The sequence below is a fragment of the Vibrio sp. YQ_11 genome (assembly GCF_043103065.1).
In the GTDB taxonomy this organism is placed as follows: Bacteria; Pseudomonadota; Gammaproteobacteria; order Enterobacterales; family Vibrionaceae; genus Vibrio; species Vibrio parahaemolyticus.
On the sequence record NZ_JBICJM010000011.1, the window covers coordinates 229581 to 287251 of the forward strand.

The window sequence follows — 57671 nt, forward strand, 5'->3', positions numbered from 1 at the left end:
TGCAAGAGTTTAAAGACAACAAGCTCCACCTGCTCGTAGCCACGACGGTGATAGAAGTTGGCGTAGACGTGCCAAACTCTAGCTTGATGATCATCGAAAACCCTGAACGCCTTGGTTTGGCGCAATTACACCAGTTAAGAGGCCGCGTCGGTCGAGGCTCGGTTGCCAGTCACTGTGTCCTGCTGTACCACTCCCCCCTGTCGAAAACCGCGCAAAAACGCCTCGGTGTGCTGCGTGAAAGTAACGATGGCTTTGTTATTGCGCAGAAAGACCTCGAGATCCGCGGGCCCGGCGAATTGTTGGGCACCAAACAAACAGGCTTGGCTGATTTCAAAATTGCCGATTTAGTTCGAGATCAACGCTTAATTCCCGAAGTTCAACGTATTGCACGTCATATTCACGACAATTACCCAACCAATGCAGCCGCCATTATCGATCGCTGGCTAGGCGAGCGTGATATCTACTCCAAGGCGTAAATCTTAAAGCGAGCCAAATGGCTCGTTTTTTAGTGCCGCCACCAATAGCAAACGATTGCTTTTTGGATAAATCTCTCTATAATCGCGCTCAAAATTTCTAGAGTGTGCCTCATCACACTTCACCAACCTGAGTTGACACTGATTAACAGCAATCACAGGTAACGACGTCAACTCCACCCAGCCCTCCCATTCAGCGAGATCTGGGAACACATTGCGACTAGCGAGACAAATCATGACAACTTCAAACCGATCTTCGGAACTGGTCTATCAATTAAATGATCGTCCACCACTGCCACAAACGATTTTTGCTGCACTTCAGCATTTATTGGCGATGTTCGTTGCGGTGATTACACCTTCATTAATCATTTGCCAATCTTTGGGCGTTCCGGCCGATCAAACCAACACCATTATCAGCATGTCGCTGTTTGCATCTGGTGTTTCTTCCTTTATCCAAATCCGTACCTTTGGCCCTGTCGGATCCGGCTTGCTATCGGTGCAAGGCACCAGCTTTAACTTTTTGGGTCCAATCATCGGTGCGGGTTTATCACTCAAAGCAGGTGGCGCGGACATCAGCACCATGATGGCGGCGATTTTCGGTACGATTTTAGTCGCCTCTTTTGCCGAGATTTTACTGTCTCGTGTGCTTGAGCATGCACGTCGCATCATCACACCTCTCGTCTCTGGCATTGTCGTAACTCTGATTGGCCTGACGCTGATCCAAGTCGGCTTGGTTTCTATGGGTGGTGGCTATGCTGCAATGGGCGACGGTACTTTTGGTAGCTTAGACAAACTGGCGCTCGCTGGTACCGTACTTGGGTTAATTGTGATTTTGAATCGTTCTAAAAACCCATACATTCGCGTGGCTTCGATCGTGATTGCCATGCTAGTTGGCTATGTAATGGCATACTTCATGGGTATGGTCGACACCTCAAAATTGGGGGAAACCAACCTCGTTGCACTACCGATTCCGATGCAGTACGGCTTGTCATTTGACTGGTCACTATTTATCCCTCTCGTGCTGATTTTCTTTATCACGGCGTTGGAAGCGATCGGCGACATTACCGCAACGTCTGAAGTATCTGGCGAGCCTGTTAAAGGCCCTATTTACATGAAGCGCATCAAAGGTGGGGTATTAGCGGACGGTCTGAACTCGGCTATCGCTGCGGTATTCAACAGCTTTCCAAACTCTACCTTCAGTCAAAACAACGGCATTATCATGCTAACGGGCGTCGCAAGCCGTTACGTGGGTTACTTTATCTCGGGCATGTTAGTGATTCTTGGTCTATTCCCGGGCGTGGCCAGTTTTGTTCAGCTGATCCCAGAACCTGTACTTGGTGGTGCAACTATCGTGATGTTCGGTACCATTGCCGCTGCAGGCGTGCGTATTATCTCGCGTGTTGACCTCGACCGCCGCGCAATTCTGATTATGGCGTTGTCATTCTCGATGGGGTTAGGTATCGCTCAGAAACCTGAGATTCTGCAGTTTATGCCTGAGTTTATTAAAAGCATCTTCTCAACTGGTGTGGCTGCTGGCGGTATCACCGCGATACTGCTGAACTTGTTGCTTCCAGAAAAACTGACAGAAGAAGATGAACTTGTCGCTCAAGAAGTGAAAGAATCTTAATACTTGTACTTAGAAACTAAAAAGCCCAACCACATTTTTGGTTGGGCTTTTTGGTTTTAGAGGGTTATTTGGTCGGGAAACTGATTTGGGCGATCAAGCCGCCTTCACTGCGATTACGCATCACCACCGAACCTGAATGTTGGATAACAATACGTTTTACAATCGCTAACCCCAGACCAGTACCTTCGCTGCCACGCGCCGTATCACCACGGGTAAACGGTTCGAACAACTTCGCGATTTGCGACTGCTCAATCCCCGGCCCGTTATCTTCTACGCATATCCAAACCAATTGTTTGTCTGCCGTCACGCCTGTGCTGATTTTCACCCAACCGTTGCCGTAACGCAGTGCGTTGACAACTAAGTTACTCACCGCTCGCTTAATAGCAATCGGGCTGCCTTTCGCTGGAGGAAGGTGCATGTTCAAGTCCGTTTCAATCTCAACTTCATACCCCCCTTCAGAGCTCGCCACGTCACTAGCGATGGTGCTGACATCAACCGACTCAAACGATTCTTTGTTTACAGGCTTTAGATAATCCATAAATTGACTGATGATCTCATTGCACTCTTCAGTGTCACTGATGATCCCTTCCGCCAAATAGCTGTCTTCTGGCGACATCATTTCAGTAGCGAGACGAATTCGCGTCAGCGGCGTACGTAAATCATGACTGATGCCTGCCATTAACAGAGCGCGGTCTTCTTCGAGCTCTTGAATCCCTTTCGACATCTGGTTAAACGCACGAGTTACCGAACGAATTTCCGATGCGCCTTTTTCTGGTAGCGGTGGGGGAATTTCCCCTCTCCCAACGCCTTCTGCCGCTCGTTGCAACGCCAATAATGGCCGGTTTTGCAAACGAATAAACAACCAACCACCTGCGATAATTAATAGCGCCATGATCAGGCTGTTGCGAAATAGCGGCGCAAAGTCCTCTTCTTGCAGCTCAGACAGCGGGATGCGAATAATGGAATTGGGCAGCTTCTCGATGTGCATCCACAAAATGTAGCTTTCACTACCCAGCAGCAGGCGAACTTCGGTTGGTGAGCCTAGCTCTTGAGTCATTTCCTCCGACATCAAATCAATCGACATCGCATGGTTAAACTCAACCGCCTTCTCGCTGTTGATGCTGTGAACTGTCACGCCCAACCTTTCTAATAACTGGCGACGCAATGGTGCATCCGATTTGAGCGGGCCATCTTCATCGAGAACCAGATTCAGTTCGTGAGCGAGAATTTTGTTGAACTGTTGCAGGCTTGGCATCAACGCGTAGTTAAAAACGGCGTAATAAGAAAAGACTTGGCTAGCGAGAAGCAAGGAGATGAACAGTAGAATAGATTGTGTCAGTGAACTTCGGATTCGCATGGAAATTTCCTGATGATCCTAATTGCGAAAACCTCGACCACCAAATAAGAAGAAAATTTGATGGCCGAAGTTTTAAAAACCGATTGCCGGTTAAGGGAGTAAGAATTACGACTCTTTGCCGTCTGGGACAAATACGTAACCTAAACCCCATACGGTCTGGATGTAGCGAGGTTTGCTCGGATCGTCTTCCAACATGCGGCGTAGACGAGAAATTTGTACGTCGATAGAACGCTCCATCGCCGAGTATTCACGACCACGCGCCATGTTCATCAGCTTATCACGCGACATTGGCTCACGCGCGTTGGTTACCAGTGATTTCAACACCGCAAATTCACCCGATGTTAATGGCATCGCCTCATCACCACGGAACATTTCACGCGTGCCGAGATTCAAACGAAACTCGCCAAACTCGACCACTTTTTCTTCCGTACTTGGCGCGCCCGGTAGCTCAACCGTTTGGCGACGTAAAACCGCTTTAATACGAGCGAGTAGTTCACGCGGGTTGAACGGTTTAGGTAGGTAATCGTCCGCACCAACTTCCAAACCAACAATACGGTCAACCTCGTCACCTTTTGCTGTCAGCATCAGAATTGGCAACATGTTATTGGCGTGGCGTAAACGGCGACAAATCGACAAGCCATCTTCGCCTGGCAACATCAAATCCAATACCATTAGGTGAAAGTTTTCGCGTGTTAGTAGGCGATCCATTTGTTCGCCGTTTGCTACACTACGGACTTGAAAACCTTGCTCAGAAAGGTAACGCTCCAACAGAGCACGCAAACGAGCATCGTCATCAACCACTAAAATTTTATGATTTTCCTGCATTGAAACATCCTTTCAGAAGCATCTATTGACGAAAATGTATCACTGTTTTTTCAAACGTGCTTGTGCAAATTGTTACTCTTTTTATCTTAGACGCGGTTTTGGGAAATTATTTGCGCGCCGCCCTAAGTATTTAGCGATATTGACTTTGTTTCGAGATGTGAACAACGCCACAAAAACGCGATGAGAGATGGCTTTAACCGCCGCGAAGGTCGGTGTGCCTACTGGCCGTAATTCCATTCCAACTCACGTTTAGCGTCTAACCATTCTTTTTGCGCTTCATCTAACTTTCGGCGCTTTTTCTCGATTTTGTCGCTCGAACCCGACGTTTGTGCCTCTGCCAATTCTAGCTCGCGAGCTTTTACTTTTTGCGCTTTTTGTTCGACTTCTGATTGCAGTTTTTCGCGTAAATCTTCTTCCGAGCATTCATCCTCAATCGCAGCAAGGGCTCGTTTTAATCCATCAATGCGCTTTTGATTACCTTGTACTGTGGCGTATTCAATTTGCTGCTCAAGAGCAAACGCTTTGGCATCACACCCTTTTAGCTCTTCTTGAGCGACAGTAGGAAGCGAAATAGCCATCATCAACACAGCACCACAAATCACGGCTTTCATTTTAAACCTCCAGTAAATACAGCTCGCGCCCTCAAATGAGGGCGCATAAAAATAGGTCAACATCATTGGCAAACGCACTTCGCTCGCAGTATGTTTCAAGGTCGAGGAAGTTAAGATTCTGCGCTTTGCTTGTTGTATTCAATCGAATTGATGAACCACTCTTTGTCACCTTCCGGCGTTCGAACGGTAAATTCTTCATCCACTTGCTTTTTCAACATGGCTCTGGCCATAGGGGAATCAATGGAGATGTAATCTTTGGCATCACCATATATTTCTTCTGGCCCCACAATGCGGAACTTCTTCACATCACCGGCTTCGTTTTCAATCTCGACCCAAGCACCAAAAAAGACTTTGCCTTCTTGTTGAGGTGAGTAATCAACGATGGTGACTTCAGGTAAAAACTTTCTGAGAAAACGAACGCGTCGATCGATTTGACGCAGCAGTCGTTTATTGAAGGTGTAGTCAGCATTTTCCGAACGATCGCCAAGGCTGGCCGCCCACGTCACGATCTTGGTGATTTCTGGACGCTTTTCATTCCAGAGGTAATCGTGCTCTTGCTTGAGTTTGTTATAACCTTCACGGGTAATCAGCTTAGTTTTCAATTTGGCTCCTATTCATTTCGGCATAAAAAATGCCGCACATTCAGCAGCATCGACGCTTACGCGATCTTCATCTTAAACCTAGAATTATACCCAAAGCCACAAGATTCTCAGAGCGGACTTTGGGTATTGGCAATTAGGTTAGGCGACGGTTCGACTATTTTTCGTAATCTGGTTTTTTCGTCACGATGTAATTGGTTTCACTCGCTACTAACGCACCGTGCTTTAAGAAGTTTTTACCCAAAATCATGCTGTAATGAAAGCGTCCGCGATCTTGCAAATTCACACGAATTTTCTTCTCTAAGTCACCCAGTTTGACGTGCATTTCCACCACCGGACGTACGTTTGCTTTCTCGCCTTTTTTCGCAGTAATTTTCATTACGTCTACCACTTCGCGAGTAAAGGCTTTTTGCATACCGAGGTCATTTTCGTAGGTAAAGCTCACCATGTCTTTGCCATCTTTTTGGAACAGTTTGATGTCCTTAGCATTGATAGAACTGACATCCGCACCGGTGTCCAGTTTGACCGGGAAAGACATGCCTTCCACTTCGGCCACTTCGATGTGGCCGGCTCGGAACAAAGGTTTTGCATCGAGCAAGTGATCAGCGCGCGTATTCAGTAGCACGCCACCTTTAGCCATATTGTGGCCGAAAACGAAAAACGGCTGCTCTTCATCTTTATCTAGCACGTCGATAGCAAACTCCATCGACTTTTCCTTGTTACCGAACAAGAAGTCACCTTCCACCACAGGACGGACCATGTCGCCGACTTTGAGTTTCTTCAGCACGGGTTTGGTGATTTTTTCTTCTTTGCCTTTTTCGTTGCTCAAATAGAACGTCGCGACTTCGTCTTTGCCCTTTTCACTCAGTTCAAATCCATTCACGCGTAATAATGGCGTTTTCACGGTAAAGGTTGGATAAGCGGGAACCACGTAGCCATCAATGTTCACTTCCTCTTCCGGTGAAATCACCAATGGCTTGGACTTCAGTGCACTCTTAAAGGTTTTTTCCACACCACCGAGCAAATTCTCTTTGTCGGTATCTATTACGAAATGTTGGCTCACTACGTCTCGGCCCAGGCGGATTTGCGAACTGAACTTGCTGCGGTCTCGTAAGTACACCAACCATTGCTGAGTTTCGTTTTCGTCAATCTTGACAGGCAGATACACCAAAGGTCTCTCGCTCTTGGTAGTTTTCAACATGCGCACCAATGGCAGTGTCATAGGATGGCGCTTGCCGTTCTCACCCTCTAAGGTAAACGACACTTGCTTGGCTTTTTTATCCACTTTGATGTCGAGAGCGTGAACGTTGGTGTAACGGCTGCTTGTCGAAACGCTGGTTTTGTAGGGAATGCCTTCGATTTCTACCGTCTCTTTCTTACCAATCATTTTCGCGTTGGGTTGTTCTTGCAGGTAGTCATACCCAGCAAACACCCACGCGTTATCATCTAGGTAAGTTTTGCCAATCAGGATTGGGGCAGAGAACTGTTTGCGCGAGGTAAGGTTCACCACGGTATCTACCGTATGCCCAGCAATCGTCATCGGCATTTTTACGGTTGGACGCAAAATCGGTTTTTTGCTGGTGCGACTGCGGATAGCACTGATGCGCTCAAGATCGTCGGTTACCGTGATCTCTTTGCCAGTATAAGGATGCTGAATCGTGAAACTGACGGTGACTTGATAAGGTTCAAAACTGTTGGCTTCCCATTTGGCTTGCGTGCCACCTAAATCGTCGACAATTGCCCACAGCAGTTTGTCATCTTTAAGATTTTTGTATTGGGGATTGCTGCTGCTTACGTGGATATTTTCTGCATGCATGGAGGTGGTGTCAGCGCCGGTATCAATTTTACCGATGAAAGGGACGTCACTTAGCTCAGGAATTTCGCTGTAATACACACTTTCGACCCGCCCTAAAACTAACTTATCATCAAGTTGATAGATGGGATCTTGCGTGGTTGCAGAGATGGATTGCGCCCAACCAAACGGGGCTATCAGGAGAGCACTAGAGAGTGCCAGAGCCAAAGACATTTTTTTCATCATGATTATCCGTGTGAGCCAAGGTATATAAAATTAGTCGCCAACAGAACTTATAAGTTCTCAATTTAATTACAGTTTTGACATAAATCTGACCGATGTCCACCAGCGCCCGGTAAATTTTTGCGAAGCTAATTTAAAACATTGCAAATTCTATGAATGACCCCAATGTTCTATACACAACCAATATCCAAACCGAATTAAAAGAGAATACACGGATGAGCCAAGCTATCTGTCGCATGATTGCTCAAGAACTGAATGTTCGCCCAGAGCAAGTCAACGCTGCTGTCACCCTGATTGATGATGGTAACACGGTCCCATTTATTGCACGTTACCGTAAAGAGGTGACAGGTGGCCTTGATGATACCCAACTGCGTACTCTGGACAGCCGTCTGTCATACCTTCGCGAGCTCGACGATCGCCGTCAAACCATTCTGAAGTCGATCCAAGAACAAGGCAAACTGACGCCAGAACTAGAACGAGAGATCACGCAAGCCGACAGCAAGACTCGCCTGGAAGACCTTTACCTGCCATACAAACCAAAGCGCCGCACCAAAGGCCAAATCGCGATTGAAGCTGGCTTAGAACCTCTCGCGGATACACTTTGGAACCAGCCACAAACAGAACCAGAAAGCGAAGCGACGAAATATCTTGATGCGGATAAAGGCATCGCGGATACCAAAGCGGCACTGGATGGCGCTCGCGCGATCATCATGGAGCGCATTGCTGAGGATGCGAACCTGCTTGAAAAAATTCGTGCTCATCTGAACCGCAACGCGGAACTGGTTTCTCGTGTCGTTGAAGGTAAAGAGCAAGAAGGCGAGAAGTTTAAAGATTACTTCAACCATAACGAGCCACTGAGCAAAGTGCCATCACACCGTGCACTGGCGATGTTACGAGGCCGTAATGAAGGCTTTTTGACGTTGGCGATGAACGCCGACCCAGAACAAGAAGAAGGTGCACGCCAATCGTACTGCGAAACCATCATTGCCGACCATTATGGCGTGACGCTAAGCAGCGCTCCAGCGGACGCATGGCGTAAACAAGTGATCAGTTGGGCATGGCGCATCAAAGTATCGATGCACATGGAAACCGAGCTGATGGGCGCAATGAAAGAACGTGCTGAAATCGAAGCGATTGAAGTGTTTGCCACCAACCTAAAAGATTTGTTGATGGCAGCACCGGCAGGCCCTCGTGCGACGCTGGGTCTCGATCCGGGTCTTCGTACAGGCTCTAAAATCGCTATTGTCGACCCTACTGGTAAAGTGCTTGCAACAGAAACCATCTACCCTCACCCACCACAAAAGCAATACGACAAATCAGCGCAAATCGTTGATCAGTTGGTGCGCAAATACAACGTGGATTTGATTGCGATAGGTAACGGCACGGCTTCGCGTGAAACCGACAGCTTTGTCGCAGACGTGATCAAACGCGGCAACCTGAAAGTTCAGAAGATCATCGTAAGTGAAGCGGGGGCATCGGTTTACTCAGCATCTGAGCTTGCAGCGAAAGAGTTCCCAAATATGGACGTATCTCTGCGTGGTGCGGTGTCGATTGCTCGTCGTCTGCAAGACCCGCTAGCGGAGCTCGTTAAAATCGATCCTAAATCGATCGGTGTGGGCCAATATCAGCACGATGTTAGCCAATCTATGCTGGCAAAACGTCTTGATGTGATTGTCGAAGACTGTGTAAACGCGGTGGGTGTTGATGTGAACACTGCCTCTGCAGCGCTACTGACGCGCGTTGCAGGCTTGTCGAGCACCATCGCACAGAACATTGTCGACTTCCGTGATGAAAACGGTCGTTTCGAAGCACGTACAACCTTGAAAAAAGTGCCTCGTTTAGGTCCTAAAGCGTTCGAGCAGTGTGCGGGTTTCCTTCGTATTATGGATGGTAAAAACCCACTGGATGCCTCTGCAGTGCACCCAGAAGCCTACCCTGTAGTCAAAGCGATTGCCGAGAAGAACAGTAAAGACATCAAAGCACTGATTGGCGATTCGACGTTCCTTAAAGGTCTGCACGCGGTGGATTACACCGATGAGCACTTCGGTGTCCCAACGGTAACCGATATCATCAAAGAGCTGGACAAACCAGGCCGAGACCCTCGCCCGGAGTTCAAAACAGCGACCTTCGCTGAAGGCGTTAACTCGGTTGCAGATCTAGAACTGGGCATGATTCTCGAAGGCGTCGTATCGAACGTGGCCAACTTTGGTGCTTTCGTCGATATTGGTGTTCACCAAGATGGTTTAGTGCACATCTCAGCCCTGACGGATCGTTTCGTTTCTGATCCGCGTGAAGTGGTGAAAGCAGGCGACATCGTTAAAGTGAAAGTGATGGAAGTGGACGTACAGCGCAAGCGTATCGGTCTATCGATGCGTTTAAACGACGAGCCGGGTCAAGACAACCGCAGTCAACGCTCATCAGCATCGCCGCGTAGTAATGACCAACCACAACGTCGTCAACCTCGCCGTGATGATTCCTCATCGAACAGCGCGATGGGTGGCGCATTTGCGGCTGCTTTCGCCAAAGCAAAGAAGTAGTCTAGATTTTAACGGCTGCACTGAGATCTTGGGGTGCAGCTGGGCGACGGCTTCAAGCATCCAGAAGAAAAAAGAAAACGCTCCAGTCAGTCATGCTGATTGGAGCGTTTTTATTGGATAGGATATTGATTCGTCATAATACTGCTATCACTTCTGACGGGGTATGGGGCACGACCGAATGACCATAATGAAATTTGATCACCTTCCTGCGCTTTTCCATCAATCCTTGGTTGATCGCAGCATCCAAAATGCGCTTCGGTAAACGAAAGCGTATCGCATAGCCCTTTCCCTGATCTTCACTGTACGATTTCAGTGCCAGTAAATCAAAAAGCCTTTCAAGCGTGTCTTCCGGCTCCTCGTGATAACGCGCATCAACTTCATGATCCACTTCGTAATCGGGATGCTCAGAGGGATCCCAAGAGGACTGACGTCGTCGCTTTTCATCACTTTTTACTTTGCGCTCGGCATTGGTTTTTGCCAATGCGACCGTCGGCATCACAGGTTCTCGGACTCTGTTGTCACGAGCAGCTTGTTCCGTCTGCACATTAACGGATGGGGCGATCAGTGGCACACTTACGTTGGTCGGTGACACAATCATTGCGAACCCTCCTCAGAGTCGCCCAACTCGTCAATATGGCTTGGCCTTATTTACGAATAAAACCTTACCGACAATTATATCGACCAAATTTTAATCAACTTTAGCCTTTTTCACTGCACGACTTTAATCCTGAGCGAACTCTCGAACTTGCGCACAAAATTCATCATGTTCTGTCATGAACGGTGCATGAGAAGATTGAGAAAAGACAAACTGTTGCGTGTGAGGCAGTTGCTGGCTGAGATCGGTCGCCACTTTAATCGGCACCAAACCATCCAAACGACCGTAAAGACGTAGCATCGGCATGGTCAGGGAAATCAAAGCATCACGCAGGTCAACATCCGCCAAAATATTTAAGCCAACCAATAGTGACTCTGGGTTCGGCTGAGGACGCGATAGCACCGCTTGTTTGAGTTGTTTAACATCTTTACGTGCAGACGGACTTCCCATGGCTTGCAGCGCCATAAAGCGCTCAATGGTCAGTGAGAAATCTTCTAGTAACTGAGAGGTAAACGCGCTCAGTACATTCGGTTGAATGCCGCGCCACGGTTTTTCTGCGGCAAATTTTGGTGAGCTGGCGACGGTGATCAACCTACTCACTCGCTGAGGAGCATTGAGCGCAATGTGCGTGGCAACCAAACCACCCAACGACCAACCTAGCCACACTGCTTTCTCTGGCGCATCTTTTAGTACCATGGCAGCGATTTGTGCGAGGTCTTCACCATGATGCCCAGCGCTAAAACCATATCCAGGAAGATCGACGACATGGACACAAAAATCGGCCTGCAGAGATTCGACCGTTTGCTGCCAAACTGCGCCATTCATCCCCCAGCCATGCAGCAACACCAAATCCGGTCCCTGACCGAACGACTGCCAGTGTAAATTCGTGCTCATGATCTCAATCTCTCCCACTTATTTTATTCCTTATCGCTTCACTCAAGCGTTAGGCTGTGCAAAATCTAACCTTGAATAAGCGGTATGTTATCTCATCACTGGCAAAACATCATGCATCGTGTGCTCAGCAGTCAATGCGGTTTATGTCGCTTCCCGATTCAGGCTACCGCTCAACCCAATGCTCTGCGTTGGTGTGATCACTGTTATCAATATCTTACGCCAGTAAAACGCTGCCAACGTTGTGGATTGAGCTTAAAAGCTGAGGAAGCGAATATAGAGAGTATTTGCGGCGAGTGCCTCTCCGAGCCTCCACCGTGGCAACAACTATTTACCTTGGGAGACTACGACTTTCCGCTGTCTCGAGAAGTACAACGCTTCAAAGATCACGGACAAACATGGCATGTTCACGCTTTAACGCAATTGCTTGCCCAGCGCATTTCAACTCCCGCTCCGCTTATCACCACAGTGCCATTGCACTGGCAACGCTACTTGTATCGAGGCTTTAATCAGAGCGACATACTGGCGCGACATTTGGCTGGTCACCTTAATGTGAGGTTTGATAATCACGTGTTTCGCCGCGTAAAACACGTCCAGTCGCAGCGTGGGTACAAGAAATCCAGCCGAGAACAGAATTTAAAAGGCGCTTTCACCTTAAATCAGCCACCAAAGTATAACCACGTCGCAATCGTAGATGATGTGGTAACGACGGGAAGCACGGTTCGACAATTATGTCATTTACTACTTGAAGTTGGCGTAGAAACCGTCGATATTTACTGCATCTGCAGAACCCCTGCTCCTGGTGCTGTCTAGATCGCTTCACCATGCCTTAGCATCAAAAAGACTAGACCCATACGTCAACAGGAGTAGAATAGTAGCAGTAACCTACAAAATTACTCAGGTATTCGTCGTGTCAAATATTACTATTACAGAAACTGCGCAAACGCATTTCGCTAACCTTCTAGGCCAACAGCCAGAAGGCACTAACATTCGTATTTTCGTTGTGAACCCAGGTACACAAAACGCTGAGTGTGGCGTATCTTACTGCCCACCAGAAGCGGTTGAAGCGACCGACACTGAGATCCCTTACGCAGGTTTTTCAGCTTACGTGGATGAGCTAAGCCTACCTTTCCTTGAAGACGCTGAAATCGACTTCGTTACCGACAAAATGGGTTCTCAACTGACATTGAAAGCACCAAACGCAAAAATGCGTAAAGTGTCTGACGATGCGCCACTTGTTGAGCGTGTTGAGTACGTTATCCAAACTCAAGTTAACCCACAGCTTGCTGGCCACGGCGGTCACGTGAACTTGGTTGAGATTACTGAAGCAGGCGTAGCTATCGTTGCATTCGGTGGCGGCTGTAACGGTTGTTCAATGGTTGACGTAACACTAAAAGAAGGCATCGAGAAAGAGCTACTAAACCAGTTCGTTGGTGAGCTAACAGCAGTTCGAGATGCAACAGAACACGACCGTGGTGACCACTCTTACTACTAAGAGCTTATCGTCGGTGAAAATGGGAGGCTTTGGTCTCCCATTTTTGTATCTGAACAATCCATTAAACACGTGAGATTCTTCGTCACACACGACCTCTTTCAAGGTTATCGAGCGAACACTGCCGAAGCGATGAAATCAAACTAGCAACTCTTGCAGAGTTCTCATATATTAAGAATCTTACGCACTTTACAAAAGCCAACGACACCAAGGAGTCAGCGCCATGTCGAAAAGGACCCCACCAGAGATTCTCTCTTGTCAGACGGTCGCACGATCAAAACTGTTTGCTGTGGAAGCCCTCGACCTTCGCTTCTCCAATGGCGAGCATCGCACTTATGAGCGCATGAAGCCTAGTGGTCGCGATGCCGTAATGGTTGTACCGGTAACCGAGCAGGGCGATTTACTGTTGGTACGTGAATACGCTGCTGGTACAGAGCGTTACGAACTGGGTTTTCCTAAAGGTCTTATCGACCCCGGTGAAACGCCACATCAGGCCGCTGATCGCGAACTAAAAGAAGAAATTGGTTTTGGTTGTAAGGAACTCACCCCGTTAAAACAAGTGATCCTTGCTCCTTCTTATTTTTCGAGCAAGATGACGCTGTTTCTAGGTCAATCGCTGTACCCTGAAAAGCAAGAAGGCGACGAACCAGAGCCGTTAGAAATTGTGCGCTGGCCACTCGCACAAGCCGAAGAGCTATTAACGCATTTGGACTTCTGTGAAGCACGAAGCATCACGGCGTTAATGTTGGCACTGAAACACTTACCAAACACCACTCACAACAACAATCAATAACGGTGTAAACCGACAAATATTGTGAGTAAGGACTATCACCTATGCCAATGACAAAAGATCTATCTCACTTGCTTCCTCAAGTTATCGAAATTGCCCGCAGTGCGGGACAAATGATTCTCGATATCTACGAGAAAAAGCAATATGAAGCGTACACCAAAAGTGATGAAACACCGGTCACAAGCGCCGATATTGCCGCGCACAAACTCATCACTGAACGTTTAAGTGAACTGACGCCAGACATCCCCGTGTTGTCTGAAGAAGCTGCCGACATCAGCTTAGAGCAGCGCGCACAATGGCAGCGTTATTGGTTGGTCGACCCATTAGATGGCACACAAGAATTCATCGCACGCAGTGGCGACTTTGCGACCATCATTGCATTAATTGACAACAACAAGCCTGCGATGGGCGTGGTGTATGGGCCTGTTTCTGGCGTCACGTATTACGCATACAGCGGCAAAGGTGCGTGGAAAATCCCAGACATGTCTGAAAGCGTGAAAATCCACACGCACAAACATGAACAAGCAGGACAGAACATTGCGATTGCTATCAGCCGTCGCCAAGACATTAATCGTATCACCAGCCGCATGAGCAGCGCTTGGAACTACGACTTAATTCCTCTCGGTTCTGCAGCACTAAAAGCGTGTTTGGTGGCGGAAGGAGCGGTCGATTGCTATTTACGTTTGGGCCCTACTGGCGAATGGGATACAGCAGCAACGCAATGCATCGTGGAAGAAGCAGGCGGACGCATTCTCAGCACTCACCTCGAACCTTTGTCTTACAACGAACGGGAAACGCTAGAGAACCCGAACTTTATCGTGCTGGGCGATACGGATTTGCCTTGGGATGACATCCTGCAACGCAAAGATTAAATACTTATACTTGCGTAACTCAACTTATATCATTAGGCCGTGAATTCCGTTCACGGCCTTTTCTTTTTCCACATGAGCAGCTTTCACAGTATTTGACCTGCCATATACCTAAAGCTAATCAAACTGCACAAAATCACACAATACCATTAAAATACAAACACTTAAACAATCAACTTTGTCCCTCGTTTATTTACGTACAGCGAATAGAGGGTTTGGCCTACTATGATCCAAAAGCAAAAAGAGCTGCACATTGGCAGCTCTTTTCTGTATTACGTTGGCTCGAGATTAGAATCGGCCTTTGTAGTCAAACTCGTATTGGCCTTGCGCATTAGGCTTCCCTAACCATTTTAACTGCTCGCCCATGCTTGATGGAAATTCAGCACCAGGCTTAAACCATGCTTTGGTTGAGTAGCGTTGGTTCGGCATCAGCTCTGCTGAAAACGCCGAGGAAACTTGCTTACTGGTTTGCTCACCTGATGCAGTTAGCACGCTATCTTGGCATTTCAAATCAGCAATAACAGGGCCAAGCTCTAAGCTTCCCACTGGACTTTGAATGCCACTGGCACTCCAAACCAATGTGCCTTCACCAGTTTTACACCACGGAGCTGCGTAAGTCGCATGACGAATGTTCAACTCCAGCTGGCCATCAACACCAATAGGCACCGGCAGGCGCGCTTGTTCGACGGCTTTCGATGCCGGGATCGACGCAACCAAATTTTCCGCGTAAAGGCCATCGCTGAGGCTGTAACCAACTAAACCTCGACCACGAATGTTCATATCACTGCCGCGCCCAAAACGTACCGAAAATTCGGCTTTGCCGGTAAACAAGCTAGACCATTGGAAATCCCAATTCACTTGCCCTAGGTTTTGACGCTGCCAACGCACGCTGGAAGCCTGACCTTGCCAAACGGAACCGTGAGCACCTTGTATGTCTAGCCCTTTCACAGTGGGGGCTTGCTGGAGAACCCAAGAAACAGGTAACCCCATGATCAAGCTAACAGAAAAACAAACGATAAAGATTACAACGTAAAGTACTGCTCGCTTCACCTTAACCTCGCTTAAATTGCAGACGGTTCACATCAATCATGCCCGCTTGGTCTGTACGATCGATGTCTAAAAATTCAACTTCAATGCCTTGCTGCTCTTTCAAGTAGCGTAGCCAATCCACCAACTGGTTGAATGCGAGCGGTTTAATCCACACTTGCACACTGTCGTTGCGTGGTTGCACACGAATCAGTTCCACCTTAAAACGGCGCGCTGATGAAGAGACAAGTTGGTTAAGTGGCTGATTGGAAAAACTGACACCCCCGCTTTTTCTCAATGCGGTAATGTCATCAGCTTTGTCTTGTACCCATGTAAGCAATTGCTTTTCACTTTGGATACGAGATTGCGCCAACTCTGCACGTTGGCTCATCGGCTGCAGCAACCCCCAGTAAAGAATGCCAAGGATGGCGAATGCACCACAGCCCAGCACAAGTCGTTGTTCACGCTGAGAGATGCCACTCCACCAAGCTTGCGCTTGAGAAATTAAATTCTTCATCATCACCTCACTGACGCTTCAACACAAAGCTACCCATCACAACGTTATCGCTGCGATTAAGCTGACCTTGCTCAACATTAAACTTCTCAGCCAACTTCACACGAGCCTGCTCAAAAGGCTGGAAGTCTGAGCTACGTGCGTGAATGCGCACTTCACCACGTTGGCCGTCATACTTAAAGCTGGTGATTTCTAGATCTTTCACCTGACCAAGCGTTGCTGGCAAGGCAGCAAGCCAAGACAACATCGCAACATCTGTTGAGCCACCAGATAAACGGCGCTCTTCATCTGTCATTTGACGCTTTAAGTAACTTACGGTCGGAATTCGATTCTTGTTTGGGAAAACCTGACGGAAAATACGTTCGCTTTCTTCACGATAGGCTTGTGCTTGCGCCTCGTACTTGTGGACGACGAGAAGTTGCTGAGCCACGACCACCACTAACAAAACGCCCGCAGCGATAGCCGCCTTTTGCCAAACTTTCCAGTACTTACCCCAAGAAGACTTCGGCTTAAACTCGCCAGTTAACAGGTTCGTTTTACTACTCGCGACGCCTTTTGCGAGCAACGCCATCGTCATTTCTTCTGGCTTAGGAACCCATACACTCTCAACAGTCGATTCTGGCACGGAACTGTAGCATTCGAGTTGCCAACCTTCATGATTTTGCAGGTAAGAAGAGAGATAAAGGTCCAGCCACGCCGAATCCACCACCGCGCCTTCCGTCTCTGAGTGACGAATTAGCCATTGCTCACCAATCAGTGCCGCACTGCTGTTGTCATCACTGACAGGCAATGCCAATACATCTGGCAAGATGCGTTTGATGGTCAACCCTTGGCTAGCAAAACGCTGTAGCACGGTTTGTACCCATGCACGCTCGACCGCACACACTTGTGCTTTATCCGCTTGCTTACCCAATACGGTGAAGTGCAAGCTATCCACATCTTGCGCGACTTCATCTTCAATCAAATAAGGCAACATGCTGTCGAACTGACGTGTGGCACCAGGCGGAATGTCCACCTGAGTTAACACCACATCATTACTCGCTAGTAAAGCGATGACTTGGCGCTGGCCGGCATACGATACCAACTCATCCAAGTGTTCCCATCCGGCAAGTTCACCGCTGGCAATCACTTCCTGTTGTTCTGTCGACCACACCACCCAAGGAATGGTACTTTGTTGTTCGCTACTCAGCCGAACGGTCAGAAACTCGCTCACTGATCCCTCCAAAACGACGGCGAACGACCGTCACCGTTTCTCTATTTGTACTTTGCAAAAGGCTTCGGATACGTACTCGTGAATCATCCACCAACACTTGTGCATCCAATTCGAAGAAGGAGCTATCCACTCCTAAATAGCCTTTGGCGTTTTTCTTTACATCATCGCTCAAGCCAGTTAATTCTGACTCCGCTAGAAATTCGTCTACGCTGTCCCAACCATCGAAGGGACGCTTTTCTATCAGTTGAACCGCATCGCTGCTGCTCAAGTTCGGTGAAAACATAGCGACTAAAATCGGCGCTTGTTCCACCTCTATCGTGTTGACGTTTAAACGCCAATCATCACTTGGGATCGCACATACCAAGGGCTCAATCTTTTGATAAATTTCACCACTCACTTGATATACCGCGCGCAGTTCAGTTTTGTCTGCCATCCAACCATTAGCCGCTAAATACGCGGGTTTCATCGATTCGTAGGTGCTGTCTTCCACGCCGGTGGTTGAACGTACTGTGCTGTCTGAATCAATGTATTCCCAAGTGGAATCGGCAATCACTTCCGCTTGATACGGCTCTACATCCGATTCTTCCAACAAACGCTGCAGCACTTGAACCAAATATGGTCGAGTGGTTTGTTGTCCGGTCGGCTGCACTCGACTTAACACATTGAGGTTAAAGCACGCTTGCTTATCCCAAATACGTCCTGCAGCTTGACCATAGTCCAATGGGTACACTTGTTCTTTAATCGCCCAAGGTTGGCTGAGGTTGATGGTATCGCTGTCTTTGTAGCTCTGCTCGATACCCACTTCAGCTAAGGCTTCAACACCAACACTGTACCAATATGCTTGCTGGTAATGGATTTGGTTTGAACCGCGCTGAAACTGCAAAAACAAACGTTCAGACATGGTGGCAGCAATGGTCGCCATAATCGCCAACAACATCAGTACAATAATCAAAGCAACACCACGCTGACGATTAGCCATTGTTGTTGCCCTCCGATGCTTTGTTTCTTTCACTTTCCGCAAGCTTGCCATCTGGCGTTAGATACGTGCGCGCAATTTCACCGTAATCCTTCAACTTCAAGACAACTGAGACAGCTTTCGGCAACTCTTTATTGCTGTCCCACTCTTTCTTCCACTGTTTACCGTCATAAAAACGCATGTCGAAAGATTCCACCTGCGTCAGCAACGGAGTGACAATGCCTTCCTGCCCAACTGGGGTATCTGGATAACGCCACCAAACACGCTGCAAGGTTTCTTCTTTAACGCGATAGCCCACTTTAGTCACTTCACCACGCGGGAACTGTTGCTGCGGGTTATGCCAACCCACACGTGCAAACATTAGGCCTTTCGCGTCGGAATCGAGTAAATAATCCGACCAAAAGATCAGTTGCCCGGCAGGGTCTTCGCCGTTGGTACGCGTTTGACGCAATGCCATTTGGCGGAAGTCGTTATCCATCATCACCATGGCGCGTTGCAGTTCATTCAAACGCTGAGTTCGCTCTTGCGACAACTCGTTACTGCGCTGAACTTGCGACACCACTTGGTATGCCGCCACGCTCAAACTGGCAAAGATCGCTATCGACACCAGCACTTCAATGAGTGTAAAACCTTTTGCTGCACGGCGCTTATTTGCGCGATTGGGTTTACTGCGCCACATAGCTTCTTACCGTAACAACTGGACTCGCGTTTTTCGCGGTCGCGACACTCACATCAAATGCTTTCAGCAATGGCTGCGTGGTGGCTACAGGCGTGACTTTCCAATACCATGTACGCCCTGCTAGCTCTTCGGTACCATTCTTGGCTTTCAGCGCGCCAGTATCTAGCATCACATTCGCCATTTGGTTATCCACAACCATTGCTGCAAACATCTTTTCTTCTAAGTAGCTGACTGTGTTGATGTGTTGACTCACTGAGCGAATCACACTGATCGCCGCGGTGGCAAAAATAGCCAGTGCAACCAACACTTCAAGCAACGTCATCCCTCGCACTCGGCGACGGTTTAAGTTTGGTTGAGTTTGCTTAAAATTGCGCATTCGCATCCTCTTCCACTTCTTCACCTGGCGCTACCAACAGAATTTGCCCACTCTCTTTTCCGATCACTCGCCAACCATCGTTAAACGCATCGCCTTTTTGTGGGAAAAAAGACAAGGTAAACGGCGTGACTTCTGCGCTCGAGAAAATGAAGACTTGCGGTGGTTTCACTTTCTTTTCTTCAGTTTCGTCGGCAAACATGTCTTCAAACAGTGAACTCGGCTCAAACAAACGATCGTCTTTATCCCAAGCACCGCCACCTAGATCCAATTGCAATGCAATGTCATCTTCTAATTTGGTTTTGCTTGGAATTTGCTTCATTTCTAGCGGCTTCCAGCCTTCAGCGGTCAAGCTAAGCAGGGTGTAGGTCTTTTTGGTATCGTCGACACGCACACCAAAATCTTTACCGCTGAGTACGGCTTCTTCGTTAAGCAACTGCAAACGCTGAAAGAAACTTTGCGCGTATTGTTTAGAGAGGTCTTTTTGACTGGTAGGCAACGTAGTGATCACCGCCACCGCGGTAAGAGATAGCAAAACCAGCACCAATAGGATTTCTATTAATGTAAAACCGTTATGTTTTCGCATTTGTTTCATTAGTGCTGGCTTGCGCTCATTTTATTGGAAGTCTTGCATGTTCCAGTTGCCAATATCCGCTGCTGGACCTTCACCGCCCTCTTGACCATCCGCACCTAGAGTGAAGATATCAATCGTGCCGTTGTCACCAGGGCTTAGGTATTGGTATGCATTACCCCAAGGGTCATTTGGAAGACGCTTGATGTAACCACCATCACGGTAGTTGCGCGGTTCTGGGTTAGAAGGCTTAGTAACCAATGCGTCTAGACCTTGGTCTGTCGTTGGGTACACGCTGTTGTCTAGCTTGTACATATCCAACGCGTTCTCTAACGCCACAATGTCAGTGATCGCTTTTTGTTGGTCTGCCTTTTCTTTGTTGCCTAGCAAGTTTGGAACAACAAAACTTGCCAAAATACCCAAGATAACAACAACTACCATCACTTCTAACAGTGTGAAACCATGTTGCTTACTACGCTTAAATTTCATTTTTTTCTCCGAAAGTTAGATTCAAGCCACGTCTTAATTTAGACACGCCTTAATTCGAATATTATCCGCTCATCAAGTTATTCATTTCTAGCATCGGCATCAAGGTCGCCATGACAATGAATAACACCAATCCAGCCATCAATGCGATCAAGGCAGGAGTGAACACTCCCAACGCAATATTGACCGTAGATTCAAAGTTTTGGTCTTGGTTGTCCGCCGCACGCGTCAGCATGCTTTCTAACTCACCACTCTGCTCACCACTGGCGATCATATGCAGCATCATCGGTGGGAATAGACGGGTTTGATCCAGAGCTTTACGCAAGCTTGCCCCTTCACGGACGTTGTCTGCAGCAATCAACACTTGCTGCTTTACGTAACGGTTCGACATCACATCAACCGCCACTCGCATACCTTCAAGAATTGGGATCGCACTTGAAGTACAGATCGACAAGGTACGAGCGAAGCGAGCGGTATTGAGGCCTTTAGAAATCTTACCGACGAGCGGCAAGCTGATGATTTTTCTGTCCCAAGACAAGCGAAAATCTGGTTTTTGCAATGCCAGTTTTAAGCCATAAAAACAAACTACTAGCACGGCAAAGATAATCAGCCCCCACTCTTGGACGAACTCACTAGCCGCCAGCAAAAATTGCGTTGACTGTGGCAACTCTTGCCCCATTTGAATGATCGGCTCGATGATTTTGGGTACCACGGTCGCCAACAAGAACGAGACAATCGCCACCGCAAACACCACTAACACGACAGGGTAGATCATCGCTTGCAACAGCTTAGAACGCATTTTCTGACGGTTTTCGACGTACTCCGCCAAGCGCTCTAAAACCGTATCAAGGTGTCCAGATTTTTCACCCGCGGCGACCATAGAGCGAAACAGTTCGTCAAAGACGTGTGGATAATCACCTAGGCTATCTGCCAATGGGTAACCTTCGGTGACTTTGGAGCGAACTGCAGCGATCATGGTGCGAATTCGTGGCTTTTCTGCTTGTTCAGAAACTGCTCGAAGACACTCTTCAAGAGGCATGCCTGATTGAACAAGTGTGGATAATTGACGCGTGATCAGAGCCAGTTCAGCCGTTTTGATACCACGTTTGAAGCCCACTGAGCCTGAAGACTTAGCCGCCTTTGCTTTGGCTTCCACGACCTCAACAGGGATCATTCCTTGTTCTTTCAGTCGTTGGCGCACTTGACGAGCGTTATCCCCTTCAATCGTGCCTTTTTTTTGTTTGCCTTTTGCATCCAGCGCTTTGTATTCAAATGCTGCCATTACGCTTCCTTCGTCACTCGCATCACTTCTTCAAGTGACGTAATACCACGACGTACTTTGCTTAAACCATCACTACGAATACTTGGCGTATGATTACGAACGGCTTTTTCCACTTCTTGCTCACCTGCTTCGCGGTGAATCAGCTCTTGAACCGTTTCATCGACAAGCACTAATTCATGAATGCCGGTACGTCCTCGATAACCTTTTTGGTTACACGCTTCACAGCCTTTCGCGCGATGTAGAATGAGCGATTCACTTTCTGCCATGCCAAACAATTTTTTCTGTTCGCTGTCCGCTTCGTAAGGTTCTTTACAGTCAGAACAAAGCGTACGAACCAGACGCTGCGCTAGCACACCAAGCAGTGAAGAGGAGATCAAAAATGGTTCAATGCCCATATCACGCAGACGCGTGATCGCACCAACAGCGGTGTTGGTATGCAGCGTCGACATTACCAAGTGACCAGTCAAAGACGCTTGCACCGCAATTTGCGCGGTTTCTAAGTCACGGATCTCACCAACCATCACCACATCCGGGTCCTGACGTAAGATCGCACGTAGACCACGCGCAAATGTCATGTCGACTTTCGGGTTAACTTGGGTCTGGCCAATGCCATCGATATCAAATTCGATTGGGTCTTCCACCGTCAGAATGTTGCGCTCGTTGCTGTTGATTTCTTGCAAGCCGGCGTACAAAGTGGTCGATTTACCAGAACCCGTAGGGCCGGTCACCAAGATGATACCGTGTGGGCGACCAATGAGGTGACGGAAGTTGTCGTGTACCGAAGGAGTCATGCCCAAACTATGCAGGTCAAGGCGCGTTGCGTTTTTATCTAACAGACGCATTACCACTCGTTCACCGTGAGAGGATGGCATAGTAGAAACACGCACGTCGACCGCTCGGCCACCAATACGTAGAGAGATACGACCATCTTGAGGCACACGCTTTTCAGCAATATCGAGCTTCGCCATAACCTTCACACGCGACACCAACAACGGCGCAAGCTTACGACTCGGCGTCAAGACTTCACGCAGAACGCCGTCGACACGGAAGCGGATAGAAAGCGTCTTTTCAAACGTTTCGATATGGATATCGGACGCACCTTCTTTGATCGCTTCACCCAACATAGCATTGATCAATTTGATGATTGGCGCATCGTCTTCCGACTCTAACAAATCCTCGTCATGCGGTAGCTCTTCTGCCAACGAGAAGAAATCGTCACTGTCGGCACCGATATCTTCCATCAATTGACGAGCTTCTGATGAATCACGTTGATACGCTTCAGTCAGCTTTTTATCGAAGGATTCTTTGTCGATGGCTTGAGGCACGAAACTGCGCTTAAGCACGCGACGCACTTCAACCAGAGCCGCAGGATTTAGCGGCTCCACGTAGTAAAGAATTGGAGGACGCTCTGGATGCTCAGTCTCCAAAACCAGTTTAAAGCGATTGGCAAAACTGAATGGCAGACGACGCATACTTGGCGCAGTGTCTAACATATCTACCATTAGTTCTTTTCCATTTGATCGATAAACGCTTGAATTTCAGCAGGATGCTTACGATCTTGGCCAAATGCAGGGATCACAGGGATCTTCTCATCTGGCATCAATTTCAAGCCTTGGTCAGCTTTGTAAAGCTGCTCTGCACGAATAAAGTTGTATTTGCGCTGAGTGATACCATCTGCGGTCATACCATCACGGATGATGGTCGGCTTAATGAAGACCATCAAGTTACGTTTTTCGGTTTGCGTGCTGGTTGATTTGAACAAGTGACCCAATACTGGAATATCACCAAGCAGTGGCACTTTCGACTCACTTTCTAGTGCACGTTCATCAACCAAACCACCTAACACCAGCATCTGACCATCTTGGATCATCACGGAAGTGTTAAGTTGGCGCTTCGCGAAACGAACGTCAACGGCACCATTGGCACCCAATACGTTAGAGACTTCTTGTTCAATATTTAGCTGAACAGAATCACCTTCGTTGATCTGTGGTACAACTTTGAGCTTGATACCGACTTCTTTACGATCAACGGTTTGGAATGGGTTGTCGTTGTTTGAACCAGCAGTCGAGCCAGTAATAACAGGCACTTCTTCACCCACGATGAATGAGGCTTCGCCGTTATCCATCACAGTGATACTTGGAGAAGACAGGATGTTTGAGTTGGAATCCGAAGCAACCGCACTAATTAGCGCCGTCCAGTCACCCATCACGATGCTCATTGCGGCACCATTTACGCCGCCAAGAGCAGATGCAAGTGTTGAGTAGTCACCTTCTTCAGTGTACTGACGGTTTTCCCACTTGTTCGTGTCACTATTCCAGTAGCTTTCCGTTTTGGTAACGTCTTTCGCTTCTTCCAAACCAACCATGACTTGGCCAATTGGCGCACCTGTGTTGCCGTACTGGATCACAGCACCCGTTTCTAGTGACCCCCACTGAACGCCTAGGTTAATACCATCACCTTCGGCCATTTCAACAATCAAGGCTTCAATCAGAACCTGAGCACGGCGAATATCTAATTGAGAAATTACATCTTGCAAAGCCATCATGATATCTGGCGGCGCAGTCAGAACAAGTGAGTTGGTTGCTTCATGAGCCGCAATCACGACTTCACCGCGTTGTGCACTGGATGCACCTTTTTGACCCGCTTGTTTTTCGGCTTGCAGGTTGTCAGAGACACCTTTCAGTACATCAACTAGGTCTTCTGCTTTGGCATACTTAAGGTAAACCACTCGGTTGTTACCTTTCGTTGCCATTTCTACGTCAAGTTGACGAATCAAACGTTTCAGGCGTGCACGTACTTTCGGATCGCCAGAAATCAGAATCGAGTTCGTACGCTCATCAGCGACGATTTTTGGTTCAAGAAACTCAGGCGTGCTCTTTTGGTTGGTCGTTTTGTTCAGGGCTTCTACGATACGAACCATTTCAGCAGCCGAGGCATTGCGAAGCTCTACTAGCTCGATCTCTTTGTCACCAGCTTGGTCAACGCGTTTGATGATTTCTGCTAGACGGTTTACTACCGCTGCACGACCGGTGATCAGGATGATGTTAGCTGGATCGTAATGAACCACATTACCCGCACCGGCATTATCAATCAGCTGGCGCAATAGCGGTGACAATTCACGAACAGAGACATTTCGCACAGCAACCACACGAGTGATGACGCTATCGCCTTTTGCGCTGCCATCACCCATAACAGGGATTGCAGAGGTCTTAGAGTCTTTTGCTTTGATGACTTTGAGTACGCCGTTGTCCATTTCTACGACTGCATAGCCGTACACTTCCAACACGTTAAGGAAGAAGCTGTAATATTGCTCTTCGTTTAACACGTCGTAGCTGCGAACGTCGATTTTACCGCGCACCGAAGGGTCAACGATGATGGTCTTTTCTAAGTTACGACCAACAATGTTGATGAATTCTTGAATGTCAGTGCCTTTGAAACTCGCACTAAATTCATTTGCCATCGCGCCTGGAACGCAGAGTAGACTCCCTGCCAGTAACCAAGCACTTTTGCTAAACCAATGTTTCACGTATGTCTCCCTGAACTTACGCTGGTTGCCTAAGTATTACAATTGGATATAGATGTCGTACTGCTGACCATCTCGCTCAACAGTCAAATTCAGTTCTTGCGGATCGCTCATCACTTGCATCAGTTGTACTGAAGAAGATGGATCACTTAAATCGATCCCATTAAGTTGCACCGCAATATCACCAGGTTCTAGACCCACATCATTAAATAACGCCGCATCACGACCCGGAGAAACTCGGTAGCCAATAATGGCGTCGTCTTTTTTCACTGGAGAAATGGTGATGTATTTAAAGACACTCTGTGGATCTTTCGCAATCTCCTCTCGGATTTGCTCTAGTTTGTCACTCACGTCTGACGCAGGTTCTTTCTGAGCAGCTTGCACTCTAGTAGCCTGCGGCGATTCTGACAATTTTTTATACTCAACGCCTTCCAGCATTAGAGTTTCATCTCGGCCTTCGTTATCGATGATAACGCGATCGACCAACACCGCTTTTAGTGTGGCACGCGTACCTTCAATTTCTTCGCTAATTCCGTAGGTCGCTTGCTTACCACGGTTAGCGATCACCGCTAAGCTGGTTTGAGGATTGCTGCTAGCAACGGCGCCAACAAGGGTAAGATTCAGGCGTGTTTTTGGGGCGTCTTTCACAACAGGTTGCTCAACGACCACAGGCTTTTGTTCGGTGTATTTGCCAAATAAGTTGGCGCTTTGAAGGGCATTGAAATCAATCGTATTCGATTTATTGCTGGCAATAACGTTACCCGCCGACGGCCTCCATTTTGGCACATCAGACGTTTGAGGGATTGCTAACCACACCACTTTACCGAGTATCCACCCAGTTATCGCAATAAATAGGCAAGTAAGTAGCAAACTGAGCTTCGCTTGAATTGCGTGGTGGTTGGACTTGATCTGAGCCAGTAGCGGTCTGCTTGATAATCCTGCACTTAGCTCTAAACGCTTCACTGAATTGATTCCTTTATTCTAACGTTAGTCAATTGGGCTATAAAAATATAACTATCGACTCTAAATTGCTAAATTTGCAATAAAATTATTACTCAACAAAGAGCAGTGAACTATATCACAACTTCCTTTTCATACCTTTTTCTTATGCAGTTTTTGCCAACTCCCTTGAAAAAAATACGCCTTGACTCCATCTGTAGGTGAATAATCCAGCACTCATTGCCACATTCGGGCAGTGATTAGATAGCGTAGTGTTCTATGAGTTCCCTAAATGAAGCCGTTAGGCTAGATAAATGGCTATGGGCCGCAAGATTTTATAAAACCCGCTCTATCGCTCGTAATATGGTCGATGGTGGTAAAGTCCACTATAATGGCCAACGAAGCAAGCCGAGTAAAATCGTTGAGTTGGGCGCTGAGATCAGACTTCGTCAAGGCAACGAAGAAAAAACCGTGATTATCGAAAAGATTTCTGATCAACGACGAGGCGCCCCTGTCGCACAGACCCTGTATCGCGAAACTAATGAAAGTATAGCGAAACGTGAGGAACACGCGACACAACGCAAACTTAACGCCCACAACCCTAGTCCGGAACGCCGCCCAGATAAAAAGCAGCGCCGAGACATCATTAAGTTCAAACACCAATAAAAGCCGGAATTACCGACGAGGAAAGCACTCCATGGCAAATAATGTTTTAAACCGCTACCTATTCGAAGATCTTTCAGTGCGTGGCGAGTTGGTACAATTGGATGAAGCGTACCAACGTATTATCTCCAGCAAGGAATATCCGGCAGCAGTACAAAAACTGTTGGGTGAGCTACTCGTTTCAACGACTCTTTTGACTGCAACTCTTAAATTCGAAGGCTCAATCACAATCCAACTTCAAGGTGACGGCCCTGTTTCTCTTGCAGTAATCAATGGCGACCACAACCAACAAGTTCGTGGCGTGGCGCGCTGGGAAGGTGACATCGCTGATGACGCTAGCCTGCACGAAATGATGGGTAAAGGTTACCTAGTTATCACTATCGAGCCGAAAAAAGGCGAGCGCTACCAAGGTGTGGTTGGTCTAGAAGGTGAAAACCTGACGGAAGTGTTAGAAGGTTACTTCGCTAACTCTGAGCAGCTAAAAACGCGTCTTTGGATCCGCACTGGCGAATTCGAAGGTAAACCGCACGCGGCGGGTATGCTTATTCAGGTTATTCCTGATGGCACGGGTTCTCCAGATGACTTCGAGCACCTAGAGCAACTGACTAACACCGTAAAAGACGAAGAACTGTTTGGCCTAGAAGCGAACGATCTACTATACCGTCTATACAACCAAGACAAAGTACGTGTGTACGAACCTCAACCAGTAGCATTCCACTGTGGCTGTTCACGTGAGCGCAGCGGCGCGGCAATCATTACCGTTGAGAAAGCTGAAATTTACGACATTTTGGCTGAAGTAGGATCAGTTTCTTTACACTGTGATTACTGTGGCACAACATATACGTTCGATGAAACAGAAGTTACCGAACTGTATACGCAAGCTTCAGGCGGCAATAAAACGCTGCATTAATTTTTATAGCTTATCAAGCACGTAATTTACCCACAAAAGGCCAGCACTATGCTGGCCTTTTTGTGATCTACCCCCCGTAACACCTGGCTTTCCACGTAATAAAACAACTGCTTAATTTTAAGTAATTAATAATCGTTTTGCCCTAGCGCAAAGGATTGCGCGCACGATAAACTATTCGCACCAATATGTGACGGGTTACCTAAAACCTTAATGAAATCATGGGCAATTTTTGAACTATCTCCCTGTTTTCTCCCCGCCCCGTTGCTAGCATGGTGAGCAGATAAAAATTAAAACATTCTTACAAAATCCCTACAAAAATCCTTATAAGGAGCACCTATGACCGTTATGGAACATACAAAGGCTGCAACACTTGATCTAACCAAACACGGACTGCATAACGTTAAAGAGGTTGTTCGCAACCCAAGCTACGAATTGCTGTTTGAGGAAGAAACGCGCGCTGACCTAACTGGTTACGAACGCGGTGTGGTTACTGAATTAGGTGCGGTTGCTGTTGATACAGGCATCTTTACTGGTCGCTCACCAAAAGATAAATACATCGTTAAAGATGCGACGACAGAAGAACATATGTGGTGGACTTCTGACACCGTAAAAAATGACAACAAACCAATCACTCAGGAAGTGTGGAACGACCTAAAAGAGTTGGTGACTAACCAGTTGTCTGGCAAACGCCTATTTGTCGTTGACGGTTACTGTGGTGCTAACCCAGATACTCGCTTGAGCATTCGTGTGATAACAGAAGTTGCATGGCAAGCACACTTCGTAAAAAACATGTTCATTCGTCCTACCGAAGAAGAACTTGCAACGTTTGAACCTGACTTCGTAGTAATGAACGGCGCGAAATGCACCAACCCGAAATGGGAAGAGCAAGGTCTGAACTCTGAAAACTTCACGGTCTTCAACCTTACTGAGCGTACACAACTGATCGGTGGTACCTGGTACGGCGGCGAGATGAAGAAAGGTATGTTCGCGATGATGAACTACTTCCTTCCTCTGAAAGACATCGCTTCGATGCACTGTAGTGCCAACATGGGCAAAGACGGCGACGTAGCAGTATTCTTCGGCCTATCTGGTACAGGTAAAACAACACTCTCTACCGACCCTAAACGCGCTCTAATTGGTGATGATGAGCACGGCTGGGATGACGATGGTGTCTTCAACTTCGAAGGCGGTTGTTACGCAAAAACCATCAAGCTATCGAAAGAAGCGGAGCCAGACATCTACAACGCGATCCGCCGCGATGCGTTGCTAGAAAACGTAACGGTTCGTAGCGACGGCTCTATCGATTTTGATGACGGCTCTAAGACAGAAAACACACGTGTTTCTTACCCTATCTACCACATCGAAAACATCGTTAAGCCAGTATCAAAAGGCGGTCACGCAAACAAAGTGATCTTCCTATCGGCAGACGCATTTGGCGTGCTACCGCCAGTGTCTAAGTTGACTCCAGAGCAAACCAAATACCACTTCCTATCTGGCTTTACTGCAAAACTGGCTGGCACAGAGCGAGGCATTACTGAGCCAACACCAACATTCTCTGCATGTTTTGGCGCAGCGTTCCTAACGCTTCACCCAACTAAATACGCAGAAGTACTGGTAAAACGTATGGAAGCCGCAGGTGCAGAAGCATACCTAGTGAACACCGGCTGGAACGGCACAGGTAAACGTATCTCTATCCAAGATACACGCGGCATCATTGATGCGATCCTAGATGGCTCGATTGAAGATGCGCCAACTAAGCACATTCCAATCTTCAACCTTGAAGTACCTACGTCACTACCAGGTGTGGATCCAAGCATCCTTGACCCTCGTGACACGTACGTTGACCCACTACAATGGGAAAGCAAAGCGAAAGACTTGGCTGAGCGCTTTATCAATAACTTTGATAAGTACACAGACAACGCGGAAGGTAAAGCACTGGTTGCGGCTGGTCCTCAACTGGACTAATACCGAAGCAAAACTGAGTGACCTGTGATTTGATGACAACAGTGACTTAGTTACAAAAATGCTCTTCAAGCCCCTCTTTTGAGGGGCTTTTTATTGAATCCCACACCAGATTGATACAAGCTAAAGCCTAACTGGGTTATTTGTATAACTGACCTCATCAGTTTTCCGACACTTCACTTACAGGTTCTGGCAGGGATGAAAACAGCGCGTCGAATTCTAATTCTCTTACTGGTGGTATTGATTGCCTTTCCGGCGACCATTATTGCGCTGTTAACCACCTCATACGCCAATTCTACATGGCAATGGGTTTCACCCTACCTTGGCTTACCGATCCAAGCGGAGCGCGTTCATTACGACTTCCCTTACCACCTTTCGCTGCAAAACGTTCGCTCCCAAGACGCTCAACTACCTTATATTGAACAAGTCGACGTGTGGCTGAACCCTGACATACGACGAGATGGGAAATGGATTATCGATAGCTTGCTGATCGATGGGGTGAGTCTAAAAAAAGGCATACCGACACGGCCTAACTTAGAGTCGATCCAGTTCCACCAGATTGCGCTGAAAAATATTGATTACGCGGATGCGCGCTTTTCCGTAACGGGATTGAGTATCCAAATCCAAGATCCTACTTGGCTAAACGCTCAACAATTATGGCCTTACGGCGCTATTCAGGCTTCTGCAGAGCAAATGTATTGGCACGGTGAGGCGATACAAAAAGTACTGGTTGATGTGGATTATCAAGCCCAAAACAGCACCCTCTATGGCACGTCTTTTAAATGGCGCAATAGCCAAATCTCAGGGCAAGGTGAGCAATATCCGCAAGGCTGGTCTTTGGTCAATGTCACGATTGATAAGTTGGCAATCACCAATGCACAGCGACAATCTTTACTCTCTAAACCGTGGCAAGAATTGCCGTTCACCATTAACCACATTAATAGCCTCGACTTGCTTAACGCCGATATTGAATGGGGGGAATGGCACTGGCAAAACCTTGAACTGTCCGTTGAAGATGCCTCACTGCCTGCGTCTCTATGGAATGCCACTGCCAAAGTGTCTTTACAAGCTGACAGTGTTCGTTTCCAAGAGCAAACCGCAATAGAGCCACGCTTGAACGCCATTTTCACGCCCGAGAATATCCAGCTCCAAGAACTGAGCCTAGATTGGCAGCAAGGCCGCGTACAGGTTTCTGGTCAATTCAAACCGACGCACTGGCAAATCGACACGGCTTCTGTTCAAGGATTGAAATGGGCTATCCAGTCTGATGACAACAAGGATTGGTGGAAGGCCGCCACCAGCGCGTTACAAGAAGTGGATATCCAAAAACTTGATATTGAACGTAGTCAGATAATCCAATTAGCGCACGAACCATTCTGGCAACTCTCTGGCTTAAACGTCGAAGGAAAAGCGCTAAAGTTAAAGCGTCAGGACCGTTTTTGGGGCGTATGGCATGGCAGTCTCGACGCGAGTGTCGTGAATGCGAGCTACGACCAAGTTCTGTCTTCTCATGCTGCGATTTCGACACAAAGTGAGCAAGGGTTGTGGCAACTCTCTCGTCTGTTTGCCCCACTAGAACAAGGCTACATTGAAGGCTTTGGTCAACTTGATTTAAATACGGCAAGCCAACCTTGGGCGCTTAATTTGAGTGCGGATGGCATTCCACTCAAACTGCTCCACCCACACCTGCCAGATGTATTCGCGGTAGATGGATTTTCTGACCTCAACCTCGACCTGCAAGGTCTATCTGGTGACAACAACATGTTGGCGTACAGCTTAACGGGGCAAGTGGAAGCAAACCTACGAGAAACGACACTACGCTCACAAGCCGATAAGTCGCTTAAGAGCATCACGTTTTCCCCTATTCGAGTGCACGCGCAGCGGGGCGCAGTATCGCTCAAGCCTGTAACCATCTCCGGCAATGTCATCTCCGGTCGGCTAGGCGGCGAGTTTGACATGGCCAACAACCCACTCAGCGGTTTGACATTCCAGCTCAAGGATCAATGCGGCATAATCATAGGCGATCTGCTCGATGGTGAAATATCACGTAATGACTGCGACTCACCACAACAGCCAGACCACTTAACGCCGAACGTACCAACGAACGATGCTCAGCTGGAGGAATCGAGCTTTCATGGCATTGCAGAGGCGAATCTAGAGCAACCGGAAGAAGAGCTGGTTGAGGAGATAACAGAAGAGTTAGAGCCGGCTACGAAGAACGAGGTCGTAGCCGAAGAAGAACTAGCAACTGAGTAGCTGCGAATAGTTGGGCAACAGCATGTACGTGCCAACGAAATCAACCGCAGGCGTATCGCCGCTGTAAATCACCACATGGATGACAATGCGCGCCTTGCGCCCTGACGCCAAGCGATCCAAATCACCACTGATACCATCAAGCGAGGTACTCGCCACCGGATTTTGCTCCACCGGATGACGATAACGAATCGAGCTGTCTGCCAGAACAATATCGCCATGCAAACCGCGCTCTTTGAGCAGTAACCACGTCATTCCCCATCCCGTCAGCGTTGCCAACGTAAATGCCGAACCAGCAAACATCGTATTGTGCGGGTTCAAATTCGGATTGAGCTGGGCACTGCATTCGAACTGATAACCGGTGTATTGGTTGATTTTGATGCCCATTTTGTCCGCAATTGGGATCTGCGCTTCCCAGCGCTGCTGCAATTCCGTGCACCATTCTGGGCGACGTAACACATTCGCCATCGGATCAAGCGGCTTCACCATTTGTTGGTGACGAACCGGACCGCGTTCATCGGTCAACTCACCACGACGTTCAAAACCGTTTTTTTCATAAAACGCAATCGCATCTTCACGGGCATTACATACCAAACGTTTCGCACCTTCTTGGCGCGCAAGCGATTCCAACGCGACCAACACCAGTGAGCCCATGCCTTTGCTGCGACGATTGCCTTTCACCGCCATATAGCGGATTTGGCCATCGTTATCCGGAGTAATGTACAAACGTCCGATCGCCATTGGACGGCCACGGCTATCCACAATCATGCGGTGATGGCTCACCACATCATATTCATCACGTTCAGAGCCTACTGGCATGCGCCATGGCTCTCGAAGCATTTGCCAACGAAATTGATAGTACTTGTTAAGCTGATTTTCGGTTGTTGGAGTTATGAGTTTGAACATATCAATCCTTTGAAAGTGCAAATCAGTAAGAATCTTGGGGAGAAAATACCCAAGTAAAATCAAGTCACTTGGGTATATAGCTTAGACCATGGGTGTATCCACGCCAGATTAGACCTGTAGCCAAAAAGTCACTGGGCCGTCATTAATTAATGACACTTTCATATCGGCCGCGAAGCGACCACGCTCGGTTGGCAATTCCTGCTCACACAAGTCAGAAAAGTAGTCATACAGACGTTCAGCGTCGGCTGGATGCGCACCACGAGAAAAGCCTGCACGTGTGCCTTTCTTGGTATCTGCCGGTAATGTAAATTGAGACACCACCAAAACCTTACCGTTCACTTGTTTGACGTTGAGGTTCATTTTTCCTTCGTCGTCTTCAAAGACTCGGTAGGTGGTCACACGTTCCATCAAACGTTTTGCTTTGGCTTCATCGTCGTCCTTCTCAACACCAAGTAGGACAAGAAGACCTGTATTGATTTCCCCAACCACTTCACCGTCTACACGAACGGCCGCTTCACTGACTCGTTGAATTAGCGCTATCACTACTCTCGCTTCCTTCATTTGCTAACTGAGATTCAGCCGACGAGTGTATCATGTCTAGATCTTCACTCCAGTGCTCTTGCTCACCCAATGCTGCGGTGACTTCTGCCCCCAGCAAGACGATCATCCAGCACAAGTAAACCCAGACAAACAAGATAGGAATTGCGGCTAAAGCGCCATAAATCAGCTGGTAAGACGGGAACTGAGTGATATAGAGGGCAAAGCCTTTCTTACTTAATTCAAACAGTATCGCCGCAACGGCGGTGCCTACAGCACCATGCGCTAAATGCACTTTTTTGTTTGGCACCAGAATGTACAAACCTAAAAATGCAAAAAATGACAGCAAGAGCGGCAACCAGCGTAAGAACAAATTGAAGGCGCCAGACAGCGTTTCATTTTCTAAGATTTGTAACGACGTGACATAAGACGTTGCTGCAATACTCGCGCCGACTAAAATCGGCCCCAGCGTTAATACCATCCAATACATCGAAAATGAGAACACCAAACGGCGCTTGTCTTTGACTCGCCAGATGTAGTTTAGATTTTTATCGATGTTGGAGATCAGCATCAGCGCAGCAATAAACAAGAAACCACCACCGACGGCACTCATTTTGCCAGTGTTCGCCACAAACTCTTGCAGTGCAGTGTGCACCGCCTCACCAGATGCCGGTACAAAGTTTTCGATGATGTAGCCTTGCAACACTTCGCCAACGTTCGCGAAAACAGGGAACTTCGACAATATTGATAACAGTACCGTTAACATTGGCACGATGGATAGCAAGGTAATATAGGCAAGGTAGCCAGCATTTACATTAACGCGATCATGCGTCAAACGCTTAAGAAGATACTTAAAAAACGCGACGCAACTTGGCAGTAGATTGCTCAATCTCGCCTTGTAACTCTCTGATAACTGGTTCATAGTTCATCCCATAATTAGCGTCGAGGACATAAGAATGCCTTATTTATTAGCAATTGTACTATCAATTTTCACTTTAACAGGGTGTCAATCTGCGTATTACTCTGCGATGGAGCAAGTGGGCTACCATAAACGAGATATTATGGTTGACCGAGTGGAAGATGCCAAAGAATCACAACAAGAAGCACAAGAAGAATTCACTAGCGCACTTGAAGCCTTATCAGCACTAACCAATTTTGACGGTGGTGAATTAGAAAGCGTTTACAACAACATCAATGACAAATACGAAGACAGCGAAAAAGCCGCTCAAGATGTGCGTGACCGTATTGCTGCAATCGAAGATGTCTCTGATGCCCTGTTTGAAGAATGGCAAGGCGAGTTAGACTTGTACACCAGTGCGAAACTGCGCCGCTCAAGCGAACAAAAACTGCGTGAAACCAAAGCCTCTTACAAAACCATGCTCAGCGCAATGAAGCGCGCAGAGAAAAAGATGACGCCAGTGCTGAACACACTGCGTGACAACACGCTGTACCTAAAACACAACCTCAACGCGAGTGCGATTGGTTCTTTGCAAGGAGAGTTCTCTAGCTTAGAGAAAGACATTCAATTTGCCATCAAACAAATGAACGAAGCGATCGCTGAATCGGATAAGTTCCTGCAAAAGCTTAATCAAAAGTAAATCATTCAGGCCTCCTCCTCGCGAGGAGGTTTTAGTCTGCTACCTCGCCGACTAAGCCTATTACTCTTCGAACAAAGCCTACGCGATCTTCGACACTGCCCCATGGCACTTCCACCACTTGATATCCGAGCTCAACATAAGTATTGATTAGGGTTTGATGGATTTTCAGCGCTTCTTCAAAGCTGTGCGGACGCACTTCATCTTGTACGTAAATGGACGCTTCAGGTCGACAAGTAAGCACCTGACTATGGTACCCAGCACTTTCAGTTAAGAAAGCTTGGTCAACGTGACAACCACCGACTTGCAGATAAGCAACAATATCTGGAATCGCGCGATCTACAAAAGCCACGTTAGTATTCAACGCTTCACGCTTTTGCTCACTCATTAGGTTAAGACACAATTTGGCAAACTCAGGCAGATTGGTCCACGGCAAAATGCCATTGTCCAACGCACTTTGCTGCTCTATCAACGAGCGTGAGCCTTCAGCAAACGTGGCGTAGCCTTGTTTGCCTAACGCGTTGAGTAACGTTGTTTTGCCCGCTCCTGGACCACCAGTAATCACAATCGGCTTCATGTTATCTCCCTAAAAACAACAAGCCCCGAGCTTAACTCGGGGCTTGTATTTAAGCTAATCCGCTACAGCAAATTATTTTGCTGAACGTGAAGCACGCTTACGGTCGCTTTCCGTTAGGAATTTCTTACGGATACGGATGCTTTCAGGTGTTACTTCTACTAGTTCGTCGTCATCGATGAATTCTAGAGCTTGTTCTAGAGTCATAACGATTGGCGGAGTAAGAACCTGTGCGTCATCTGTACCAGATGCACGAACGTTGGTTAGCTGCTTACCTTTCAGTGCGTTTACTGTTAGGTCATTGTCGCGGCTGTGAATACCGATAACCATGCCTTCGTAAACTTCTACACCGTGACCGATGAATAGACGACCACGCTCTTGAAGGTTGAACAGTGCGTTCGTTAGTGCTTTACCAGCTGCGTTCGCGATAAGTACACCGTTAACACGTTGACCAATGTTACCGCCTTTGTGAGGGCCGTAATGATCGAACGTATGGTAAAGAAGGCCAGAACCAGAAGTTAGCGTCATGAATTCCGTTTGGAAACCGATCAGACCACGAGATGGCATGATGAAGTCCATACGTACACGGCCTTTGCCGTCTGGAGCCATATCTTTTAGCTCACCTTTACGTAGGCCGATGTTCTCCATGATACCGCCTTGGTGCTCTTCCATAACGTCGATAGTTACGGTTTCGAACGGTTCCATTAGCTGACCATCTTCTTCTTTGATGATTACTTCTGGACGAGATACTGCAAGCTCGAAGCCTTCACGACGCATGTTTTCGATCAGGATAGATAGGTGAAGTTCACCACGGCCTGAAACGCGGAATTTGTCTGGATCGTCTGTTTGCTCAACGCGTAGTGCAACGTTGTGTACCAGTTCTTTCTCTAGACGCTCAAGGATGTTACGTGAAGTTACAAACTTACCTTCTTTACCAGCGAATGGAGACGTGTTTACTTGGAACGTCATCGTTACTGTTGGTTCATCAACAGACAGTGCAGGTAGTGCTTCTACTGCGTTTTGTGCACAGATAGTGTCAGAGATTTTTAGCTCGCCAAGACCAGTGATCGCAATGATATCACCTGCGTTAGCTTGCTCAACTTCGTGACGCTCTAGGCCTAGGTAGCCCATTACTGTGCCAACTTTACCGTTACGAGTTTTACCGTCAGCACCAATGATAGTTACTTGTTGGTTTGCTTTAACGCTACCACGAGTTACACGAGCAACACCGATAACACCAACGTAAGAGCTGTAGTCTAGCTGAGAAACTTGCATCTGTAGTGGACCATCAAGGTCAACATTTGGTGCGTCAACAACATCAACGATAGTTTGGAATAGTGGTTCCATGTTCTCGCCAGTTTCGCCTTCTTCTAGAGAAGCCCAACCGTTAAGTGCTGATGCGTAAACCACTTTAAAGTCTAGCTGGTCATCAGTTGCACCTAGGTTGTCGAATAGGTCGAACACTTGGTCCATAACCCAATCAGGACGAGCGCCTGGGCGGTCAATCTTGTTGATTACAACGATTGGCTTAAGACCGTGCGCAAATGCTTTTTGCGTTACGAAGCGCGTTTGTGGCATTGGGCCGTCAACCGCGTCAACGATAAGTAGTACAGAGTCTACCATCGACATGATACGTTCTACTTCACCACCGAAGTCCGCGTGTCCCGGAGTATCTACGATGTTGATACGGTAATCGTTCCAGTTAATTGCTGTGTTTTTAGCAAGGATTGTAATACCGCGCTCTTTCTCGATGTCGTTCGAGTCCATGACTCGCTCTTCAGCTTCACCGCGAGACTCTAGCGTGCCTGATTGTTGTAGCAGCTTGTCAACCAACGTTGTTTTACCGTGGTCAACGTGCGCGATAATCGCGATATTTCTTAATTTATCAATCTGTGGAGTAGCCATGGATATTGATTCACTTAGATAGATGAAATGCCCCCACGCTGAGAACGGGTGCTCTCTGGTGACATTTGCTGATTAAAAAAACGGCCATAATGTACCAGATTTTAGCAAAAAGCCTAGAAATATGTGATCTACTCCCGAGCATTTCTGTGAATTTTACGCTTAATGCCCACTTTCTTCCGCTGAACGAATTGATAAAACACAACTTTATTCTAATCGTTGCACAATACAAATTGACTCTTGCTCAAAAACTGGGCTGAATAAGCAATGCTGCTGTCACATTGTGGTGCAACAATCTTAATGCGCACCACTTTAGTGCAGACGTAGATCATTTTGGTGCAATCATTTGCACCAAACTAGCATCTAAAAACACAATTCATTGAAATTAATGGAATATTTTTTTTGGCACGGTTTTGGCTTTAGTAAACACAGCATCGATTAATGAAAAGTCAAAAAGATTAATCAATGCCGGGTTCATGAATATTTCATAAATCGAGCTTTTACCGCTTATTAACACTGGAGGTTATCCAAGATGTCAGTAGAAAACGTTCTATCGCTGATCCAAGAAAACGAAGTAAAGTTTGTTGACCTACGCTTCACTGATACAAAAGGTAAAGAGCAGCACATTTCGATTCCTGCTCACCAAATCGATGCAGACTTCTTCGAAGAAGGTAAAATGTTCGATGGTTCATCAGTTGCTGGCTGGAAAGGCATCAACGAGTCAGACATGGTAATGATGCCAGACGCATCTTCAGCTGTGCTTGACCCATTCACGGAAGATGCAACGCTAAACATCCGTTGTGACATCCTAGAACCTGCAACAATGCAAGGTTACGACCGTGACCCACGCTCTATCGCAAAACGCGCTGAAGACTACATGCGCTCAACAGGTATCGCAGATACAGTGCTTGTTGGTCCTGAGCCAGAATTCTTCCTATTCGATGACGTGAAGTTCTCTAACGACATGTCAGGTTCTTTCTTCAAGATTGACGACATCGAAGCAGCATGGAACACAGGCAGCGACATCGAAGGCGGTAACAAAGGTCACCGTCCAGGCGTTAAAGGCGGTTACTTCCCAGTAGCTCCTGTTGACTCTTCTCAAGACATCCGCTCTGCAATGTGTCTAATCATGGAAGAAATGGGCCTAGTTGTTGAAGCGCACCACCACGAAGTGGCGACTGCGGGTCAAAACGAAATCGCAACTCGTTTTAATACGCTAACAACGAAAGCTGACGAAATCCAAATTTACAAATACGTAGTACATAACGTTGCTCACGCATTTGGTAAAACAGCGACATTCATGCCTAAACCACTCGTTGGCGACAACGGCTCTGGCATGCACGTTCACCAATCTCTAGCAAAAGACGGCGTTAACCTGTTTGCTGGCGACAAGTACGGCGGTCTATCTGAAACAGCGCTTTACTACATCGGCGGTATCATCAAACACGCTCGTGCAATCAACGCGTTTGCTAACCCATCAACAAACTCGTACAAGCGTCTTGTACCTGGATTTGAAGCACCAGTTATGCTTGCTTACTCTGCACGTAACCGTTCAGCTTCTATCCGTATCCCAGTGGTACCAAGCCCGAAAGCACGTCGTATCGAAGCTCGCTTCCCAGATCCAGCAGCAAACCCATACCTAGCGTTTGCTTGTCTACTGATGGCTGGTCTTGACGGTATCAAGAACAAGATCCACCCAGGCGAAGCGATGGACAAAGACCTTTACGATCTACCAGCAGAAGAAGCAGCTGAGATTCCTAAAGTGGCTGAGTCTCTAGAAGTGGCTCTAAATGCACTAAACGAAGACCGTGAGTTCTTAACAGCGGGCGGCGTATTCTCTGACGACTTTATCGATTCTTACATCGCACTTAAGTCAAAAGACGTTGAGCGCATCAACATGGCAACTCACCCACTTGAGTTCGAACTTTACTACTCTGTATAAGGTTCAAACTGTGTAAAATGTAAACACAGTAACAAAATATTAGGCTCGCCTCGCAGGCGGGCCTTTTTTGTATTCGTCAGTCAAGATTCGCCGTTTAACATGAGGAGATAATAAAAATACGCTTGGGCTATTTTTACCTTGTAGGTCAAAGGTCTAAGCCATTGAAACGTGAAATCATCGATCAAAAGAAGGTGAGCCATGAAAGTTCAGCTTATTCCATCGCTATGTGTACTCAGCGGCACACTACTGGCCTCTGTAGCCTCGGCTCAGATCGCTTACACTTGGGTAGACGAAAACGGCGTAGTGCACTTCAGTGACACCCCAAACCAAGGCGCGAAGACCATCGCATTGCCCAATCTTGAAGCCAGTGCACCAGCACCAGAAGTCGAGAGCACTGAATCACTTGCGCCACAAGCCAAAACAGCCCCCGAGCCAGAAGAAGATCTAGAAAAGAAATCGGATAAGCCTCAACCTTTGCAGCTGGCGATGCTCACACCTCAACACAATGAAACCATTCGTAGTAATCGTGGCTTGATCAATATCCAGCTGGAAGCCAATCGTAAGCTTGGCATTGGTGAACAACTGCAACTGTTCTTCGATGGGAAACCTTATGGCGCACCTCAAACGCAGCTCACTTGGCAATTAAACAACATCGATCGCGGCACACATACTATCGCGGTTCATGCTAAACGAAGCGGCAAGCTTATTGCATCTACTAGCCCTATAACGGTGCATTTACATAGAGCAAGCGTTAAGCCGACCGTAAAAGGGGCAAAATAGAAAATCGGAGTAAAAAAGTCGCATCACAATGAGGCTTTTTACTTTTTCTTCTGAGCTTTCTTCGCCATACTTAACGTTCTATTGCACCATTATTGTGCATCGCACAATCTCAACGCAAACAAGGACGTAATGTGGATACCAGTCTCCCTAGTGCCATACTCAACAACATGGTCACAGCAACGCTGATTCTTGATGATGGATTGGCCATCCGCTATGCCAATCCAGCCGCTGAGCTGTTGTTTTCGCAAAGCGCCAAACGCATTGTCGAACAATCGCTTTCTCAACTGATTCAGCATGCATCGTTGGACTTAGCCTTACTAACTCAGCCACTGCAAAGCGGCCAAAGCATTACCGACAGTGACGTGACGTTTGTCGTCGATGGTCGTCCGCTAATGCTGGAAGTCACGGTAAGTCCAATCACTTGGCAACGACAACTCATGCTGTTGGTTGAAATGCGTAAGATAGATCAACAACGACGCCTCACTCAAGAGCTCAACCAGCACGCCCAGCAACAAGCCGCCAAACTGCTCGTGCGCGGTTTAGCTCATGAGATCAAAAATCCACTTGGCGGATTACGCGGTGCGGCGCAGCTGCTGGAAAAAATGTTGCCCGATCCATCGTTAACCGAATACACCCACATCATTATCGAACAAGCCGATCGACTAAGAGCGTTAGTCGATCGCCTACTTGGCCCACAGAAACCGGGCAAAAAGACACAAGAAAATCTGCACCAAATTCTGGAGAAAGTACGCCAATTGGTCGAGTTAGAATCTCAAAACTCGATCATCATCGAACGCGACTACGACCCGAGCTTGCCCGAGATTTTGATGGATGCGGATCAAATAGAACAAGCGATGCTGAACATCGTCAGCAACGCGGCACAAATTCTTGCTCATCAAGAGCACGGCAACATCACCATTCGCACCAGAACGGTGCATCAAGCCAACATTCATGGCAAACGCTGCAAATTAGCGGCGCGCGTCGAGATCACTGATAACGGGCCGGGCATTCCACCAGAATTACAGGACACCTTGTTTTATCCCATGGTCAGCGGGCGCGAAGGCGGCACCGGACTTGGGTTGTCTATTTCACAAAACCTGATCGACCAGCACAACGGAAAAATCGACGTTGAAAGCTGGCCTGGCCACACCACTTTTACAATTTATTTGCCGATTTGACCTCACGAATGGATTTCGTTGAGCGCCAATTTACGGTTTTTGCTGCAAGGATTAGTACATGAGTAAAGGATATGTTTGGGTCGTCGATGACGACAGTTCAATTCGCTGGGTTATGGAGAAAACGCTCTCCTCAGCCAACATAAAATGCGAAACCTATGCCGATGGGGAAAGCGTTTTGATGGCGCTTGAGCGCGAAGTGCCAGACGTACTGGTGTCTGATATTCGCATGCCCGGTATCGACGGATTAGAACTGCTCAAGCAAGTGCAACGTGATTACCCTGATTTGCCGGTGATCATCATGACCGCGCATTCCGACTTAGATGCCGCCGTTAATGCCTATCAAAAAGGCGCTTTCGAGTATCTGCCAAAACCGTTTGATATCGATGAAACCTTAACGCTGGTCGAACGTGCGATTGCCCACAGCCATGAAAACAAACGCGAGCAATTGTCTTCAGAAGATGTCCCGGCCGACACGCCAGAGATCATCGGTGAAGCGCCAGCAATGCAGGAAGTGTTCCGCGCTATTGGCCGCCTTTCTCGCTCGTCGATTTCCGTTCTGATCAACGGGGAGTCCGGTACGGGTAAAGAGCTGGTTGCTCATGCCCTTCACCGCCATAGCCCTCGCGCCAACAAACCTTTTATCGCTCTCAATATGGCCGCGATTCCAAAAGACTTGATTGAGTCTGAGTTGTTCGGTCACGAAAAAGGCGCATTTACGGGCGCGAACAGTGTTCGTCAAGGCCGCTTCGAGCAAGCCAACGGAGGCACGCTCTTTTTGGACGAAATCGGTGACATGCCGCTGGATATCCAGACACGTTTGCTGCGCGTGTTGGCGGATGGTCAGTTCTACCGTGTTGGTGGTCACTCTCCGATTCGTGTCGATGTACGTATTGTCGCCGCCACGCACCAAAACCTCGAAAAGCTGGTACACCAAGGCGATTTTCGTGAAGACTTGTTCCACCGCTTGAACGTCATTCGCGTACAAATTCCTGCGCTTCGTGAACGCAAACAAGACATTGAAAAGCTCACACAACACTTTCTGGTACGCGCCGCAGATGAGCTTGGAGTGGAAACCAAAACCTTACACCCGTCGACGGTCGAAATTCTCAATCGACTCAATTGGCCGGGCAACGTACGTCAGCTAGAAAACATTTGTCGCTGGTTAACCGTGATGGCGAGTGGCAGTGAAGTATTACCGAACGATTTGCCTTCAGAGCTTTTGGAAGAGAAGAAGACCGTTTCGGATTCAACCAAAGGTAGCTGGCAAGAACAATTGGCGGACTGGGCACGCCAATCGCTCGCTGCGGGGGATAAAGAACTACTTTCTTTCGCATTACCAGAATTTGAGCGCATTTTATTAGAAGCTGCATTGGAGCACACTAAAGGTCACAAGCAAGATGCCGCTAAAGTATTAGGCTGGGGACGCAATACGCTAACCAGAAAGTTAAAAGAGTTGTACTGACCGTCACTTAAGCAGTGAGTTAACAATGAGAGTGCTTATCGCTCGATATTAACAAAAATGTCAGTACAATTAAGGTGAACCATCCCTAATGTGACTAGGCAATGTCTACTGCAAAGACTCAAATTACACTACGTACTGCTGTACTCATCCCTTTTGTGATGATTTTCTTACTGGCTATCGGTGTGATTGTCTACGTCCAAAAACAAAGCTATGAAGAGGTGGTGACCGACATCAGCGATAAACAGCTGTCGGTGTTGACCGAAAGTGTCTACGACCACCTCAATAGTTATCTGCGAAAACCGTTTACGGCGGTGATGACGCTTGCTCACAACGTGAGTTATCACAACCTGTACCATCCCCATGATACGCGAGATGTCCAAGCCTACTTATTGAGCGCGTTTCAGAACCTATACCGTTCTATTCCGCAGCTGGACGTGATTGCTTTTGGTTCGGAAACTGGCGATTTCGCGGGTTTTCGTCGCGAGATCTCCGACGATTACACCTTGATGGTTCAAGATAAATACACAGATGGTAAGTTAATCATCTACGGCACAGATCATGTCAGTAATGATATTCGTACTGTCATCACGCCTTACGACCCAAGAACTCGTCCTTGGTATAAACCCGTCGCCAAAGACGAAAAACCGATGTGGTCAAAAATCTACACCAATGCGGATGAACGCCAAGACATCACCTTATCTGCTATGACACCGGTGTACGAACACCAAGAATTTGCGGGCGTATTGGTGACAGACATTCGTATCAATACCTTCAATGAGTTTCTACGCGTCATCAAGAAGAACACCAAAGCATCGGTCTTTATCATGGACCAAGAACACCGATTAGTGGCACATTCTGGCCCAGGCAGCGTGGTGTCTTGGGGCACGAAGTTTTCGGATAAAGGCCAACGCTTGTTCGCCTCTGAAAGCGCAGACCCGATCATCAAAATCAGCGCCTCCCGCGTGCGTGGCTTTGACTTGTACCATACAGACCAACCGTACACGTTTGAGTTTGACCACAGCGGCCAACGTATTTTTAGCCGCATCACGCCCTACTATGATCCAAACGGTCTAACTTGGTTCATCGGCACTTCTATCTCGGAATCTGATTTGCTTGGCCTCTTACCGAAAAGCCAAGAGAAAAGCTGGATTGTTGGTATCGTCGTCAGCTTGTTTGGCATCGGCTTTAGTTGGGTTATCTTTGAACGCGTTACTCGACCAATCAACGCCACTGCCGATGCAGCTCAACACCTAGCAAATGGCGATTGGGATAGCTCAATGCCCCAACCTGGCCGTGTGTACGAAACGACCGTGCTCGCAAAAGCCTTTAATGAAATGGCCAGCAACCTCAAAGCCTCATTTAAGGCGCTGCGCGATCAGCTGGTGTATGACTCATTAACTCGACTCTACAGCCGCCAAGGATTAATCGAAATCTGCGAAAACAAACCCAATTTGTGTCACGGTAGTTTGTTCTTATTGGGGATCAACAAATTTAGAGATATCAACGACAGCGTGGGACACCACAATGGTGATCAGCTGTTGGTTAGCATCGCAGAAAGGCTGAAGCAACAATTCCCAGACAACACCATGCTGGCCCGAATTGGTGGCGATGAGTTCGCTCTGTTTATGCCAGATATGGATAAAGACGAAGACATCCGTTTAACAGAACGTCGCCTACAACAACTGTTCGCAGCACCATTTATGGTTGAAGGTGAAAGCGTGGTGATGAAGATCTCACTAGGGATTGTGCAAACCAAGCATGGTGAGAACATGCCGCTTTGGCTACGCAATGCCAGCATTGCTCTGAGCTACGCGAAGCAAGATCCACTGACGGGCATTTGTTACTACAGCCCAGAACTCGCGAGCGCATCGAAGTTTCGTACTCAACTGCTCACGAAGATGCAAACGGGCATCGACAAGCGCGAATTTGTGCCTCATTATCAGCCGCTCATCGATCTCGCGAGTGGTAACGTATGTGGCGCCGAAGCTCTAGCTCGCTGGAATAGCGAAAGCGGTATGATTTCACCATTAGATTTCATCCCAATCGCGGAAGAAAGCGGCATGATCAAAGCCATTGGCCAACAAATCTTGCTGCAAGCGTGCCGAGACACATACAAAGCCATCGAGAACAAACAGTGGCCGTCAGACTTCCAATTGCACGTGAACATCTCGGTCAATCAGCTCTCCTGTCCGGCGTTTGTCGACACCGTGACACGAGTGCTGGATGTCACCAAGCTGCCCGCCAAAAACCTCACGTTAGAGATCACCGAGTCGCGCATTATTGATAGCGCACCAACGACTCTGGAAAACATGACGAAGTTGCGTGATATGGGCATTGGCATCGCCATTGATGATTTTGGTACGGGTTACTCTTCTCTTGGTTATCTGCATTCACTGCCGTTCACTTGCTTGAAGATCGATCGCACGTTCATCAATCAGCTCACCAAAGAGAACCTCGACAGCTCAGTAGTAGCCGCAGTGATCAATATCACCGCAGGATTAAAAACCAATGTCGTGGCAGAAGGTGTAGAAGACAGCACGCAAGCGCAACTGTTGCGTTCTCTGGGCTGCCATCAAGTCCAAGGTTTCTATTACAGTCGCCCAATTCCTCTGGATGAATGGCCAACACATTTGGTTAACATGAAGTAGAAAAGAGCGAGAATCGTTGAATTCCTAGTCATCCTCTACTGACAATCTACCTAACTGTTATTTATACTTAACTGCAAATCTTACCCATGTATTGTCACAGATAATGTTTGGGCCCTGTTCCAGTTCATAACTATCCGGATCGACATAATGATAACTAAGAATCTTCCTCTAACTGATTTGCACCGCCACCTTGACGGTAACATTCGTACTAAGACTATCCTTGAGCTTGGCCAAAAATTTGGCATTGCTCTGCCAGCGTACGATATTGAGTCTCTCACTCCACACGTTCAAATTGTCGAAGCGGAACCATCTCTTGTTGCTTTCCTTTCCAAGCTTGACTGGGGCGTAGCAGTACTGGGCGATCTTGACGCTTGTCGTCGCGTTGCTTATGAAAACGTTGAAGATGCGCTAAACGCACAAATTGATTACGCCGAACTGCGTTTCTCACCATACTACATGGCGATGAAACACAAACTGCCAGTCGCTGGCGTAGTTGAAGCGGTTGTCGATGGCGTACAAGCAGGCATGCGAGACTTTGGCATCAAAGCGAACCTTATCGGTATCATGAGCCGCACATTTGGCACAGATGCATGTCAGCAAGAACTGGATGCCATTCTAAGCCAGAAAGACCACATCGTAGCAGTAGACCTTGCAGGTGATGAGCTTGGCCAACCAGGCGATCGCTTTGTCTCTCACTTCAAACAAGTGCGTGATGCAGGCCTAAACGTGACAGTTCACGCTGGTGAAGCGGCGGGCGCTGAAAGCATGTGGCAAGCCATTCAAGAGCTTGGTGCAACGCGTATCGGCCACGGTGTGAAAGCGATTCACGATCCAAAACTGATGGATTACCTAGCGGAAAACCGTATCGGTATCGAATCGTGCCTGACGTCGAACTTCCAAACCAGTACGGTCGATTCTCTAGCAAATCACCCACTGAAACAGTTCCTAGACCACGGCGTTCTAGCGTGTCTAAATACGGATGACCCAGCGGTAGAAGGTATTGAGCTTCCGTACGAATACGAAGTGGCGGCGCCAGCAGCCGGCCTGAGCCAAGAGCAGATTCGCCAAGCGCAAATCAATGGCCTTGAGCTTGCTTTCATTTCTGATGCAGAAAAAGCAGAACTGAAAGAAAAAGTTAAAGATCGCGTTTAATCAGCGCAAAAATTATAAAAAATGCCAGCATTTGCTGGCATTTTTTGTATTTGGAATCGGCAAGCGATGATCAAATAACGCGAGAAAATTGCTGCTGACGCGCTTTTGCTCGCAGATATTTATCGAAGCTCATACATATGTTACGAATAAGCAGGCGACCACGCAGTGTTACTCGAATTTCATTGTCATCCACTTCCACCAACTCATCATTGATGAACGTTTGCAGCAATTGCAGGTCTTCTTTGAAGTACTGTTCAAATTTCACTCTGAATTCAGATTCGATCGCTTTTTTATCAAGCTTAAAGTTACAAATCAGCTGCTTAATGACTTCTCGACGGAGCAAGTCATCCGAATCGAGTGAGACACCTTTCCACAATGCGTGGCGAAGGTCATTTACTTGAGCGTAGTACTTCTTGAGCTCTTTTTGGTTTTGCGCGTACGCATCACCAATCATTGAAATGGCAGAAACACCAAAACCCACCAAGTCACACTCTCCTTGAGTGGTGTAACCTTGGAAATTGCGATGCAACACTCCTTCACGCTGCGCAACGGCGAGTTCGTCGTCAGGCATCGCAAAATGGTCCATGCCGATAAACTGGTAGCCAGCACCCGTCAAAGTTGCGATCGTGTCTTGGAGAATTGCCATTTTCTCTTCTGCTTTTGGCAAATCTTCGTCTTTAATCTTACGCTGCGCAGCAAACAATTGCGGCATGTGTGCGTAGTTAAAGACCGACAGACGACCCGGCTGCATTTCCAGCACTTGTTCTAACGTCTTCGCAAAAGATGTTTTGGTCTGCTTCGGCAAACCGTAGATCAAATCGAGGTTGGTCGAACGGAAACCCAACTCTTTCGCTCGTGCCACCATCGCAAAGATGAATTCTTCATCTTGCTCACGGTTAACCAGTTTTTGCACTTCTTTGTTGAAGTCCTGAACACCGATGCTCAAGCGGTTGAAGCCTTCACTACGAAGGTGATACAACATGGTGATCTGAATTTCACGCGGGTCTACTTCAATGCTGATTTCTGCGTCATCACTGAATGTAAATTCTTGGCGTAGCAAGTTCATCACGCGAGTGATTTGCTTTTCAGATAGAAACGTCGGTGTACCACCACCAAAATGCAATTGCGTCACGGTACGACCAACGAGCAATGCAGCGCGTTGACGAATTTCGTGTTCAAGCACGTCGAGGTATTCATCCGCTTTGTGCGAGTGGCGTGTAATGACTTTATTACAACCACAGTAGTAGCAAAGCTTATGGCAAAACGGAATGTGTACGTACAGCGATAACGGACGCTCTGGGTACTGAGTGCATGCCATATCATAGTCTGAGATGGTAAACGCTTCATGAAACTCCAGCGCCGTTGGGTACGACGTGTAGCGAGGACCGGAATAGTTGTACTTATCCAATACCGCTTGATCCCAGACGATTTGCTGTTTCGATTCAGTGTGTTGATTCGACATGGTGGTACTTTCCGTTAAATGCTAGGGCAACGAAAGCCGTCACCCGATATTCAGAATCGCTATTTTGCCATACGACGATGGCAACCGTGGCAACACCTGATGGCTTTTTAATTATAAATCCAAAGAAGTGCTAGCGTGATCACGATAGCCCCAATGGTCATAAAACAAACCAATGGGGATTATCGTTAAAGCATCTGAATATTGATTTGATTATTTAGTGGCTGGACGTTTTTCTGCAACACTTTGAGTTCCTCGATGATCGCATCTGTTAAGCGGCTTTCCGCTTTCTGACGCGTCAGGTTCTGTTGCATACGTTCTTTCTTGGCAAGTTGCTGACGCTCTTCACCGCGCGCCATATCTTTAACGATATGGTAAAGCTCGGAAATTGCAGGGTACACTTCGTCGAAGTTCACACGATTCTCACCTTGAACATAATCCATGATGCAGTACACGCGAATACTGATTTCCGACAAATCGCACTGGCCTTGAATGCCTGCCTGACACAAGGTATGCACATTCTCAAAAATGTTGGCATTACGTTTATCAATCGCCAACTTTTGATGCTTCAGCTGCAATTCCTTTTGCTTTTTCAATTGAAGCAGAAGGTAACCTGCATAAGAAGCCAGCGCGATAATGATCACTGCACCCGCAATAGCTAATAAGGTTACATTCATGGCTTAATTATCCTTTGTAGTCTTCGAAGTTAATATCGTCGAAATCCGCTAATAAATCATCGTCATTACGAGAACCTTTCGCAGAAGAAACGGTAAAATCTTCCTCTTCTTCAGGTTCTAGCAGACCAAGTTGGTCCATTAGCTTTTCAATACGATCAAGCTTCTCATCCACGTATTTTTGTAGACCTGTACCTAGGTTTTCACCCGCTTCAATGCGATCCAACAACACGTTCAATTGCGCGTCATTTTCTAGCATTTCTAGCTCTTGTTCCGCAGATAGACGACGCTCTTGCTTCGTCATCTTCTTCACTGGTTCAACAATCAGAGGGATCTTCTTCTTGCTGCCTAAACGTGGGTCACGATTTTGCGCAGAAGATTGCTTTTTCTGTTCGTTAACTTCTGAGTTGCGGCTACCTGTCTTCAAGCCTTTACGCTTTTTCGCGCGCTTGCGTAGACGGCCTTCAACGTCAGATTCGGTACGGTTACGAGTTACAACAAACTCAGGTGCGCCAGCGGCACCCGGCTTTCTAGATTTCTTTTTACGGCTCATTACTGGGTCTTCCTCAGTAAAATTACATCATTACCAATAAATTCGAGTTCGAGCTTATCCCGCTCAGCAAGGAACTGGAAGGTATCACGGCTAAAGAGCACCACGTGAGTTGGGTCATTCTTATAGTGCCATGATTTAAAAGCCTCCACGTCGATGACCATTTTCGTCATCAGGCCAATCCAGCCCCCTGGCTTAACTAAATTCAACCATTGCTTCCACACCACATCGGGATGGTAGAGGTGCTCTATCACCTCTGTCGCTGTCATGAAGTCATACTGCTTTTCTAGCACCGCAGTATCTGGGTGATAGTAAATATCGTACAACGCCATGTTGTGCCCTGCTTCTTCTAGCATTAAGGAAAGCGTCGGGCCCGGACCACAACCAAAGTCGATTCCGTTCGATTGTGGTGAAATTCGCTCTGTGATTGGGTCAGCAATACGCGACAAAAAACGTCGATAGCCCATATCTTCTGGGTTGTTCTCATGCAAATCATAGTGAGCTTTTTCAGTTTCCGCATCCAAACGTTGGTCTGGATTAACGAATACCAAGTAGCACTGCTCACATTGAAGATATTCGCGATGCTTATCTTCAAAATAGTGACGAGTATGCTGATTGTGGCATAAAGGACAGGTATGCATGCTGACTTCCTCAAACAGGGATGCGAAACATACCAGAAAGTGGACTCAGATTGGAGAGGCACTGAATACTTTTTCAGCAGTTTTTGTTAAAAAACTTTGTTTAAGAACCCATCGAAAGGCATCAGTGTAGTAATCCCTCTTCAGATTGGTGGTTGCCGAGAAAAAACGGCATAAAAAAAGCGACAGTCAAACTGTCGCTTTCTAAGTGCCATCAAGTGGCGAAACTGTGTTGCACGCATTTAGTGCACCAAGAATCCTTTTGTTTTTCGTGCTTTCCTTGCCAAAAAGTGTTGTTTTTCATCTTCCTGATGAGTTTTGGCTATCCCTTTACTTCCTGTCTTCTGAGCAACTTCCTGTGCCTGATCCTTTCCACTGTCTTAACCATAAGACGAGATGACCATCCGTATCGAGCAGGCTCCTTGCCTACCTAATTCCGTTTTCCGATCACCAAGCTATCCTAGCTTGCGTCCATGAAGACCTTGAATCCGTGGTCTAAAATCCTGCAATTCACCCCCTGTGAACGCTTTCTACTTTACGTAATCCCGACGCACTCACAAGTTAGCGGCAGGAAATATTAGCGATGATTTTTTCGAAAAAATTAAAAACATCAATTAATCAAAAGGTTAAAAATAAGAAGAAGACATTCGCAATCGAAGGTATGGCAAATGTCTTACAAGCTTTCGAGCAGATATCGATGACACCCTCAAAAATCACGTGTGAGCCACATCACCAACAAAAATGCCCCAGCGAAATCGCTGGGGCATTTTTGTACAACTTTGCTCGAACTATGTAGGGGTATCAGTGCAGACCGCCAACGTATTTCGACAGAACTTCGATATCTTCATCTGTCATTTTCTTCGCGATGTCACGCATCATGGCATTCATATCGTTGCCACGGTTACCATCACGGAATTTTTCTAACTGAGCTTTGATGTAGTCAGCGTGCTGACCAGAAATTTTAGGGAAACCTGAAAGCTCAGTACCGTTACCACGCGGACCGTGACATGCCATACATGCCGTTAGACCACGCTCTGCATCACCCGCGGTGTAAAGCACTTTACCTTTTGCTACCACATCTTCAGGTGTCGAGCTTTCTGAAGTTGGTAGAGAAGAGTAGTATGCTGCAAGATCTGCGATGTCTTCATCGCTTAGCGGCATTGCCATGCCACTCATTACAGGATCGTAACGACCTTGTTTACCACCACTTGTCATACCTAGCTTAAGATCTTTTAACTGCTTCTCAAGATACTTAGCGTGTTGGCCTGCTAGTTTAGGGTACATTGCGATTGCACTGTTGCCATCTGCTCCGTGACAGGCGACACAGGTTTGTGATTTTGCTTTACCAGCCTCAATATTACCTTGGGCCCATACTGAGCAACTGGCTAAAAGACTCAAAATTAGCGCTAATTTCTTCATGACATTCCATTATAATTATCAAGCTTCCAGTACCACGGAATGTGAACATACCGCGTACACTCATGGTACAATAGGCGACCTTATGCCGAGCACGGTTATTTTACACAATTTCACAAAAAAGTAATCAATCGACTACACAAAGTCGAGATGGAGTTAACAGTGAGCGTAAAAATTCATTACCAAAATACGCATTTCATCACCAGCGCGCCCGATATTCGCCACTTACCGGAGGACGAAGGTGTCGAAATTGCGTTTGCAGGACGCTCAAACGCTGGTAAATCGAGTGCACTTAACCGTCTAACTAATCAAAAAAGCTTAGCCAAGACATCCAAAACACCTGGTCGTACCCAATTGATCAACCTATTCAAAGTAGAAGAAGGTTGTCACATTGTCGATCTACCGGGATATGGTTTTGCTCAAGTACCGGTAGAGATGAAAAACAAATGGCAGAAATCTTTAGGTGAATACCTACAGAAACGCGAGAGCCTAAAAGGCCTAGTGGTTCTGATGGACATTCGTCACCCAATGAAAGATCTCGACCAGCAAATGATTTTCTGGGCTATCGATAGCCGTATTCCAGTACAAGTGTTGCTAACTAAAGCTGATAAGCTAAAAAGTGGCGCACGTAAACAGACACTTCTGAAAATTCGCAAACAAGTAGAAACTTTCGGTGGTGACGTTTCGGTTGATGTTTTCTCTTCACTAAAAGGATTAGGGGTCGATCAGCTGCGCGCGAAACTGGATACCTGGTTTGCACCAGCACTGGCTCACCTGATTGAAGAAGACGATCTAGAGATGCCAGAGAGCAACGAAGAATAATTAACAATATTTGTTAAATTTTTTCGACACAGCCCTGCCATTTGGTGGGGCTTTTGTTTATCTAGACAAAGCAAAAACCGGAATTTCAGGCAATAAAAATCCCCACCTTCCTGGCAGGGATAACGGGAGAGAAAAATTGGTAATTATTGTTATGTTGCAAAGCATTACTGAACTATCGAATGATTTCAATAGTTCAAAAAGTCATCTGCTTTTCTAATCTTGAGTCTTTTCGTTTACCAAACATTAATAAAGAAAATTAAATTCAATAAGTTAGATAAGTTTCACCCCTCAAAAAGGCCGACTTACTTTCTTTCGAGAAAAAATAATAGTGTGAATGGCGTAAATTTACAGGATGAATAAGTCGAAGAAATAACGACAAAAAATCAGTGGAAGCAAATAGTTAGCGAGAGAGAATTGCGAGGACAGCGCCAAAATGGATAAGAAACTGAGTTAAAAGGAATTTTTCTTTCGCCCAATAAAAAACGCCCCAGTCAAAAACTGACTGGGGCGGCTGAATCAGCCTAATCCAATAACGTGAAACAAAAGGTCTGAAAGATAGAACATCTTACCTCTGTACCCTACGCGATCTAATGTACAACAATTGGTCAGAATTGCAAAGATTTTTTGTAGTTTTTTTTCATGAAAGTTTTATTAAGCAACATTAATTTTCAAATTCAAGTTGCTTTTTTAATGACACAAAAAAGCCAGCGTTTGTGCGCTGGCTCATACTAAATCGACCAAATTGATTTAAAAATGATTAGTGTGCTTGATCCCAGTTGTCACCGTGACCAGCTTCTGCCACTAAAGGCACTTTCAACTCTGCTGCAGATTCCATCAATTTTTGTACTTTACTTTCAATTTCGGACAAAGACGACTCTTCGACTTCAAATACCAGTTCATCGTGTACTTGCATCAAAAGTTTTACGCGACCATTGCCTTCTTCTTGAATCCATTGATCCACTAGCAGCATCGCTTTCTTAATAATGTCCGCTGCAGTGCCTTGCATTGGCGCATTGATCGCCGCTCGTTCTGCTGCTTTACGACGCATACCATTACGCGATTTGATTTCTGGCAGATGCAAACGTCGACCAAAAATGGTTTCGACATAACCTTTATCAGCTGCTGCGCTGCGCGTGTCTTCCATGTACTGCATTACACCTGGGTAACGCTCGAAGTATTTGTCCATGTAAGCTTGCGCTTCACCACGAGGAATGCCCAGCTGTTTTGCCAAGCCGAATGCGCTCATGCCGTAGATCAGACCAAAGTTCACCGCTTTTGCACGACGACGCTGCTCACTGGATACCTGATCAATAGACACTCCCATGATTTCTGCTGCGGTTGCGGCGTGAATGTCTTTACCGTCGCGGAAGGCATCAAGCAGCGCTTGGTCGCCAGAAAGGTGCGCCATAATACGCAGCTCGATTTGCGAGTAGTCGACAGCCAGAATCTTGTAACCAGCAGGAGCTACAAACGCCTGACGAATACGACGACCTTCTTCGTTACGGATTGGAATGTTCTGCAAGTTTGGATCGGTAGATGACAAACGACCTGTCGCAGTCACCGCTTGATGGTAAGAGGTGTGTACACGACCAGTTGAAGGGTTGATCATCTTCGGCAGCTTGTCTGTGTATGTCGACTTCAGCTTCGCTAAGCCACGGTATTCTAGGATCAGTTTTGGCAGTGGGTAATCCAACGCAAGCTCCTGCAACACCTCTTCATTGGTTGAAGGTGTGCCAGATGGCGTTTTTTTCACAACAGGTAGACCCATTTTTTCAAATAGGATGGCTTGCAACTGCTTTGGCGAGTTCATGTTGAACTCTTGTTCTGCGATTTCGTAAGCTTTTTGTTCAAGCTCTTCTAAACGGGCCGCGATTTCTACCGATTGAGCGCTCAGCTTCATGTCATCAATCAGAACACCAGTGCGCTCAATGCGAGACAAAACAGGGACTAGCGGCATTTCGATTTCTTCGTAAACCGATTTTAGCTTTTCATCTTGTTCGATGTTAGCAAACAGACGATTGTGCAGACGAAGCGTGACGTCTGCATCTTCTGCTGCGTATGGCGATGCTTGCTCAAGCTCGATTTGGTTGAAGGTCAGTTGGTTTTTACCTTTACCCGCGATTTGTTCGAATGAAATGCAGCTGTGTTGTAGGAAACGAAGTGCCAAGCTGTCCATGTCGTGTTTGCCGCCTACGCTGTTGTAAACGTAAGACGCCAACATGGTGTCGTATTTGATGCCTTTCATCTCGATGCCGTAACGTGCCAGCACAGACGCGTCGTATTTTAGGTTCTGACCGACTTTCGCTTGAGCGTCGTCTTCAAGAATTGGTTTCAGCTGCTCAAGAACCCAATCGCGATCCAGTTGCTCTGGCGCATCCAAATAATCGTGTGCGACAGGGACATAAGCCGCAATACCTTCATCGATGGCAAATGACAAACCGACGAGGTTCGCCACCATGTAATCAAGGCTGTCCGTTTCGGTATCAAAGGCAAACAGCTCTGCCGCTTTGAGTTTTTCTAGCCACGCATTGAAAGAAGCTTCGTCCAAAATGGTTTCGTACTGACTGCGATCAATCGTTACCGCTGAGGTTTCCATTTCAGCATGCGAAGAAGATGATGATGCTTGCGCAGAGCCTGCAAGTTCAACCGCTTCGACAGTGCCTGAGCCGCCTTCAAGCAGTTCGTTCAACCAAGACTTAAACGTCAACTGACCATACAGTTTGATCAATTCGTCTTTGTTTGGCTCTGCTTTCAGTAGCGACTCTGGTGTTTCTTCCAGTTCCACATCCAGCTTGATGGTAGCCAGCTCATAAGACAGCATAGCGTTGTCTTTGTTGTCGACCAGCTTCTTCGCCATGGTTTTCGAACCGCGGAAACCAAGTGCCGCGATATCATCCAGATTTTCGTACAACTTAGTCAGGCCACCAATGCCTTGCAGCAAAGCGGTCGCCGTTTTGTCGCCCACACCCGGTACACCAGGGATGTTATCGACTTTATCGCCCATCAACGCTAGATAGTCGATGATCAACTCTGGCGGAATACCAAATTTTTCCACCACCCCTTCACGATCCATCACGACGTTCGTCATGGTGTTGATCAAGGTAATGTTGTCATCCACCAGCTGAGCCATATCTTTATCGCCAGTACTGATTAAAACAGGCATGCCTTGTTGCGAGGCTTGGTAAGCCAACGTACCGATGACGTCATCTGCTTCCACGCCAGGAACGCAGATCAACGGCAACCCCATCGCACGAATAACGTTGTGCAAAGGTTCAATTTGGCAACGCAGATCGTCCGGCATTGGTGGACGATTCGCTTTGTATTCTGAATACATCTCATCACGGAAGGTTTTACCCTTCGCATCAAACACCACCGCAATACGCTCAGACGCAAATTGACGCATCATACTGCGTAGCATGTTCACCACACCGTAAACTGCGTTGGTTGGGATTTCACCATTACTCATCGTGCCCGGGTAAGCGTGAAAAGCGCGATATAGGTAAGAAGAACCGTCGATAAGAATCAGCGGATTTTCAGGAATACTTGCCATAATTGTCTGTATCCAAATCAGTACTTAATAGATCTGCCTAGGATGCCATGACTGCTGATCCGAATCTATCTTGTTCGTTCGATCCAGATCGCGGAAATTTTCCGATTTATTCAAGAAAACCACCATCATCTGTGGATAACTCTGTTTATATAAATTATCCACAGATTGTACAATGATAGAAAAGACAAAAAAATACAAACATATATTATTGTTTTTAAAGGATTATTTTTAAACAAGGCGAGAAGATCAACGATCTTAAAATGATCATGTCATGTGGAAAAGTTACGGATAGTGACGTCAAATGGAAATCGTAGAAAAGAAAAAAGCGACCCAATTGGGTCGCCTAGCAGAAGTGGTAAAGCCAGTTCCATATCATGGCAGCTTAACCAAGAAGCTATAAATTACACTGGAAGCAATGTGAGCAATGTCGTGTCAAAAAGAATTCGTGCAAGTTCTTGGATAAATGTTTCATCACCTTCTCAACACCAGTTAATCAACTTCTGTTAATCAGTAATTCAACGTCCTTGTGAACTTTCCTCATTCCCTAAGACAGGATTAATAATAATGATTATCATTTAACAGTCAACAGTTAAATGAGAAAAAATCTCATTTATTTTCACATTGCTTTAATGAAATGCACTCTCGATTCACGAAGATTGATTTTTTCTTCAAACTTTTCAATAAGATAACCATTTCTCAACAACAATCTGAGCATGGCAGGAAATTGGTTTCGAGATTTCACTTTTAGTGTTTTATAACCTTGTTCTGCGACCCACTCTTCTTGAGCCTCTAACAACATCTGCGCGACTCCCTCATTTCGAGCTTGCGGCGCAACACCACCAAACCAACTATAGAAGGTGTCTTCATCCAGTTCGTAGCCGATTTTAAAACCGACAATAGCACCGTTTTTCTCAGCCACTAGGATTAGGCTGTTTTTGTCTCCAAGACGCTGTGACATCGAATCTAAGGTTTCTCCGTTGGCAAACTCTTTCACTCGAGTGACCACTTGAAGTGCCTCTTTCAACGTGCCTTCACGAATCAGCATTGTCATTGTTCTCTTCTCCAGAAATAAATATACCCAAGCACCTTGGATTTTTTGGGATATACAAGCCTTTTGTAATCCGCCTGAGGTTACTTGGGTATATGCAGACGAACAACTATTGTCGGTCTGGTTTTTCTCACTGAGCGATAATTACTCTTCTGTCGCTTCTCGAGCCATCTTTAGGTGCTGAGCGGCTTGTGCATTCTCTTCCGCTAACCACTCTGCAACGTCTTTTGCAAAGTAAGTCAGGATGCCATCGGCGCCCGCACGCTTAAAGCACAGTAGTGATTCCATTACTGTCTCGCGCTCTTTTAACCAGCCATTAAGAATCGCCGCTTTGTGCATCGCGTACTCGCCCGATACTTGGTAAGCAAATGTCGGAACTTGCAGCTCGGTTTTCACTCGGCGAACTACATCTAAGTATGGCATACCTGGCTTAACCATCACCATGTCTGCCCCTTCATTGATGTCCATTGCGACTTCATGCATTGCTTCATCAATGTTTGCTGGGTCCATTTGGTAGTTTTTCTTGTTACCACCTTTTAGATTAGACGAAGAACCGACGGCATCTCGGAATGGGCCGTAGTAGTTTGATGCGTATTTAGCCGAGTAAGCCATGATTTGAGTATGAATGTAGCCCGCTTCTTCTAGCGCAACTCGGATTGCACCGATACGACCATCCATCATGTCTGATGGCGCAACCACATCTGCGCCCGCTTCGGCATGAGACAATGCCTGCTTAACTAACACTTCGGTGGTTTCATCGTTCATCA

At 47.1% G+C, this 57671-nt stretch carries 51 protein-coding genes (2 of these 51 cut by a window edge); 19 read left to right on the forward strand and 32 right to left on the reverse strand.

Features of this window, described 5'->3' with window-relative positions:
- On the forward strand, window positions 1–476 hold the 3' end of the coding sequence (gene recG, locus ACF8EG_RS09425) for an ATP-dependent DNA helicase RecG (RefSeq protein ID WP_025533997.1). The gene continues 1606 nt to the left of window position 1, outside the view; the window shows 476 of its 2082 coding nt (coding positions 1607–2082); its start codon lies beyond the left edge, outside the window; its stop codon occupies window positions 474–476.
- 232 nt (window positions 477–708) lie between these two features.
- Complete coding sequence (locus tag ACF8EG_RS09430; protein WP_005459007.1) at window positions 709–2100, forward strand: uracil-xanthine permease family protein; 1392 nt, start codon at window positions 709–711, stop codon at window positions 2098–2100.
- Window positions 2101–2164: 64 nt separating this feature from the next.
- Here ACF8EG_RS09430 and envZ read toward each other — a convergent pair whose 3' ends face one another.
- From envZ to ACF8EG_RS09455, 5 genes are all read right to left on the reverse strand, one after another.
- Complete coding sequence (gene envZ / locus ACF8EG_RS09435; protein WP_005459014.1) at window positions 2165–3457, reverse strand: two-component system sensor histidine kinase EnvZ; 1293 nt, start codon at window positions 3455–3457, stop codon at window positions 2165–2167.
- A 105-nt stretch (window positions 3458–3562) separates the two neighbouring features.
- Window positions 3563–4282, reverse strand: coding sequence for a two-component system response regulator OmpR (ompR, locus tag ACF8EG_RS09440; protein ID WP_005459027.1), 720 nt, complete (start codon window positions 4280–4282; stop codon window positions 3563–3565).
- Between the two features lie 218 nt (window positions 4283–4500).
- On the reverse strand, window positions 4501–4893 hold the full coding sequence (locus tag ACF8EG_RS09445) for a DUF1090 domain-containing protein (RefSeq protein ID WP_025510651.1): 393 nt from the start codon (window positions 4891–4893) through the stop codon (window positions 4501–4503).
- Between the two features lie 110 nt (window positions 4894–5003).
- Window positions 5004–5495 carry a transcription elongation factor GreB gene (gene greB, locus ACF8EG_RS09450; protein ID WP_005458979.1) on the reverse strand — a complete coding sequence of 164 codons (492 nt, stop codon included), beginning with the start codon at window positions 5493–5495 and terminating at the stop codon, window positions 5004–5006.
- A 154-nt stretch (window positions 5496–5649) separates the two neighbouring features.
- On the reverse strand, window positions 5650–7530 hold the full coding sequence (locus ACF8EG_RS09455; protein WP_017449063.1) for a RimK/LysX family protein: 1881 nt from the start codon (window positions 7528–7530) through the stop codon (window positions 5650–5652).
- Between the two features lie 212 nt (window positions 7531–7742).
- Here ACF8EG_RS09455 and ACF8EG_RS09460 point away from each other — a divergent pair, with 212 nt between their 5' ends.
- Complete coding sequence (locus ACF8EG_RS09460) at window positions 7743–10064, forward strand: Tex family protein (RefSeq protein ID WP_069506357.1); 2322 nt, start codon at window positions 7743–7745, stop codon at window positions 10062–10064.
- Window positions 10065–10197: 133 nt separating this feature from the next.
- Here the strand turns inward: ACF8EG_RS09460 and ACF8EG_RS09465 are convergent, their stop codons facing one another.
- Window positions 10198–10662, reverse strand: coding sequence for an ATP-dependent Lon protease (locus tag ACF8EG_RS09465; RefSeq protein WP_069506355.1), 465 nt, complete (start codon window positions 10660–10662; stop codon window positions 10198–10200).
- A gap of 123 nt (window positions 10663–10785) precedes the next feature.
- Window positions 10786–11553: a pimeloyl-ACP methyl ester esterase BioH gene (bioH, locus tag ACF8EG_RS09470; RefSeq protein WP_069506477.1), complete on the reverse strand. Its 768-nt coding sequence runs from the start codon at window positions 11551–11553 to the stop codon at window positions 10786–10788.
- A gap of 84 nt (window positions 11554–11637) precedes the next feature.
- On the opposite strand from bioH, the gene ACF8EG_RS09475 reads away from it, so the two are divergent.
- From ACF8EG_RS09475 to cysQ, 4 genes are all read left to right on the forward strand, one after another.
- On the forward strand, window positions 11638–12363 hold the full coding sequence (locus ACF8EG_RS09475) for an amidophosphoribosyltransferase (RefSeq protein ID WP_031822015.1): 726 nt from the start codon (window positions 11638–11640) through the stop codon (window positions 12361–12363).
- Between the two features lie 97 nt (window positions 12364–12460).
- Window positions 12461–13045, forward strand: coding sequence for a Fe-S biogenesis protein NfuA (gene nfuA, locus ACF8EG_RS09480; protein WP_005458964.1), 585 nt, complete (start codon window positions 12461–12463; stop codon window positions 13043–13045).
- A gap of 220 nt (window positions 13046–13265) precedes the next feature.
- Entirely contained in the window at window positions 13266–13835 is a 570-nt protein-coding gene (gene nudE / locus ACF8EG_RS09485; protein ID WP_005459019.1) for an ADP compounds hydrolase NudE, read from the forward strand.
- 41 nt (window positions 13836–13876) lie between these two features.
- Window positions 13877–14704 carry a 3'(2'),5'-bisphosphate nucleotidase CysQ gene (gene cysQ / locus ACF8EG_RS09490; RefSeq protein ID WP_017449059.1) on the forward strand — a complete coding sequence of 276 codons (828 nt, stop codon included), beginning with the start codon at window positions 13877–13879 and terminating at the stop codon, window positions 14702–14704.
- A 285-nt stretch (window positions 14705–14989) separates the two neighbouring features.
- Here the strand turns inward: cysQ and ACF8EG_RS09495 are convergent, their stop codons facing one another.
- The 12 genes from ACF8EG_RS09495 to gspC form a co-directional block, all read right to left on the reverse strand.
- Window positions 14990–15751, reverse strand: a complete 762-nt coding sequence (locus ACF8EG_RS09495) for a type II secretion system protein N (protein WP_069506352.1) — start codon at window positions 15749–15751, stop codon at window positions 14990–14992.
- A 1-nt stretch (window position 15752) separates the two neighbouring features.
- Window positions 15753–16244, reverse strand: coding sequence for a type II secretion system protein M (locus ACF8EG_RS09500; protein ID WP_005458943.1), 492 nt, complete (start codon window positions 16242–16244; stop codon window positions 15753–15755).
- Window positions 16245–16251: 7 nt separating this feature from the next.
- A complete protein-coding gene (gene gspL, locus ACF8EG_RS09505; RefSeq protein WP_025983414.1) occupies window positions 16252–17454 on the reverse strand; it encodes a type II secretion system protein GspL in 1203 nt (400 codons plus the stop codon).
- Window positions 17423–18433, reverse strand: a complete 1011-nt coding sequence (gene gspK, locus ACF8EG_RS09510; protein WP_031777518.1) for a type II secretion system minor pseudopilin GspK — start codon at window positions 18431–18433, stop codon at window positions 17423–17425. Before gspK ends, gspL begins: the two co-directional genes overlap by 32 nt.
- The gene (gene gspJ, locus ACF8EG_RS09515; RefSeq protein ID WP_020839934.1) at window positions 18426–19109 is read right to left on the reverse strand and encodes a type II secretion system minor pseudopilin GspJ; all 684 of its coding nucleotides are present in this window, start codon (window positions 19107–19109) and stop codon (window positions 18426–18428) included. The genes gspK and gspJ overlap by 8 nt, the downstream gene beginning before the upstream one ends.
- Window positions 19096–19485 carry a type II secretion system minor pseudopilin GspI gene (gene gspI, locus ACF8EG_RS09520; protein ID WP_005478722.1) on the reverse strand — a complete coding sequence of 130 codons (390 nt, stop codon included), beginning with the start codon at window positions 19483–19485 and terminating at the stop codon, window positions 19096–19098. Before gspI ends, gspJ begins: the two co-directional genes overlap by 14 nt.
- Window positions 19472–20068 (reverse strand): type II secretion system minor pseudopilin GspH, encoded by a 597-nt coding sequence (gene gspH, locus ACF8EG_RS09525; RefSeq protein WP_053300885.1) that lies wholly within the window; start codon window positions 20066–20068, stop codon window positions 19472–19474. Before gspH ends, gspI begins: the two co-directional genes overlap by 14 nt.
- Window positions 20069–20098: 30 nt before the next feature.
- Window positions 20099–20542 carry a type II secretion system major pseudopilin GspG gene (gene gspG / locus ACF8EG_RS09530; protein WP_005465191.1) on the reverse strand — a complete coding sequence of 148 codons (444 nt, stop codon included), beginning with the start codon at window positions 20540–20542 and terminating at the stop codon, window positions 20099–20101.
- 61 nt (window positions 20543–20603) lie between these two features.
- On the reverse strand, window positions 20604–21821 hold the full coding sequence (gene gspF, locus ACF8EG_RS09535; RefSeq protein ID WP_005465194.1) for a type II secretion system inner membrane protein GspF: 1218 nt from the start codon (window positions 21819–21821) through the stop codon (window positions 20604–20606).
- On the reverse strand, window positions 21821–23323 hold the full coding sequence (gene gspE, locus ACF8EG_RS09540; RefSeq protein WP_005496716.1) for a type II secretion system ATPase GspE: 1503 nt from the start codon (window positions 23321–23323) through the stop codon (window positions 21821–21823). The genes gspF and gspE overlap by 1 nt, the downstream gene beginning before the upstream one ends.
- Window positions 23323–25347, reverse strand: coding sequence for a type II secretion system secretin GspD (gene gspD, locus ACF8EG_RS09545; protein ID WP_005496714.1), 2025 nt, complete (start codon window positions 25345–25347; stop codon window positions 23323–23325). Before gspD ends, gspE begins: the two co-directional genes overlap by 1 nt.
- A 36-nt stretch (window positions 25348–25383) precedes the next feature.
- A complete protein-coding gene (gene gspC, locus ACF8EG_RS09550) occupies window positions 25384–26307 on the reverse strand; it encodes a type II secretion system protein GspC (RefSeq protein WP_005465330.1) in 924 nt (307 codons plus the stop codon).
- Between the two features lie 255 nt (window positions 26308–26562).
- On the opposite strand from gspC, the gene hslR reads away from it, so the two are divergent.
- The 4 genes from hslR (at window position 26563) to ACF8EG_RS09570 (ending at window position 32074) form a co-directional block, all read left to right on the forward strand.
- Complete coding sequence (gene hslR, locus ACF8EG_RS09555; protein ID WP_005465328.1) at window positions 26563–26949, forward strand: ribosome-associated heat shock protein Hsp15; 387 nt, start codon at window positions 26563–26565, stop codon at window positions 26947–26949.
- 31 nt (window positions 26950–26980) lie between these two features.
- Complete coding sequence (gene hslO / locus ACF8EG_RS09560) at window positions 26981–27856, forward strand: Hsp33 family molecular chaperone HslO (protein WP_005465326.1); 876 nt, start codon at window positions 26981–26983, stop codon at window positions 27854–27856.
- 336 nt (window positions 27857–28192) lie between these two features.
- A complete protein-coding gene (gene pckA, locus ACF8EG_RS09565) occupies window positions 28193–29821 on the forward strand; it encodes a phosphoenolpyruvate carboxykinase (ATP) (protein ID WP_005478630.1) in 1629 nt (542 codons plus the stop codon).
- 195 nt (window positions 29822–30016) lie between these two features.
- A complete protein-coding gene (locus ACF8EG_RS09570; protein WP_069506350.1) occupies window positions 30017–32074 on the forward strand; it encodes an AsmA family protein in 2058 nt (685 codons plus the stop codon).
- Here the strand turns inward: ACF8EG_RS09570 and ACF8EG_RS09575 are convergent.
- The 3 genes from ACF8EG_RS09575 to ACF8EG_RS09585 all read right to left on the reverse strand — a co-directional run bounded on the left by ACF8EG_RS09575 (window position 32060) and on the right by ACF8EG_RS09585 (window position 34436).
- Window positions 32060–32977 (reverse strand): bifunctional GNAT family N-acetyltransferase/hotdog fold thioesterase, encoded by a 918-nt coding sequence (locus tag ACF8EG_RS09575; RefSeq protein WP_005456791.1) that lies wholly within the window; start codon window positions 32975–32977, stop codon window positions 32060–32062. The genes ACF8EG_RS09570 and ACF8EG_RS09575 overlap by 15 nt on opposite strands.
- Window positions 32978–33085: 108 nt before the next feature.
- Window positions 33086–33520, reverse strand: coding sequence for a D-aminoacyl-tRNA deacylase (gene dtd / locus ACF8EG_RS09580; protein ID WP_005456795.1), 435 nt, complete (start codon window positions 33518–33520; stop codon window positions 33086–33088).
- Window positions 33492–34436, reverse strand: coding sequence for a virulence factor BrkB family protein (locus tag ACF8EG_RS09585; protein ID WP_392419415.1), 945 nt, complete (start codon window positions 34434–34436; stop codon window positions 33492–33494). Before ACF8EG_RS09585 ends, dtd begins: the two co-directional genes overlap by 29 nt.
- 34 nt (window positions 34437–34470) lie before the next feature.
- On the opposite strand from ACF8EG_RS09585, the gene ACF8EG_RS09590 reads away from it, so the two are divergent.
- Window positions 34471–35112, forward strand: a complete 642-nt coding sequence (locus ACF8EG_RS09590) for a DUF2959 domain-containing protein (RefSeq protein ID WP_005456820.1) — start codon at window positions 34471–34473, stop codon at window positions 35110–35112.
- 31 nt (window positions 35113–35143) lie between these two features.
- On the opposite strand, the gene ACF8EG_RS09595 is transcribed toward ACF8EG_RS09590, so the two are convergent.
- Together ACF8EG_RS09595 and typA are read right to left on the reverse strand one after the other, a co-directional pair.
- Complete coding sequence (locus ACF8EG_RS09595; protein WP_023583838.1) at window positions 35144–35686, reverse strand: AAA family ATPase; 543 nt, start codon at window positions 35684–35686, stop codon at window positions 35144–35146.
- A gap of 72 nt (window positions 35687–35758) precedes the next feature.
- A complete protein-coding gene (typA, locus tag ACF8EG_RS09600; RefSeq protein WP_005456840.1) occupies window positions 35759–37588 on the reverse strand; it encodes a translational GTPase TypA in 1830 nt (609 codons plus the stop codon).
- A 529-nt stretch (window positions 37589–38117) separates the two neighbouring features.
- Here typA and glnA point away from each other — a divergent pair.
- From glnA to add, 6 genes are all read left to right on the forward strand, one after another.
- Window positions 38118–39527, forward strand: coding sequence for a glutamate--ammonia ligase (gene glnA / locus ACF8EG_RS09605; protein WP_005456818.1), 1410 nt, complete (start codon window positions 38118–38120; stop codon window positions 39525–39527).
- A 198-nt stretch (window positions 39528–39725) separates the two neighbouring features.
- Window positions 39726–40307, forward strand: a complete 582-nt coding sequence (locus ACF8EG_RS09610; protein ID WP_069506348.1) for a DUF4124 domain-containing protein — start codon at window positions 39726–39728, stop codon at window positions 40305–40307.
- 98 nt (window positions 40308–40405) lie between these two features.
- Window positions 40406–41485, forward strand: coding sequence for a nitrogen regulation protein NR(II) (glnL, locus tag ACF8EG_RS09615; RefSeq protein WP_031776386.1), 1080 nt, complete (start codon window positions 40406–40408; stop codon window positions 41483–41485).
- 58 nt (window positions 41486–41543) lie between these two features.
- A complete protein-coding gene (gene glnG / locus ACF8EG_RS09620) occupies window positions 41544–42947 on the forward strand; it encodes a nitrogen regulation protein NR(I) (RefSeq protein ID WP_031822008.1) in 1404 nt (467 codons plus the stop codon).
- 101 nt (window positions 42948–43048) lie between these two features.
- On the forward strand, window positions 43049–45595 hold the full coding sequence (locus tag ACF8EG_RS09625; RefSeq protein WP_069487968.1) for an EAL domain-containing protein: 2547 nt from the start codon (window positions 43049–43051) through the stop codon (window positions 45593–45595).
- A gap of 147 nt (window positions 45596–45742) precedes the next feature.
- On the forward strand, window positions 45743–46747 hold the full coding sequence (gene add / locus ACF8EG_RS09630; RefSeq protein WP_015296070.1) for an adenosine deaminase: 1005 nt from the start codon (window positions 45743–45745) through the stop codon (window positions 46745–46747).
- A gap of 70 nt (window positions 46748–46817) precedes the next feature.
- Here the strand turns inward: add and hemN are convergent, their stop codons facing one another.
- From hemN to ACF8EG_RS09655, 5 genes are all read right to left on the reverse strand, one after another.
- The gene (hemN, locus tag ACF8EG_RS09635; RefSeq protein WP_031854867.1) at window positions 46818–48209 is read right to left on the reverse strand and encodes an oxygen-independent coproporphyrinogen III oxidase; all 1392 of its coding nucleotides are present in this window, start codon (window positions 48207–48209) and stop codon (window positions 46818–46820) included.
- A 185-nt stretch (window positions 48210–48394) separates the two neighbouring features.
- A complete protein-coding gene (locus tag ACF8EG_RS09640; protein ID WP_031815815.1) occupies window positions 48395–48883 on the reverse strand; it encodes a DUF2489 domain-containing protein in 489 nt (162 codons plus the stop codon).
- Between the two features lie 7 nt (window positions 48884–48890).
- The gene (gene yihI / locus ACF8EG_RS09645; RefSeq protein ID WP_005496687.1) at window positions 48891–49433 is read right to left on the reverse strand and encodes a Der GTPase-activating protein YihI; all 543 of its coding nucleotides are present in this window, start codon (window positions 49431–49433) and stop codon (window positions 48891–48893) included.
- Complete coding sequence (locus ACF8EG_RS09650; protein ID WP_069506346.1) at window positions 49433–50071, reverse strand: class I SAM-dependent methyltransferase; 639 nt, start codon at window positions 50069–50071, stop codon at window positions 49433–49435. Before ACF8EG_RS09650 ends, yihI begins: the two co-directional genes overlap by 1 nt.
- Window positions 50072–50869: 798 nt before the next feature.
- On the reverse strand, window positions 50870–51487 hold the full coding sequence (locus ACF8EG_RS09655) for a cytochrome c (protein WP_005478649.1): 618 nt from the start codon (window positions 51485–51487) through the stop codon (window positions 50870–50872).
- A gap of 159 nt (window positions 51488–51646) precedes the next feature.
- Here ACF8EG_RS09655 and yihA point away from each other — a divergent pair, with 159 nt between their 5' ends.
- Window positions 51647–52306 carry a ribosome biogenesis GTP-binding protein YihA/YsxC gene (yihA, locus tag ACF8EG_RS09660; RefSeq protein ID WP_069506344.1) on the forward strand — a complete coding sequence of 220 codons (660 nt, stop codon included), beginning with the start codon at window positions 51647–51649 and terminating at the stop codon, window positions 52304–52306.
- Window positions 52307–53063: 757 nt separating this feature from the next.
- Here the strand turns inward: yihA and polA are convergent.
- From polA to hemB, 3 genes are all read right to left on the reverse strand, one after another.
- On the reverse strand, window positions 53064–55856 hold the full coding sequence (gene polA, locus ACF8EG_RS09665) for a DNA polymerase I (RefSeq protein ID WP_021453385.1): 2793 nt from the start codon (window positions 55854–55856) through the stop codon (window positions 53064–53066).
- A gap of 616 nt (window positions 55857–56472) precedes the next feature.
- Window positions 56473–56907 (reverse strand): GNAT family N-acetyltransferase, encoded by a 435-nt coding sequence (locus tag ACF8EG_RS09670; RefSeq protein WP_069506342.1) that lies wholly within the window; start codon window positions 56905–56907, stop codon window positions 56473–56475.
- A 141-nt stretch (window positions 56908–57048) separates the two neighbouring features.
- Window positions 57049–57671: the 3' portion of a porphobilinogen synthase gene (gene hemB / locus ACF8EG_RS09675; protein ID WP_005489689.1), read on the reverse strand. It continues 439 nt past the right edge of the window; 623 of the gene's 1062 nt are visible here — the last part of the coding sequence; its start codon lies beyond the right edge, outside the window; the stop codon is at window positions 57049–57051.

Coding starts and splice junctions, on each gene's coding strand:
- nudE (WP_005459019.1), top strand. CDS start 13,266: ATGTCGAAAAGGACCCCACCAGAGATTCTCTCTTGTCAGACGGTCGCA.
- ACF8EG_RS09670 (WP_069506342.1), bottom strand. CDS start 56,907: ATGACAATGCTGATTCGTGAAGGCACGTTGAAAGAGGCACTTCAAGTG.
- glnG (WP_031822008.1), top strand. CDS start 41,544: ATGAGTAAAGGATATGTTTGGGTCGTCGATGACGACAGTTCAATTCGC.
- ACF8EG_RS09610 (WP_069506348.1), top strand. CDS start 39,726: ATGAAAGTTCAGCTTATTCCATCGCTATGTGTACTCAGCGGCACACTA.
- yihI (WP_005496687.1), bottom strand. CDS start 49,433: ATGAGCCGTAAAAAGAAATCTAGAAAGCCGGGTGCCGCTGGCGCACCT.
- gspF (WP_005465194.1), bottom strand. CDS start 21,821: ATGGCAGCATTTGAATACAAAGCGCTGGATGCAAAAGGCAAACAAAAA.
- ACF8EG_RS09655 (WP_005478649.1), bottom strand. CDS start 51,487: ATGAAGAAATTAGCGCTAATTTTGAGTCTTTTAGCCAGTTGCTCAGTA.
- ACF8EG_RS09585 (WP_392419415.1), bottom strand. CDS start 34,436: ATGAACCAGTTATCAGAGAGTTACAAGGCGAGATTGAGCAATCTACTG.
- ACF8EG_RS09650 (WP_069506346.1), bottom strand. CDS start 50,071: ATGCATACCTGTCCTTTATGCCACAATCAGCATACTCGTCACTATTTT.
- cysQ (WP_017449059.1), top strand. CDS start 13,877: ATGCCAATGACAAAAGATCTATCTCACTTGCTTCCTCAAGTTATCGAA.
- ACF8EG_RS09640 (WP_031815815.1), bottom strand. CDS start 48,883: ATGAATGTAACCTTATTAGCTATTGCGGGTGCAGTGATCATTATCGCG.
- ACF8EG_RS09570 (WP_069506350.1), top strand. CDS start 30,017: ATGAAAACAGCGCGTCGAATTCTAATTCTCTTACTGGTGGTATTGATT.
- gspH (WP_053300885.1), bottom strand. CDS start 20,068: ATGCGAAAACATAACGGTTTTACATTAATAGAAATCCTATTGGTGCTG.
- ACF8EG_RS09465 (WP_069506355.1), bottom strand. CDS start 10,662: ATGATTGTGTCACCGACCAACGTAAGTGTGCCACTGATCGCCCCATCC.
- gspE (WP_005496716.1), bottom strand. CDS start 23,323: ATGGTAGATATGTTAGACACTGCGCCAAGTATGCGTCGTCTGCCATTC.
- gspI (WP_005478722.1), bottom strand. CDS start 19,485: ATGCGCAATTTTAAGCAAACTCAACCAAACTTAAACCGTCGCCGAGTG.
- ACF8EG_RS09575 (WP_005456791.1), bottom strand. CDS start 32,977: ATGTTCAAACTCATAACTCCAACAACCGAAAATCAGCTTAACAAGTAC.
- typA (WP_005456840.1), bottom strand. CDS start 37,588: ATGGCTACTCCACAGATTGATAAATTAAGAAATATCGCGATTATCGCG.
- ACF8EG_RS09595 (WP_023583838.1), bottom strand. CDS start 35,686: ATGAAGCCGATTGTGATTACTGGTGGTCCAGGAGCGGGCAAAACAACG.
- ACF8EG_RS09500 (WP_005458943.1), bottom strand. CDS start 16,244: ATGAAGAATTTAATTTCTCAAGCGCAAGCTTGGTGGAGTGGCATCTCT.
- ACF8EG_RS09590 (WP_005456820.1), top strand. CDS start 34,471: ATGCCTTATTTATTAGCAATTGTACTATCAATTTTCACTTTAACAGGG.
- ACF8EG_RS09460 (WP_069506357.1), top strand. CDS start 7,743: ATGAGCCAAGCTATCTGTCGCATGATTGCTCAAGAACTGAATGTTCGC.
- add (WP_015296070.1), top strand. CDS start 45,743: ATGATAACTAAGAATCTTCCTCTAACTGATTTGCACCGCCACCTTGAC.
- ACF8EG_RS09445 (WP_025510651.1), bottom strand. CDS start 4,893: ATGAAAGCCGTGATTTGTGGTGCTGTGTTGATGATGGCTATTTCGCTT.
- ompR (WP_005459027.1), bottom strand. CDS start 4,282: ATGCAGGAAAATCATAAAATTTTAGTGGTTGATGACGATGCTCGTTTG.
- ACF8EG_RS09430 (WP_005459007.1), top strand. CDS start 709: ATGACAACTTCAAACCGATCTTCGGAACTGGTCTATCAATTAAATGAT.
- hemN (WP_031854867.1), bottom strand. CDS start 48,209: ATGTCGAATCAACACACTGAATCGAAACAGCAAATCGTCTGGGATCAA.
- ACF8EG_RS09455 (WP_017449063.1), bottom strand. CDS start 7,530: ATGATGAAAAAAATGTCTTTGGCTCTGGCACTCTCTAGTGCTCTCCTG.
- pckA (WP_005478630.1), top strand. CDS start 28,193: ATGACCGTTATGGAACATACAAAGGCTGCAACACTTGATCTAACCAAA.
- gspJ (WP_020839934.1), bottom strand. CDS start 19,109: ATGTGGCGCAGTAAACCCAATCGCGCAAATAAGCGCCGTGCAGCAAAA.
- ACF8EG_RS09625 (WP_069487968.1), top strand. CDS start 43,049: ATGTCTACTGCAAAGACTCAAATTACACTACGTACTGCTGTACTCATC.
- glnA (WP_005456818.1), top strand. CDS start 38,118: ATGTCAGTAGAAAACGTTCTATCGCTGATCCAAGAAAACGAAGTAAAG.
- ACF8EG_RS09475 (WP_031822015.1), top strand. CDS start 11,638: ATGTTATCTCATCACTGGCAAAACATCATGCATCGTGTGCTCAGCAGT.
- polA (WP_021453385.1), bottom strand. CDS start 55,856: ATGGCAAGTATTCCTGAAAATCCGCTGATTCTTATCGACGGTTCTTCT.
- bioH (WP_069506477.1), bottom strand. CDS start 11,553: ATGAGCACGAATTTACACTGGCAGTCGTTCGGTCAGGGACCGGATTTG.
- hslO (WP_005465326.1), top strand. CDS start 26,981: ATGGCAAATAATGTTTTAAACCGCTACCTATTCGAAGATCTTTCAGTG.
- envZ (WP_005459014.1), bottom strand. CDS start 3,457: ATGCGAATCCGAAGTTCACTGACACAATCTATTCTACTGTTCATCTCC.
- gspG (WP_005465191.1), bottom strand. CDS start 20,542: ATGAAATTTAAGCGTAGTAAGCAACATGGTTTCACACTGTTAGAAGTG.
- gspK (WP_031777518.1), bottom strand. CDS start 18,433: ATGGCTAATCGTCAGCGTGGTGTTGCTTTGATTATTGTACTGATGTTG.
- hslR (WP_005465328.1), top strand. CDS start 26,563: ATGAGTTCCCTAAATGAAGCCGTTAGGCTAGATAAATGGCTATGGGCC.